Genomic DNA, 56,370 nt, shown 5'->3' on the forward strand with positions numbered 1-56,370 from the left:
ACGCCATGCTCCGCGACGGCACCCTCTACCAAGCCCAAACACCCAAAACCGCTTGACGAAAAACATAGGGACACTCTCACCAAACCACCCCTCCCACCGAACGCTCCCTCACCAAACGCCCCTTTCCGCCGGACGCTCTCTCACCAAACCACCCCTCCCCGCCGAACGCTCCCTCACCTTTCGCCCCGGACTCTGCGTTGCACCTGTCGGCGTACCGTCACGACCCACTTTGGATGGGGATGCTCCACAACACGCCGTGCCACAGAGTTGCAGGCCGGTTTTCGCCCTGAAAGTTGGTGGCGGCGGTACAGCACTCGCAGGGAATTACGACGGCGGCTGGCTGGTTGTGCGATCGACTGGTCGCCAGATGTTCGCAGAGGATACAAACACCACCGAATTACGGATCGAACCTGTATCCCATCCCCGCCTCCGTGTGCAGGTGGCGGGGAGCCGCCGGATCGCGTTCCAGCTTCCGCCGGAGCTGCGCTATGTAGACGCGAAGGTATTGGGTCTCCTTGGCGTAGGCCTGCCCCCACACCTGCGTCAGGAGCTGCTGCTGGCTGACCAGCTTGCCCTTGTTCCGGACCAGCAGCTCAAGGATGTTCCACTCTGTTGGCGTAAGGCGGACCTCGGCACCGTCCTTGATGATCTTCTTCCCCGCCAGATCCACCATGAAGTCGGCCGTAGCCAACGTGGGTTCCTCCTGCGAGGTGACGAGCCTGCGCGAGGCGACCCGCAGCCGCGCGAGCAGCTCATCGAGACCGAAAGGCTTGGTCACATAGTCGTCCGCACCGGCGTCGAGCGCTTCAACTTTGTCCTCCGAGGCGTGCCGGGCGGAGAGCACAATAATGGGCATGCTGCTCCAGCCGCGGACGCGGCGGATGATCTCCACCCCATCCATGTCCGGCAAACCCAAGTCCAGGACCACAATGTCCACCCCCTCCTTGGCCACGGCAACCAGGGCATCTGCGCCCGTCCCGACGGAAAATGCCCGGTAGCCGTGTGCTTGAAGGGTGATCTGCATGGCCCGGGCAATCTGGGCTTCGTCCTCCACGATCAGTACGCGCGTCATTCCATGCCTTCCTGGTGCCCGGTCCAGAGCGGAAGGGTGACCACCATGGTCAAGCCGCCACCCGGCGTCGGCTCCGCCCGCAGGGTACCGCCCATGGCCTCGGTGAATCCCTTCGCAACGGCCAAGCCCAACCCGACCCCCGGGCCGCCTCCGGCAGAATCGTCAAGGCGTTGGAAGGGCTGGAACATCTCCAGGACTTCAGCCTGTCCCACTCCCTTGCCATGGTCTGTGATGCGAAGTTCACTGGCTGGGGTGTCCCCCACGGTGATGCCTGCTCCGGCACGTGCCGTCAGGACAACGTCGGAACCTGCCGCGTACTTCACCGCGTTCTCCGCGATATTCGCTACCACGCGTTCCAGCATCCCCACATCAGCCTGTACGGGCGGGAGATTGGGCTGGATTTCGTTGCGGAGCCTGTCCGACGGAACACCACGCAGCGCGTCCGGCAGCACCCCGGCCCATGCAATGCCGGTCAGCAACGGGTTCACGGCATCAGCCGTAATGCGGGACATGTCCAGCAAGTTGTCCACCAGGTGGTCCAAGCGGTCGGCGTAGCTTTCGATCGTCTCCAACAACTCGCGCTCCACGTCCGGAGGGAAGTGCACGTCCTCCTGCCGGAGGCTGCTGACGGCCAGCTTGATGCCCGCAAGCGGTGTCCGAAGATCGTGCGAGACGGCACGAAGAATCGACGTCCGCATCTTGTTACCCTCGGCCAGACGGAGGTTGTCCCTGCGGCTCTTCACCAATTGCTGCCGCTCCCGCACAGCAACAACGAACGCGCCGAAGGCGGCCAGCAGCCGCTGGTGCTGCAACGTTAACGGCCCTCCGCGCAGCAACAGCGTGTAGTGCGGATCGACGACGGCGGCATGGTCGGCGGCAGCATGGGTCACCGGAGGATTGGGGCCGGCACTCGCCAGGACCCGCCACGTGGCCGGAACCCCGGCCGCGGCAGGAGTCGCAGCGCCCATGAGCGTGACCGCCTCCATTCCCAGGTTCCCGCGCACCTTCTCAAGGAAGGATTCAAGGCTCCCGTCCGAGCTGAGAATCCGCAGGGCGAGCGCGCTGAGGGCCGTAGCTTCCGCACCGGAACGTGCTGCTTCCTGGGCCCGACGAGAGGCCAGGCCCACGGCGAGCGCCACTCCGCAGGCCACGGCAAGGAAGACAACCAGCGTGAACAGGGTGGTGGGATCGGCGATGGACAGGGACCCCACCGGATCCGCGGAGAAGTAATTCAGGAGGAAGCTTCCCAGAACGGCCGCCACTACCGCAGGCCACAATCCCCCGATCGCTGCAACAGCCACCGCCACCGCCAACTGCAGCAGCATGATCATGGAGAAGTTACGGAAGTTGAGGACCGTCACCAAGAGTTCGACGGCGGGTGGCAGCAACAGCGCCAGGACAAGGCCGCTGAGCACCCGGCCTCGTCCAATTCCCCGCACCGGCGGGAGCCGCAGCAACAACCCCTCGGCGTCGTCATTGTGGGAGTCGGCGGCAGGCATGGCTACATCCTTGCACGTCCGGCAGACGGGTAGTTCTACCCACCGGGCAATGTCAGCGGTGCCGGCAGCCACGGCAAGGACTAGGCTTGCATTCAGAATTCCTGTCCGGCGCGAGCCGGCCACTCCTACGGTCTATCCAGGGGGATACACATGGACCCAAAAGAAGGCCCTGAAGGCACCGGCAGCAATGCCGGTGGACAGGGTGCCAACGGCGAGCCGGGCATGGGCACCAACGCCCCCAAACCGCCACCGTGGCAAGTGCCGAAACCCGAGCTCCACCCCGAACTGAGCACACCTGTGCCCGGAGAGGCGCCCGCAGACGGGAAAGCCGCGGACGGGAAGACCCCTGGCGGGACGCCGGACGGACAGAAGGCCCAGCGCCCCAACGGACCGCTCCCCGTCGTCGATCCCTTCGAAAAGGAACGCGAACGCAAAGAACGCGATGCCGCGGCGCGAAAGAAGCGTTCGCAGCGCCGCACCGTCGTCGTGGGTCTGGGCGTCACCGCGCTGCTGGCTGGAACCATTACCGCGATCGTGGCCAGCAACGAGGCCGAGGCCGATTACGCACAGGTGTGCTTCAACGAGGAAACCGGCGAGCGCGTCGACGACGACCAGTGCAACAACAGCAGCTCGGCGGGTCGAAGCTCGGGCGTCTATGCCTGGTACTTCTACTCCAGGGGTGCAAGTGTGCCTGCGATCGGCCAGAACCGCAGCTCTTACCCGAGCGCCACCAAGACGGTCCCGCAGGGCGCAAAGACCTCCACCGGTTACAGCACCAAGGGCGGAACCGTGAGCCGTGGCGGATTTGGCAGCAGCTCGAAAAGCGGCGGAAGCTCGGGAGGCTAGGCGTGCGGCGACTCTCCTCCGTGCCGCGGCCGGACTGGAAGAAGAAGATCGAAGAGCAGGGCCTGGTTTTTTCGACCACCACCATGCCCGATGGCCGGAAAATCGAATACTGGAACGAATCGGCCTACTACGAGTTCACCATGGACGAGGTGGAAACGCTCGAGAAGACCGCCGAGGACATGCATCTCATGTGCTTGGAAGCTGCGAAGTACCTGGCCACCGGAGCCATGGGAGACATCGGCATTGGCAGGCAGGCCTTGGAGCTCGCGGCGGAGTCGCTGCAGGCCGGCGATATGGACATCTACGGCCGCTTCGACTTCATCTATGACGGCCAGGGTGGTCCGGCGAAGATGCTGGAGTACAACGCAGACACTCCGACAGGCCTGATCGAGGCGGCAGTGGCCCAGTGGTTCTGGCTCCAGGATGTGTTCCCGGAGAAGGACCAATGGAACGGCATCCACGAGGCCCTGATCCGGCAGTGGAAGAAACTGCAGTTCCGCACCGGCATGAGCACCCTGCACGTGGCACACTCCGAGGCCGAGGAGTCCGGCGAGGACTGGATGACCGCGGCCTACATGAGGGATGTTGCCAGCCAGGGTGGCTGGACCACTATTGGCATCAACATGTCGGATATCGGCTGGGACCCCAATCTGAACCGGTTCGTGGACTTGGACAACTTCATGATCAGCACCATGTTCAAGCTGTACCCGTGGGAACTGATGATGAAGGAACCGTTCGGCCACCGCCTCCTGCAGCGTGCCCACAACCCACGTTGGGTGGAGCCGGCCTGGAAGATGTTGCTCTCCAACAAGGCGCTGCTGGCTGCCTTGTGGCACCTCTACCCCGGCCACGAGAATCTCTTGCCCGCTTACCTCGGCGATCCGGGTCCGCTCAAGGAATGGGTTGCCAAGCCTTTGCACGGACGCGAGGGCGACAACGTCCGCATCCACGCTGCGGGCATCGACATCACGCAACCCGGTGGCTACGGGCGCGAAGGCTGGTGCTACCAGCAGTACCACTCGCTCCCGGATTTCGACGGCAACCATCCTGTCCTGGGCCTGTGGGTAGTGGACGGCGAATCAGTGGGCTGCGGGATCCGCGAATCGGACGGCCCCATCACGGACTACTTCTGCCGCTTCGTACCCAACACCATCGACGCACCCGCACCCCAAAGCGCACCCTCAACTTCCCTCTTTGGAGCCGCACTATGAGCACTGAAACCTCGACGCCGGGAGGCGCCCCCGGCGGTGACCGCACCGCCGTCGTTCCTTCCAAGGGCCTGCGGGCAGGAATCCTGGACCTGGGCGACTCCGTCATGCTGGGCCTGGCCTCCACCGCACCCGTCTATTCCCTGGCCGCCACGCTGGGATTGATCGTTGCAGTCAACGGCAATTACACGCCGTTGATCCTGGTCCTCGGCTTCATCCCAGTGCTGTTTATTGCCTATGCGTTCCGCGAACTGAACAGCGCCATGCCCGACTGCGGCACCACGTTCATCTGGGCTCGGAGGGCCTTCGGTCCGTGGGCCGGTTGGCTGGGCGGTTGGGGTGTTGCCCTCGCAGGAATCGTGGTCCTGGCCAACTTGGCCCAGGTAGCCGGAAAGTATCTGTGGCTCTTGATCGGCGATGGTTCCCTCGCTGATAACACGTGGATTGTCACGGCCACGGGCGTGCTGTTCATAGCTTTCATGACGTTCGTGAACCACCGGGGCATCCGGCTGGGTGAGCATGTCCAGCGGACGCTGACCTACATCCAGTACATCTCACTGGGCATCTTCGCCCTGGCGATCATCATCCGCATTGCCGGTGGCGTGCCGGAGGGCCAGGCCTTCGACTTCGAGTGGTTCAACCCGGTAGGCGCGTTCAGCGATCCGAGTGCCGTGGTCCATGGCGTCCTCCTGGCCCTGTTCATCTACTGGGGCTGGGATACTTGCCTGGCCCTCAACGAGGAAACCGAGAACCCTTCCAAGACTCCCGGCCGCGGCGCCGTGATTTCGTCCTTTGTGCTCGTGGCCATCTACGTTTCCATGGCGCTGTTGGTAATGATGTATGCCACCATCGGCACGGACGGGATCGGGCTGGGCAACTCCGCCAACCAGGACGACGTGTTCCTGGCCATGAAGGACGTGGTGCTGGGTCCGTGGGGTTGGCTGATTGTTGTCGCCGTCCTGGCCTCGGTGCTGTCCTCCACGCAGACCACCATCCTCCCCACCGCCCGAGGCACACTTTCAATGGGTGTCCATGGCGCGCTGCCTGCCAGGTTCGGCAAGGTCCACGAGCGATTCCAGACTCCGGGCTTCTCCACGCAGGTGATGGGCGTCGCGGCCGTGGTGTACTACGTGGCCATGAGCTTCCTCAGCGAGGACCTGCTGGCCGATTCCATCAGCGCCATCAGCTTGTTCATCGCTTTCTACTATGCGCTGACCGGTTTCGCCTGTGTCTGGTTCTTCCGGACCACTCTTCGCGAGTCGGCCCGCAACCTGTGGTTCCGCGGAATCCTCCCGCTCATCGGAGCAGTGGCCTTGACGGTGGCGTTCTTCGTTTCCGCGGTGCAGATGTGGGATCCGGAGTACGGTGACACGCAGATCTTCGGCATCGGCGGCGCGTTTGTCAGCGGTGTGCTGTTGCTGCTCCTCGGCGTAGTGCTGGCCATCGTGTGCCGCTTCGCACCGGCCACCCGCGACTACTTCACGGGGAAGCACGCGGACATGGGAATTGTCCGGGGCGAATAGCATGGGCCCTTCGACCTCGGACGTCCTTGACCTGGATTCATTCCTCAGCGATGACGAACTCCTGGTGCGCGAGAAGGTGCGGGACTACACGGTCCAGCGAATCAAGCCGAACATCGCCCACTGGTACGAAGCGGCGGAGTTCCCCCGGGAGATTGTCCCGGAACTCGGTGAGCTCGGAGTTCTGGGCATGCACCTGGAGGGCTACGGCTGTCCCGGGCGTACCGCCGTCGAGTATGGCCTGGCCGCCATGGAGCTGGAGGCAGGCGACTCCGGCATCCGCACGTTCGTGTCGGTGCAGGGCTCGCTTGCCATGACGGCCATCCACAAGTGGGGCTCCGAGGAACAGAAGGAGCAGTGGCTCCCCCGGATGGCCGCGGGCGAGCTGATCGGTTGCTTCGCGCTGACCGAGCCAAGTGCGGGTTCCGATCCTTCTTCCATGGCCACCTCTGCCCGGCAAACTGCTGACGGCTGGGTGTTGGACGGCGCAAAGCGCTGGATCGGGCTGGCTTCCATCGCTGACGTGATGGTGGTGTGGGCCCGTACCGAGGACGGCATCCGTGGATTCCTGGTGCCGTCGGGAACGCCGGGCGTTACCGCTTCACCGATCGGGCCGAAGCTCTCCATGCGCGCTTCGATCCAATGCGATGTTAAGTTCGACGGCGTGAGGTTGGGTCCCGATGCCATCCTCCCGGGTGCCTCGGGACTCCGCGGCCCGTTCTCCTGCCTCAACGAAGCGCGGTACGGCATCGCTTGGGGTGCCATGGGTGCGGCCCGCGATTCGTATGAGGCCGCGCTCGAGTATGCCGGGACGCGTTTGCAGTTCGGGCGCCCCTTGGCCGGGTACCAGCTCACGCAGGAGAAGCTCGTGAACATGCTCCTGGAAATCCAGAAGGGAACCCTGCTTGCCCTTCATCTGGGCAGGCTCAAGGACGCGGGTCGCCTCGAACCGCAGCAGATTTCCCTGGGGAAGCTCAACAACGTCCGCGAAGCACTCGCCATAGCCCGTGAAGCCCGCACCATCCTGGGCGGCAATGGCGTCACCTTGGACTATTCACCGCTCCGGCACGCGAACAACCTGGAGTCCGTCCGGACCTACGAGGGCACGGACGAAGTCCACACCCTGATCCTCGGCCAGCACATCACGGGCATCGGGGCCTTCCGCGGCTGACACCCTGCGTTGCAGGGCCTGCCCTGCGTGCTTTCGAGCGAAGTCAGGGCGCAGAGCCGGCCACACAACGTGATTACTTGCCTGAATCCAGGCCGGCTTCCGCATCGGGTGCCGCTTGGGGTACGGGTGCCGGTTCCGGCAGGAGAACCAGCTCAAAAAATCCACGGAGACCCTGCGCCACGTCAATCTCAGCGGGGGCCAAGAGCCACTGTGTCTGCAGTCCATCCCACAGCCCCACCAATGACGCTGCCGCCTGCGCTGGTTCGACACCGGGGCGCAACTTTCCTTCGCCCTGCAGTTCCTTGAACCGCCGGGTGTAGCTCCTGCGCAGGCGGTCGAAGCGGTCCATGAAGTACTCCCGGCCCGGGTGCCCTTCGGTCAGGGACTCCGCGCACAGAACTGTGTACAGCTCAATGACCCCGGGGATGTCCTCGTTGTACTTCGCCGTCCGGAACACCACCTCGGCGAGGCCCTCTGCCATGTCCGCCGGGTTTGCTGTCTCCGTGATTTCGTCTCGCCGGGCCAGGACTGCCATGAGCAGATCGCTCTTTGAAGGAAAGTAGTGCAGCAGGCTGGTCTGGCTCATGCCGGCTTGGTCAGCAACTTCCTGCAAGGACCCTCCGCGGTAGCCCCTGGCCGCAAAAACCGCATGGGCGGCATCCAAGATCGTCCGCCTGCGGGCCTCCGACTTGGCATAGGGACCGCGTCGCCCCGAGCGGTTCCCTTCCTTTGTGGTCATGGCATGCCAGTGTACAGGCGGAAATGTCGTCTTGGATGAATTTCGAGTAGGCACTCGATTTTTGTGTTACCGTGGTCACATTCGGCCGTCGGATGGGCGTCTGCTTCCTGCGCCCAACGGCCTCACTAACCGACACAAAGAGGTGAAGGCACATGACCGCTCTCACGCGAAGACAACTGCTTGGCGCCGGACTGGGTACTGCCGCCATGGGCTTCCTGGCAGGGTGCGCAACCCCCGGAACCCAGTCAGTCAACACGCTGGCCACCATCCCGCCCGCCGAGGGGCCCGTGAGGCTCACCTACTGGGCGTGGCTCAAGGACTTCCAGAAGGTGGCCGACATTTGGAACGCCAAGAACCCCGGCGTCCAAGTGGATGTGGTTTGGATTCCCGGCGGCAACTCGGGCGGGTACCAAAAGCTCTACTCAGCCCTTGCGGCCGGCGGCGGGCCGGACCTTGCCCAGGTGGAACTGCGATCGATTCCCGAGTTCCTCCTGGTGAACGGACTGGTTGACGTATCCCGCTATGGCGCCAACGATCACGCCCATCTCTATGACAAGACGCTGTGGAACCAGGTGAGCTACGCAGGAGGTGTCTACGGCATCCCCCAGGACTCCGGACCCATGGCCCTGTTCTACCAGCCGGCCATCGTCGAGTCCGTAGGCGGAAAGACACCTGCAACCTGGGACGAGTGGGCGGCATTGGGAAAGGAACTGCGATCAAAGGATGCCTACATCGATTGCTTCCCCATCAGCGACGCTTCGCCCTTTGCTTCGTACGCATCCCAGGCCGGTGCTGTCTGGCTGCGTCCCGAGGAGAATGGCTGGGTCATCAACATGACCGACGACGCCACCCTGGACACCGCCCGCTTCTTTGACCGGGCCATTGACCAGGACATCGTCAACACCGCCTACGGAGCCTTCTCCCCTGCGTGGTTTGCCGCCGCGGCGAAGGGTGGCGTCGCTTCGACCATCACAGGCAGTTGGGGCGACGCCCTCATTGAGGGAGTCAGCGGGGCTTCGGGCAAATGGAAGGTGGCCCCCATGCCCACGTGGGGCGACAGCGGTTTCGGTTCCACATACCTCGGCGGTTCCTCGGCGGCCGTCCTTGCCAACAGCAAGCACCCCAAGGAAGCCCTCAACTTCGCCGTGTGGCTCACCACGTCCAAGGAAGGCATCGACGCCGAGATCAAGTACAGCGGCATCGGCTGGTCGCCCAATCCGGAGTTCATAGGTACCCCGCGGCAACAGGCTTCGGAGTTCTTCGGCGGACAGCGTTACAACGAGGAAGTCTTCGTACCGGCTACCCAGCAGCAGAACACCGAGTGGTCATGGTGGCCCGTCACACAGCAGTCGTTCAACATCCTCAGTGACGGTTTCCGCAAGAAGGCCTCCGGCACCAGTTTGGTGGATGCGGTGGTGGCTTCAGAGCAGCAAATCATCAACGTCTTCAAGAACAAAGGGCTTACCATCCGGAAGGAAACGGCATGACAACAACACGCCCTGCTGCTGCAGCCCAACGCACGGTCTCGGCCGGAAGGTCAAAAAGGCGGACCGGTGCCGCGGCCCGCGCACCCTGGATCCTGCTGGCACCCTTCCTGGCCCTCTTCACCCTGACTTTCATCCTGCCCATCCTGGCGGCCATCGGCTCCAGCTTCACCAAGGTGACCCGGAGCGGCCTGTTCGGGGAAGCCGGGGTAACCAGCGGGTTTGCTGGCTTCGACAATTACGCCCTGGCGCTGGGTGACGGGAGTTTCGTGGCCTCGATCGGCCGGGTGTTGCTCTTCGGCGTGGTCCAGGTTCCGGTGATGATCGTCTTCTGCACTATCCTCGCTCTGCTCCTCGAATCGGCGTCCTCCCGCTGGCCTGGCTTCTTCCGGGCCGCCTACTTCCTGCCCTACGGCGTTCCCGGGGTCATCGCCACCATTCTGTGGTCTTTCCTTTACGTGCCGGGACTCAGCCCGTTGTTTGATGCCGCCAAGATCGTGGGCATCACGCCCGACTTCCTCGGCGCCAACAGTGTCCTGTGGTCCATCGCCAACATCGTGACGTGGAGCTACACCGGCTACAACATGCTCATCATCGTGGCCCAGCTTAAAGCCATTCCCAGCGAACTGTACGAGGCCGCCAGGGTTGATGGCGCCTCAAGCTGGCGGGTCGCCTGGAGCATCCAGCTCCCCTTGATTCGTCCGGCACTGATCCTGACCACCGTCTTTTCCATCATCGGCACCGTCCAGTTGTTCGCCGAAGCGCAGGTCCTCAAGACCGTTGCCCCGGCAATCGACAGCCAGTACACACCCAACCTCAGCGCCTACACCACGGCGTTTGCCTACAACGACTACAACGTCGCGGCCGCGCAATCGGTGATCATCGCCGTCGCAGCCTTCGCATTGTCCTTCGCCTTCCTCGCATTCACGAACAGGAAGTCATCATGACCGCAACAACCACCAGCAAAACCAAAGCCTCCACGGCCGGTACCGCCGGACCAGCCAGGAAGCAGGCGACCGGACCGGACCGCTCGGCAGGCCGCCGTCGTTCATCCACAATCATCGTCACAGCCGTCCTGGTGGTGGTCGCCCTTTACTTCCTTATCCCGGTGTATTGGGTGGTCGTAGCCTCCACCAAGTCCACGGCGGACCTGTTCTCAACCAACGGGTTCTGGTTCGCTCCCACGTTTGCCCTCGGGGAGAATCTCGGCAAGGTCCTGAGCTACGACGGCGGAATCTTCGGCCGCTGGTTCCTGAACTCGGCCATCTACGCCGGTGCAGGCGCACTGCTCGCCACCTACTTCGCGGCCGCGGGTGGTTACGCGCTGGCCAAGTACCAATTCCGTGGCCGCAACCTCGTTTTCGGCACCATCCTTGGCGGCGTCCTGGTGCCCGGTACGGCTACGGCCCTTCCGTTGTTCCTGCTGTTCAGCCAGATGGGGCTCGCCAACACCTACTGGAGCGTGCTGCTTCCGTCCCTGGTCTCGCCCTTCGGCCTTTTCCTGTGCCGGATCTACGCGGACGCCACGGTGGACACCGCCTTGATCGAGGCAGCCAGGATCGACGGTGCCGGGGAGCTGCGGATCTTCCATACGATCGGCCTCAAGGTCCTCACTCCGGCCCTCGTCACCGTATTCCTGTTCCAACTGGTGGGCATCTGGAACAACTACTTCCTGCCGCTGGTCATGTTGTCCGATTCCGAGCTCTACCCCATCACGCTCGGCCTGAACAACTGGCTCAGCCAGGTTGACCGTTTGCCCGAATTCTACGAACTCACTACCGGCGGGGTGCTGCTTTCCATCATTCCGCTCAGCATCGCGATGATCGTCCTGCAGCGCTTCTGGCGCGGCGGGCTGACAGAAGGAGCCGTTAAGTAATGACCGTGTCCCCAGAGACTGCCTACATCACCGATCCAGGCCCCGGATCAGGCAACCGTTTACCCGCACGCTCGTGGCTGCACACCGACGCACCCACCCTGTCATTGAACGGGCAGTGGCGATTCCGTCTCCTGCCGGGAGCGCCAGGAACACCCGGCGGGCACGGAGTCCTTCCCCACGGCGAGGGCGTAGAAGGCGTCGCGGCCGTAGACCTGGACGATTCAGGCTGGGACCAAATCCCGGTTCCCGCCCACTGGGTCCTGGAAGGAGACGGCCAGTACGGGCGGCCCATGTACACGAATGTCCAGTTCCCGTTCCCCATCGATCCACCGTTCGTGCCGGATGAAAATCCGACGGGAGATTACCGGCGGACGTTCGAACTGCCCGACGACTGGACCTCGGCCGAACGGGTGGTCTTGCGCTTCGACGGTGTTGAATCCCGCTACAAGGTATGGGTCAACGGCGTGGAGATCGGCGTGGGCACGGGAAGCCGGCTTGCCCAGGAGTTCGATGTCACCGATGCCGTGCGCAGCGGGATGAACCTGATCGCCGTCCGCGTCCATCAATGGTCGGCGTCCAGTTACGTCGAGGACCAGGACCAGTGGTGGATGCCGGGGATTTTCCGCGATGTGACGCTGCATGCCCGGCCGCACGGCGGAATCGAGGACGTGTGGTTGCGCACGGGGTATTCGAGCGCCGGTGGAGGAACCATCGAGCCGGAAATTACCGCCTCCCCGGCCGCGTTCCCGATCCGTTTGACGGTACCTGAGTTGGATGTCGACGTCGTCTGGAAGTCGCCTGCCGACGTCGCCCCGGTGGCGATCGCCGCCGTCGAGCCCTGGTCCGCGGAACTGCCGCGGCTGTATTCGGCCACCGTGAACAGCGAGGCTGAGACCATCACACTTCGACTCGGCTTCCGGACCGTGGAGATCCGAGGCGACCGCTTCCTGGTCAACGGCCGGCGGGTGGTGTTCAACGGAGTGAACCGGCACGAAACCCATCCGGACCAGGGCAGGGTCTTCAATGAGGCGTTCGCCCGCGAGGACCTGGCAATGATGAAGCGGTTCAACGTCAACGCCGTCCGCACCAGCCACTACCCTCCCCACCCGCGGCTACTGGACCTCGCCGATGAGCTGGGTTTTTGGGTCATCCTGGAATGCGACCTGGAGACGCACGGTTTCGAGGCACAGGGCTGGGTTGGCAACCCCAGCGATGACCCTGCCTGGCGTGACGCGCTGCTGGACAGGATGGAGCGGACTGTCGAGCGGGACAAGAACCACCCCTCGATCGTCATGTGGTCCTTGGGCAACGAGTCCGGCACCGGCTCCAACCTGGCGGCCATGTCCGCGTGGACGCATGCCCGCGACTCCGGCCGCCCAGTTCACTACGAAGGCGACTACACCGGCGCCTACACGGACGTCTATTCGAGGATGTACTCCTCCGTGCCGGAAACCGAATCGATCGGACGCGACGACGTTGGATCACTGCTGCTGGGCTGTTCCGCTGCTGAATCGGCACGCCAACGCACCAAGCCGTTTATCTTGTGCGAATACGTGCATGCCATGGGCAACGGCCCCGGAGCCATTGACCAGTACCAGGACCTGGTGGACCGCTACCCTCGCCTGCACGGCGGCTTCGTCTGGGAGTGGCGCGACCACGGCATCCGCACCACAGCCGCGGACGGTACGGAGTTCTTCGCCTATGGCGGCGATTTCGGCGAGGTAGTCCACGACGGCAACTTTGTGATGGACGGAATGGTCCTCTCCGACTCGACGCCAAGTCCCGGCCTGTTCGAGTACAAGCAAGTTGTGGCTCCCCTGCGCTTGGGCTTCTTGACTGAACCGCACGACGGCGGATCGCACCACTTCCTGACGCTCGCCAACCTGCGGCACTCGGCTGATGCGTCCGACGTCGTGGTCCGCTGGCGTTGGGAAACAGACGGCCAGGTGGCCTCTTCCGGCGAATTTGAGGCCGTCAATGCCGCCGGTCAGCCGCTTGCCGCCGGCGAAACGGCGCGCTTTGATGTCCCACCGGTTTCGTCCGGGAATGACGGCGAACAGTGGTTCACGGCCGAGGTTGTCCTGCAGAAGGACGCAGAGTGGGCAGATGCCGGCCACGTGATCTCGGCGGCCCAGCTGCAACCCGTCCGACCCCGGGACCACCGGACCGGTCCCCGTCCTTTGCCCACGTCCAGCTCCACTGGCATTCCGGCCGGCACTCTCCCACTGGGACCGGCAACATTTCACGGTGGCAAGCTTGTTGAACTGGCCGGGCTACCGGTAGCCGGTCCGCGCCTGGAACTGTGGCGGGCACCCACGGATAACGACGCCGGTGCGGGGCGCGGCAGCTACGATCCCGCCGATCCGTGGCTCAACAACGGCAACGGCGTCCCGGCTCCTTCGTTGGCGGAGACGTGGCGCAAGGCAGGGTTGGACCGTTTGGTCGGCCGTGTCGAAGACGTGGTGGCAGGCACGGACAGCATTCAAAAGCGGACCCGGTACTCCGCTGCCAACAGCCGCCATTGGGTGTCCGTTGCCGAGGAATGGCAGCTCTGCGAAGGCGGGCTCTGGCTGCGCCTGGAGATCGTACCGGGCTCGGGCTGGGACATGGTGTGGCCACGGGTGGGCGTTCGGCTCGATCTGCCGGCCTCCGTGGACCACGCCTCCTGGTTCGGGACGGGTCCGCGCGAGTCCTATCCGGACAGCGTCCATTCAGCACTCGTGGGGAGGTACTCCTCCAGCATCGATGAGCTGTCCGTCCGCTATTCCAAGCCGCAGGAGTCCGGCCACCGCTCCGGCGTCCGATCCCTGGAACTGCACAACGCCGGCTCTCCGTGGCTTGGTTTTGAGGCCCTGCCGGACTCCAGGGGACGCTTGCCGGGCTTCACCCTTGCCCGGCACACAGCCCAGGAAGTCTCGGGAGCGGCCCATCCCCATGAGCTCCCGTCCAGCAGCGGCAGCTACCTGTACCTGGACGCGGCCCAGCATGGGCTGGGGTCGAGGGCCTGCGGGCCGGACGTGTGGCCCGACTACACGCTAAGGCCGGAGGCCCGGACCCTGACCTTTCGCCTGACCCAGCTGTAGAAGAACGTTGCGGGGCCTGCTCTGCGCGCTTTCGGACGAAGATAGCGCGCAGAGCGGGCCCCGCATCGTGGCTACTGGACGGCTACAGGTTCCTTCCGGGCAGCGTCCTTGCGGATGGTTGCGCTGATCACGGCCGCCACCGTGCACATGGCGGCCGCGCCCAGCCATGCGTAGTTGTAGTGCCCGGTGGCATCGCGGATGTATCCGGCTAGGAGGGCGGCCGCAGCCGCTCCAAGCTGATGCGCGGCGAACACCCAGCCGAACACCACCGAACCGTCGGCTCCGAATACCTGGCGGCAGATCGCAGCCGTAGGCGGAACAGTGGCCACCCAGTCCAGGCCGTACACCACCACGAAAATGATCATGCTCGGCTCAACCGAGGAGCCCAACAGCAACGGCAGCACCAGCAGTCCGATGCCGCGGAACTGGTAGTAGACGGCAAGCAGGACGCGGGGGTTGAACCGGTCGGTCAGCCAACCGGAGGCGATGGTCCCCACAATGTCGAAAATTCCGACGACGGCCAGCAAACCCGCCGCCGTGGTTTCGGGCATGCCATGGTCGTGGGCGGAGGGGATGAAGTGGGTGCCGATCAAGCCGTTGGTGGTGGCGCCACAGATCGCGAAACCCGCAGCCAAGGCCCAGAAGGTGCGGACTTTACTGGCCCGTTTGAGGACCTGGAGTGCCCGGACTGCCGCGTTGGGTGAGTCCTCGTTGACCGCAGCGCTGTCCGCAGCGGTGGGTGCCGCCGTCGTACTTTCCGGCTGGAGCTCCGCACCGTAAGGCAGGACGCCGACGTCGGCGGGCGAGTTCCGCAGCCAGCGCAGCACCAGCGGGACCACCGCGAGCGCACCGGCGGCGATGAGCAGCGAGGCACCGCGCCAGCCGGGATCCTGCGCCAGCATGGCGATGAAGGGAAGGAAGACCAACTGTCCGGCGGCGCTGCCTGCGGTGAGGATGCCGATGACGAGTCCACGACTCTTGGCGAACCACGTGTTGGCGATGGTGGCGGCGAATACCAGGGCCATGGAACCGGTGCCCAGGCCAATGAGCAGGCCCCACGTGAGGAGAATCTGCCAGGACTGGTTGACGAGAACCGTCAGGGCGGACCCCAAGCCGATGAGGCACAGTGCAGTCGCCGTAACTTTGCGGATGCCGAAGCGCTCCATGAGGGCAGCAGCGAATGGTGCTGTCAGCCCGAAGAGGACCAGGTTGATGCTGACTGCCAGGGACAACACCGTGGTGGACCAGCCGAATTCCTGCTGGAGGGGAACCATGAGGACGCCCGGTGCGGCACGGAATCCCGCAGCTCCCACGAGGGGGAACGCGACGGCGGCGACGATCCAGGCAGGGTGAAGCCGGCGCCGTTTGCGGGTGGGAACCTCCGTGGTCTCGGGCGCGGTCATGCGGGGATCTCCGTTTCGGCGTCTTCGTGGGCAGCGGGCGGTGCGACGGCGAGAGGCATGGGCTGTTCGCTCCGTTTGAGGCTGTGCCAGCTGGTGTTGGCGGCGGTCAGTGCCACGCCGCAGTGGGTGCACGTGTCTGCCGAGGACGTTGGCTTGCCGCATTCGGTGTGGATGACCCGCATGTGCGAAACCTCATTTGGGGCGTTCAAGTGTTTCTCGGCCCAGATGATGATGGCGTTGAGGACCGGGAGCGAGTCCTCCCCCTTGGGCGTGAGGACATACTCCTGCCGGGTCCGCGCGCCGTCCTTGTAGGGCCGCTGCGCCAGGAGTCCGGACTCCACCAACCAGCCAAGCCGCTTGCTCAGGACGTTATCCGCCACTTCCAGGCGTTTCTTGATGGCGTCGTAGCGGCCGTTCCCGAAGAAGACCTCTCGGAGCACCAGGCTTCCCCAGGGGTCGCCGAGGACATCGAGGCCGCGGGCAAGGCTGCACGTGCGGGCAGACCAGTCAGATCGCAAAGGCATACCCTGAAAGCTAGCTGACTTTTCTAAAGAAAGCTAGGTGGTGTGCCTTCGCGACCCTCTTTGCCGGGCCTGGAATGTGAAGGCAACCTCTTTCGATTGCTTCGAGGGCCAGCCACAGCCAAAGTCAGTGGTGGCGGTCCGGCAGGGGTTACCGGTTCTCTATGACGGGTCCCGGCAGCCCGTTCCTCAGCCCGGCCCTGGACGGGTGGTAGGCGAGGGCCCAGTACACCAGCATCGCGATCGCGCACACCACACCCAGGCTGGAAACCATGAGCTGCCACTGCGTCTGGGGATCCTTCCCCCACTCGGCGGCCCCGGCCCACACAGCGAGGTTCTTTGGAGTCATGTAAAAGGCAATAGTGGAGAAGACCACAATGATCCACCCAGCAATCCGCATGCGTCCGTTGCGGGAAGGCACCCGGTGCATCGCGAAGGCCATGCCCGGCAGCGCCACAGCGACCCACACCCAGTGGTGGGACCACGAAACCGGGCTGACCAGCAGCATCAATACGGCAGTGGCGGACACTGCCACAAAGTTCTCTTCGGCGTCCGTTGCCCACTTGATGATCAGGGCAGCAAGCGCCGCAAGGCCCAGTGAAAGGACCAGCCACACCAAGCTGGTGGTCGAGGAATCAGGCATGCCGAAGTGGATCAGGAAACCTTTGAGCGACAGGTTGTCCACGTAGCCAGGTCCACCGATACGCCCCGTGTCCGGCAGGATCTGCGTCCAGAACGCCAAGGACGCCTTCGGCAGGACAGCCCAGGCAAAGGCGATCGATCCAAAGAACCCGGCGGCCATCCACCCCAGGGCCTTGAAGTCCTTGCGCACCAGGAAGTAAAGGCCAAACGCCAGGGGCGTGAGCTTCACACCTGCGGCCATGCCGATCAGCAGTCCGGCAGGCCAGCGGATCAAACCGGCCCGGGCCTTACCGTGCAGCGCAAAGTCCGCCAGGATGACGCCCATCAACACAATGTTGATCTGGCCGAAGACGAACGTGTCCCGCCACGGGCCCAGGAGCAGGATGGCCCCTGTCCCCAGCAACGCGGTGGTCCGGAACCGGTAGTCGGCGAATGCCACACGCCAGGAGGCCATGCCGAAGAAGTAGTGCCGGGCCAGCCAGGCGGCCACCACGCCGGCCCCAAAGAGTGCTGCAAGGATGAAGACCAGGCTGCCGCCGAAGAAACCCAGTGCGGCCAGTCCCGTGAACAGGAGCGCCGCAAAGGGCGGGTAGGTAAACGGCAGGCCATCGCGGACGGCGTACAGGTCGCCACCTTCAAGAACCCGTCCACCGCCGTAGTAGTAGACCTCGAAGTCGTTCAGCGCCGGCTCGTAGTCCGTGTACAGGAACCAGACGGCAACGGCCAGTGTCAGCGCGGCGGCTATGGTCAGGATCCAGCCGCGCCTGGCCGTGGAACGCGTCGCCGGCTGGGAAACCGCAGGAGTAGGAGATGCCACGGTCCTAGCCATTGCTGATCTTGGCAAAAGCCTGTTCAAGGTCGGCAATCAGGTCCTCGGATTCCTCGATGCCGCAGGAGAGGCGCAGGAGGTTCTCGGGGACGGCCAGTTCGGTTCCTTTGACCGAGGCGTGGGTCATCTCGGACGGGTAGTTCATGAGGGACTCGATGCCGCCCAAGGATTCCGCGAGCGTGAATACAGAGGTGGACTCCGCCACCGTACGGGCCGCCGCTTCCCCGCCCTTGAACTGAACGGAGACCATGCCACCGAACCTCTTCATCTGCTTCGCGGCGAGATTGTGGCCCGGGTGGTCCGGAAGGCCCGGGTAGAGCACTGCCTCCACCTCGGGGCGCGTCAGAAGCCACTCGGCAACCGCCTGGCCGTTTTCACTGTGCCGGTCCATCCGCACGCCGAGCGTCTTGAGGCCACGCGTAGTAAGGAATGCGTCCATGGGTCCTGATACCGCACCCACTGCGAACTGGATGAAGCCGATCTTTTCCGCCAACTCCGTGTCCTTCACCACGATCGCACCACCCACCACGTCGGAGTGGCCACCAATGTATTTGGTGGTCGAGTGGACCACCACATCGGCACCCAAGGCGAGCGGGGTCTGCAAGTAGGGAGAAGCGAAGGTGTTGTCCACCACAAGGAGGGCACCGGCGTCGTGCGCTACGGCGGCGAGCGCCGCGATATCCGTGATCTTCATCATCGGGTTGGACGGAGTTTCCACCCACACGATGCGGGTCTGGTTGGCGGCCACGGCGCGTGCAACGGCGTCGAGGTCGGACATGTCAACAGGAGTGTTGCCGATCCCCCAGTCGCCCAGCACACGGTTGATGAGCCGGTAGGTTCCACCGTAGGCGTCGTTGCCGAGGACAATGTGGTCGCCCGGCCGTGCGACGGCGCGGATCAGCGAATCCTCGGCGGCGAGCCCGGAACCGAAGGAAAACGCAGCCGTGCCTCCTTCGAGTGCCGCGAGCTGTTCCTGCAGGGCATCACGGGTGGGGTTGCCGCCGCGGCCATACTCATAGCCGGAGCGCAGGCCACCAATGCCGTCCTGGGCATACGTGGAGCTGAAGTGCAGCGGCGGCACCACGGCACCGGTACGGGGTTCGAAGTCCTGGCCGGCGTGGACGGCGCGCGTGTTGAAACCTGCGTTGTTGTTGGCAGACATGAGTGCTCCTCTTCTGTGCTTCTGGCTCGGCGCTTAGTTGCTCAGGTACGCGAGCAGGTCGTGGCGGGTCAGGATCCCCACGGGGGCTCCGGCGAACGTAACCATGACGGTATCGACGTCGGACAGCAGTTCACGCGCGGCGGAAATGGTTTCCAGTGAGCCGATCACGGGGAGGCGCTCCCCCATGTGCTCGGCGATCTTGTCCGTGAGCTTCGCTTCGCCTTTGAACAGCTTGGAGGTGAGGCTGCGCTCGTCCACCGCGCCCAGGACCTCGCCCATCACCACGGGCGGTTCCTGCGAGAGGACCGGGATATGGGAGACGCCGAACTCGTTCATGATGTTGATGACATCGCGGACGGACTCGTTGGGGTGGATATGGACCAGGTCCGGCATTTCTCCGGTCTTGGACTTCAGCACTTGGCCAACAGAGGCTTCCTCGCCGCCGGAGAGGAAGCCGTAGGAGCGCATCCACTGGTCGTTGAAGATCTTGGCCAGGTATCCGCGGCCGGAGTCCGGCAGGATCACCACCACCACGGCGGATTCGTCCAGGTCCTGGGCTGCTTGGAGCGCCGCAACCACGGCCATGCCGGACGAGCCACCCACCAGCAGCCCTTCCTCGCGGGCAAGGCGCCGGGTCATGGCAAAGGAATCGGCGTCGGAGACGGCAATGACGTCGTCCGGAACGGACCGGTCGTAGTTGTCCGGCCACATGTCCTCGCCGACGCCCTCAACAAAGTAGGGGCGTCCGGTCCCGCCTGAGTAGACCGATCCCGCCGGGTCCGCGCCGATGATCTTGACCCGGCCGCCGTCGGACTCGGGGCGCTCCGCCGAAACCTGCTTGAGGAAACGGCCCGTGCCGGTGATGGTGCCGCCGGTTCCGGCCCCGATCACCACATGGGTCACTTTGCCGTCTGTGTCACGCCAGATCTCCGGACCCGTGGATTCGAAGTGGCTGCCCGGCGCGGCTGGGTTGGAGAACTGGTCCGGCTTGAAGGCACCGGGAATCTCGCGGACCAGCCGGTCGGACACACCGTAGTAGCTATGCGGGCTGTCGGGAGCGACGGCGGTGGGTGTCACCACTACCTCGGCGCCGTAAGCCTGCAGGACGGCTCTCTTGTCCTCGCCCACCTTGTCCGGCACCACGAAGACGCACTTGTAGCCCTTTTGCTGGGCCACGAGGGCCAGGCCCACTCCGGTGTTGCCCGAGGTCGGTTCAACAATGGTTCCGCCCGGCTTGAGCCGACCGTCCTTTTCCGCCTCTTCGATCATCTTCACGGCGATCCGGTCTTTGATGGATCCGCCGGGGTTGACGTATTCGAGCTTCACCAGGACTGTGGCTTTGATCCCGTCCGTGATGTGGTTGAGCTTGATGAGCGGCGTATTGCCAATGAGGTCCAACACGGACTGGGCATACTTCATAGGTACAAAGTTACCGTCTGCCCGGGATCGGCACGTTCCAGGACCGTCCGGTGGACCCGCCCGGACCTAGCTTCCCGCTGTGGTATCCGTCTGCCACAGGCCCAGGATGTTGCCTTCCGTGTCCTTGAAGTACGCGTACCATCCCATGGTTGGCACGGCGTCCTTGCCCTGCACCACCGAACCGCCGGCTTGCTCCACTTGTCCGAGGGCGGCGTCAATATCGTCAACATCAATGGTGAGGATAGGGGTTTTCAGGTTCTCCGACCGGGGAAAGAGCGCACCGTTGATGGCACCGGGTTCTTTGGGCATACCGGTTTGCTCATCAGAGTCGGTGGTGAGGGCGATCGTGTAGTCCATCCCCTGCATGGGGCTGAGGTTCCAACCGAACGTGCTCTGGTAGAAGGTGTTGGCCCGTTCTTTGTTGTCCGTGGGAATTTCGAAATGCACAATCGCGGCCATGGCTAGCGCTCCTTGTTCCTAGGGGATTTTCCTGGGGTGGCGCGGCCTGTTCCACGCCACATGAGGGAGTCTAGCCGCGTAGCCCAGCGGCGGTAAGGGCTTCACGGAGCAAATTGTCACCCCGGCATGGGACCATGAAAACATGACCATTGCTGAAGCTCCGCCGCTTGTTGCGGCCGCGGCGGACGCATCCCTCAGGTGGCATCCGGGAACCCCTTACCGCCTCGATCAAACCCTGTTCCCGCTCCAGCGCGGCAACGGCGATCCTTCCTTCGCCGCCCACCCCAGCGGTTTCTGGCTCGCCTTCACTACGGCTTCCGGACCTGTCACGCTGCGGCTTTCCTCCGGCGGTTTGGGGTCCGGCACATGGGTGGACGCGCAGGCCTGGGGTTCCGGAGCGGAAGACGCCATCGCCGGTGTCCCGCGCCTGTTGGGCGCCGACGACGATTGGGCCGCTTTCGACGAGCCCGCCTTCCATTCCACCCTTCCCTGTCTGGTCACTGAAGCACGACGCCGGAACCTGGCTTTGCGGCTACCCTCAACCGGGCGGGTGGTCGATTCACTGGTGCCCACCATTTTGGAGCAAAAGGTCACCACTTTGGAGGCCCGCCGCGGGTACCGGTACCTCATGTACCGGTACGGGACCAAGGCACCAGGCCGGGCAGCACCGCAGGGTCTCCTTGTTCCGCCCACGGCGCGGCAGTGGCTCGCCGTTCCTTCATGGGAGTGGCACAAGGCGGGAGTCGGGCCGCAGCGTTCGGCCACGGTGATGCGGGCGCTGCAGTCCGCCGTCGCCCTTGAACGCCTGGGTGCGCTCAGCGCGTCCGAGGCCGGCGCCAAGATGCAGACCATCCCCGGAATCGGCATCTGGTCGGCCGCCGAGGTGGTGCAGCGGACCCATGGCTGCCCGGATTCGATTTCCGTGGGCGACTACCATTTGGCCGCCTACGTGGGTTACGCCTTGACCGGCCGAAAGACCGACGACGCCGGGATGCTGCAGCTTCTGGAACCGTGGAAGGGGCAACGGCAGCGCCTGGTCCGCATGCTCTACTTGAGCGGCTTCCGCAAACCCACGTTCGGCCCCCGCATGACGGTCCAGGACCACCGCTCCCACTAGCCGCAAATGCGGACGGGACTTGTCCGCAGGAGTATTTACGGTGCCCCGCGGCGGGTATAGCGTGGCGTCAATAGGACCCCCAGCAGTGCCAGCCCAGCCCCGGGAGCCACCGTGATCCACACCCAGAAACTCACCAAGACCTTCACCGTCAAGAAGGAAACAGTCGAGGCGGTCAAAGGGGTGGACATCGATGTCGCGCCGGGCGAACTCGTCGCGTTCCTGGGCCCCAATGGGGCTGGCAAATCGACCACCCTGCGCATGCTCACCACGCTGTTGAAACCCACCTCAGGCAAGGCAACGGTAGCCGGCATCGACGTTGCCCGGGATCCCGCCGGAGTCAGGGCAAGGATCGGCTACATCGGCCAGGGCAACGGCGGCGGCCACAGCTACCGCGTGATCGACGAACTCATCATGCAAGGACGCTTCTACGGCATGAACACCGCCTACGCCAAAGCCCGGGCCGAATCCCTCATGACTTCACTGGACCTCACCGATCTCGCCAAGCGAACGGTGATCAAGCTCTCCGGAGGCCAGCGCAGGCGCATGGATGTGGCATTGGGCCTGATGCATTCACCTGGGCTGCTCTTCCTCGATGAGCCATCCACCGGCATGGACCCGCAAAACCGGGCCAACCTGTGGGAACACATCATGCGCATGCGCCAGGAGCACGGAACCACCATTGTGCTGACCACCCACTATATGGATGAGGCGGATTCCATGTCCGAACGGGTGATCGTCATTGACCACGGCACGATCATCGCCGATGACACCGCCGCCCGCCTCAAAGCCAACCTCGCCGGTGACCTGATGGCCGTCGAAGTGGCTGCCGGCTCAGCTGCCGAGGTCCGGGGCCTCCTGGGTCGTGCTGCGACCGAAGGCGACGTTCAGGAGAACGCATACGACGGCGTCGTCCGGTTCAGCCTGAGGCTTGCCCGGGGCGCCCAGTTGGCGCCGGTCCTGCTGAAGGAAATGCACGACGCCGGTGCTCCCGCCCGGTCACTGGAACTGAAGCCGCCCACGCTTGACGATGTCTTTCTTGAACTTACCGGGCGGAGCTTGCGCGAAGGAGCTGAGGTTTGATGGCCGGACAAGCAGTAACCCTGGCAACAACGGTTCAGAAACCGCGGATCGGCGGAATCCTCAACGACACCTGGTTCGTTTTCTGGCGGGAGATGCTCCTGCCATTGCGGGACCCCTTCTCACTGATCTTCTCCCTCATCCAGCCGCTGGTATTCCTGGGCCTGTTCGGACCCCTGCTCGGAGCAGCCGTAGGGGCACCGGCGTTCGGCGGCCAGTCGACGCTGCAGTGGTTCCTGCCGGGAGTGGTGGTGATGATCGCCCTGTTCGGTACGTCCATGACCGGCTCCAACCTTCAGTACGAGCTGATGACCGGTTCCTATGAACGGATCCTGGCCACCCCGCTCTCGCGATCGTCGCTGATGGTGGGCAGGGCACTGAAGGAATGGGCTCCGCTTGTGGTGCAGGGCCTGCTGATCTCAGTGGTATGCATCCCGTTCGGCTTCGTTTTCCATCCGGCGCACGTGCTCTTGGGATTGGTCATCCTTGGCATCTTCGGCATCGGGCTCGGGGCCTTGTCCTATGCCCTGGCGCTGGTGTCGCAGAACAAGGAATGGATCTTTTGGGGCGTGCAGCAAACATTGCTGTTCCCACTCATGATTCTTTCCGGCATCATGCTTCCGATCGAAGCCGGCCCTGGCTGGATGAAGGTAGCAAGCCTGTTCAATCCGTTGACTTACCTGGTCAATGCCGAACGCGAACTGTTCGCCGGAACCGTCGGTATCCACACGTTCTGGGGGCTGGTGGCAGCCGTGGCGACTGCCGCCGTCGGGCTTGTCGTCGGTATCCGTACCATTGCGCGCAATACCAACTGACTAGAGGTGGAGGCGCGTCACGGCTTCCTGGCGCATGTCGATCTTCCGGACCTTCCCGGAAACCGTCATGGGGAAGCTCTCCCGGACATCCACATAGCGCGGGATCTTGAAGTGGGCCAGCCTGCCCCGGCAATACTCCGCCACGTCCTCGGCAGTGAGCGCGGCTGCCCCGGGTTTGAGGATGATGCAGGCCATGAGCTCCTCGCCGTACTTGGCATCCGGAACGCCGATCACCTGGACGTCCTGGATGGACGGGTGCAGATACAGGAACTCCTCGATCTCGCGCGGATAGATGTTCTCGCCGCCGCGGATCACCATGTCCTTGATGCGGCCTTCGATCACGAGGTACCCGTCCTGGTCCATGCGGGCCAGGTCACCGGTGTGCATCCAGCCGTCGGCGTCGATTGCTTCCGCAGTCTTGTCCGGTTGGCCCCAGTAGCCCTGCATCACGGCGTATCCACGGGTGCACAGTTCGCCGATCACGCCCCGTTCCACCACGTCACCGGAGGCAGGATCGGTGATCCGGCTCTCCAGATGTGGCATGGTGCGGCCCACCGTGCTGGTCCGCTGTTCCAGGGTGTCCCCGGCCCGCGTCATGGTGGAAACCGGCGAGGTCTCCGTCATGCCGTAGCAAATGGCCACGTCCACCATGTGCATCTCGTCGATCACCCGGCGCATCACCTCGATGGGGCACAGGGAGCCGGCCATGACCCCGGTTCGGAGCGTGGACAGATCGTAGGACCCGAAGTCTTCCAGCGCCAGTTCGGCTATGAACATGGTGGGCACGCCATACAGGGAGGTCCCGCCGAAGTCCTGCACGGCTTCCAGCGCGGCCGACGGGTTGAAGCCCCTCCCCGGAATGATCGTGGCGGCACCGAAGCTGAGTGCGTTGAGGTTTCCAATCACCATGCCGAAGCAGTGGTAGAACGGCACGGGAATCACCACACGGTCGTTTTCGGTATAGCCAAGCAGCCGCCCGATGGAGTGCCCGTTGTTGAGGATGTTGTGGTGGGTCAGTGTGGCACCTTTGGGAAACCCCGTGGTTCCGGAGGTGTACTGCAGGTTGATGGGATCGTGCGGGTCCAGTTGCGCCATCCGCTCACGCAGCGCGGAGGGCCCGACGGCGTCAGCCCGGGTCAGCAGCTCGGCGTACGTCAGTTCGTGGCCGGTTTCCGGGACGCCTGAGCGCAGGCCCAGGAGCGGATCGCCCGGGAGGAACACCAGCTCCTTGAGCTCCTGGCAGGAAGCAAGTGCTGCCCTGGCCATGCCGACGTAGTCGCTGTTCTTGTCCGTAGGCGCGGCCACCAGCATGCGCATGCCGTTTTGCTTCACCACGAATTCCAGTTCGTGGCTGCGGTAGGCCGGGTTCACGTTGACCAACACGGCTCCAGCCTTCGCGGTGGCATACTGCAGGATGGTCCACTCGGCGCAGTTGGGACTCCAGATGCCAATCCGGTCTCCCTTGGCCACCCCCAGGGCGAGCAGCGCGCGGGCTAGGCGATCGACGTCGTCGTTCAGCTTTTGGTAGCTCCAGCGGCGGGCTTCCCCGCCCGGCGCGGCTGCCGCTTCGATCAAGGCATCGCGCAACGGGAACTGCGCGGCCACGCATTCAAAATTGGCGCCAATGGTCTCTTCGAGCAGCGGGACGTCAGTGTCACCGGCGGTGTAGGACAACATGACGGAACGCTACCAAGCCGCTGCCCGCAACAGAACCGTAAACAGCTCAAAGGTGAACGTGTCCTCCCGGTAGTGTTGTGGCCATGAGTGCACCCATCGACCTGCAGGCAACGTTCATCCCCAACGAAGGCGAGTTCTTCCGTGTGAAGCTCGCCCTTGAGATCGCGATCGACGAGGTGGTCAACGAGCCCGGCTGCATTCGCTACGAGCTGACTGAAGCCACCGAAGAGAAGCTCGTCCTGACCGAGCGCTGGGAATCCGAGGAACTGCTGGAGAAGCACTCCAAGGGCATTGCCGTCCAGGACCTGAACGAATCCCTGAGCGCCCTGCTGGCCGAGCCTGTCCGGCTGGAACGCCTCTGATCCCGAAGTCGCTGCAAACGCGATGAGGTCGCCGGAATGTTCCGGCGACCTCATTGCGTTTCCGGCGATCCCGTCGATCGCCAAGGGAAGTTCTAGTTCTCCCCGGCCTGCGCGGCGCGCTGCTTGGCGACGTGGGCGTGGACCTCTTCCATGTCCAGGCCCTTCACGGCCTCGATGACCTGCTCGAGCTGCGGACCGTTAAGGGCACCTGGCTGAGAGAAGACCAGGACCTTTTCACGGAAAGCCATCAGCGTGGGGATCGAGGTGATACCGGCCTCGGCGGCGAGCTGCTGCTCGGCCTCGGTGTCCACCTTCGCGAAGAAGACGTCGGAGTGGTTGTCCGACGACGCCTGGTAAACGGGGGCAAACTGGCGGCACGGGCCGCACCAGGCGGCCCAGAAATCCACCAGGACAATGTCGTTGCCCTCAATGGTCTGTGCGAACTGTTCTCCAGTGATGTCAACTGTAGCCATGATTCCACCGTACGCGACCCTGGTCTGGAAGTCCCGTGCGGGGACCTCCTGTTCGCTTCCCGCTTCACCGGGAATAACCCCGTGACCTGCTCTGTTGCGGGGCCTGCTGTGCGTGCCAACAGCGCTGCAAAGAACGCAAAGCGGGTCCCGGAACGGGCGTGCCGAAGCGGACACCGGGATGCCTACCTGCCCAGCACGTACTTCAGGGCCGAGGCGTAGAGGGGCGCCACCTTGTTGTGGCCGGTCTGGTGCATGTGGATGTTGTCCAGGTAGTTTCCGTCCGCTCCGGCGATGGTGGCGGTGCCGGCCATGGAAACGCGTGGCCAGCCCCGGAGGGCTGCCTCACGCATCAGCATGCCATCCACCCAACGACGCTGGAAGTGGCTGGAATCGTACCGGGAGAGCACGCCGTTGATGACGATGGTGCTCCGCGGATACTTTCGCCGCAATTCATCCCACAGTTTGTTGGCCTGGGAAAGGATGGCGGCGTCGGTGGCCATGATCCGGGCATCATTGCCGCCCAGGTTCACTATCACCACTCCGGGGTTCCCCTGCGGCAGGAGGATACGGTCAAGGAGGACAGCGTCCGTCGCGGAGCCAACCGAACTCCCGGAGACGTAGCCCATCCCGCCGATGCTGCGGACCACCTGGCGGGGGTAGCCTGCGGCACGGGCCCCCTGTTCGCCCCAGGAGTCGAGGTCCAACTGCGAGTCTCCGAGGAAAACTGCCGTGAAAGAGTCCACGGCCTCCGCCGAGTACAGTTCCTGGGTGGTTGGGTTCCAGATGGTTTCCAGTTTCTGGAAGGCAACGTGGTTTCCGCGTGAATCCGTCCACATGTCACGCAGGGGCCAGCCAAAGTCGCCCGGGTTCACGGACCACACCACGTAGATTGGGTGGCCCACGATGCGGGTTCCGGTGCCCGGCCCCCATACCAGCCAGCCATTGGCGAACTGCTGGACCAGTCCTCCGGCCTTGGGAATCTTGTCCGTCAACGGCAATCCGAGTTGCCCCGCCGCGCCGCCAAGCGCCACGTAGCGGTTGTGGATGTCACCATGCGTAGTGGAGTGGGCCCCCGTGGCCGCGGACCAGTACACCGTGCCACCCTGGAACTGCTGGTACACGAAGTTCGCCTGGCGGTTTTCCTCTCCCACGGGGTACCCGAGCGCCCCGTTCTGTCCGCCTGTGGAGGACCAGTAAGCCCGGATGGCCCCGGTCAGCACACGGGCCCCGGTGGACGGAGACCAGACGATGGTTCCGCGTTGGTACTGCTGCGCCGAGCCGCCGTTCTTCAGCCCGGTGGCCTCATCCGAGGTGGGGTAACCAAGCTCTCCGCCCTCCAGGCCGGATTCCCGCCAGCGCGCACGGATGGCCCCCATGGACGGATGCGCCCCACTGGCTGCCGACCACACGATGAAGCCGCGTTCGAAGGCCTGGTACGCACCGCCGTCGGGCAGTCCTGTCCGTTCCCCGGTGACGGGGTAGCCAAGGTAGCCGCCTTCAAAGCCCGAGCGTGCCCAGGCAAGGTGGATGGAACCGGTGGTGCGCTGTGCCCCGGTACCGGGAGAAGCAGTGATGGCTCCGCGTTCGAACACCTGCTTGGAGCCGCCGCTGCGGAGGCCCAAGGCCGTGTCCGACGTCGGGTAGCCGTGGTATCCCGCCGGGCCACCGTTGTCCCACCATGAGGTGCGGACCGGACCGTTGACCACTACCCGTGCACCGGTCCGGGCTGACCAGGCGATGTCTCCGCCGGCGAAGCGCTGCACGCACCCCGAGGCCGCACACTCCTCTTTGGCGGTTGGCTTGAGCAGCACGCTCCGCGCCCAGGAACTGGTGTTGTATAACTGGCCGATGGCACCCGCCACGGATGGCGTTGATGTGTCAGTGGCTACTGCCGGAACTGCTGTTCCGAAGGCACTCCCGGCCAGCAAAAGAACGCTTGCGCAGACCGAAAGCCCGCGGCGGGCACGGCCAATTTTTGACCCTGTGGAACCCATACTGCTACCCCATAAAAACTTGGGCGGAACGCCCTGCTGCTGCCTCCCCACCGGACACAGTCAGGCAAGTATGTTTCACGCCGGCGCATACCTGTTAATCGACGCGGCCATTGGTGCAACATCGTTATTTTCCACAAGCCCTTGCGGTGCATTGAACAAGTGTTTAGTGTTTGGAACATGCGTTCAACCGTGCAGGATTTGACCACCCGGGCCCGCATCCGGGATGCCGCCATCGGCCTGTTCGGCCGGGATGGCTTTGCCCGCGCCACCGTCCGCTCCGTCGCAGCCGAGGCGGGAGTGAGCCCCGGCCTGGTCATCCACCATTTCGGCAGCAAGGCCGGCCTCCGCGAAGTCTGCGACCAGCATGTCCTGGCGCAAACAGCCAGCCAGGGACGCGAGAAAGCGGACCCCCGCACCACGAGGCTCCTCATCCAGGACTACCTCAACAACCCCCACGAATTCGCGGACGAGATCGCCTACATCCGCCAATCGCTGGGCGACGAGTCAGACGCCGGAGATGCCTTTTTCGACGGGGTTGTCAGCCAAACGGAGGACATCATCCACACAGGCATCAAAGCCGGCACCATCCGCGCGTTCGAAGATATCCGCGCCACGGCCGTGGTCATCGCGTCCAACAGCCTGTCCATGCTCATGCTCGGCCGGCACGTGTCCCGCGCGCTCGGCACGCCGGTCTCCGAACCACACGGCATTGGCCCAGAACTGCTCCGGCACCTGACCCTGCCCGCCCTGGACATCTACACCCACGGTTTCTACACAGACTCGCGGTTCCTCGAATCGGCCCGCGAAGCCCTCCACCACCAACCAAACACCACCGAAGGGAGCATGCCCCGTGACCCAGGCAGTCGTCGTCGAGGGGTTGCGTAAGAAGTTCGGCCACCGCGAAGTCCTGCACGGACTGGACTTCGCAGTGGACGCCGGAACAGTGTTCGGCGTCATCGGACCCAATGGCGCAGGCAAGACCACCACCATGCGCTGCCTGCTGGACATTATCCGGCCCAGCGCAGGAAGAATCTCCGTGCTGGGTCAGGATCCGCGCCGGGCGGGAACGGCGTTGCGCCGCCGGATCGGGTACCTGCCGGGCGAACTGCACCTGGAGAACCGGACCACCGGCCGACGCGTCGTGGAACACTTCGAGGCGATCAGCGGCCCTGTGGACCGCGCCCACGTCAAGGCGCTCGCGGACCGTTTGGACCTGGACCTGGACCGGCAAACCCGGAAGCTCTCAAAGGGGAACAAGCAGAAGCTGGGCCTGCTCCAGGCCTTCATGCACCGGCCCGAACTCCTGGTGCTGGACGAGCCCACCAGCGGGCTGGATCCCCTGGTCCAGCAGGTCTTCCACGCCATGGTCCGCGAAGCCGTGGACAACGGCGCCACCGTATTCCTCAGCTCCCACGTCCTGAGCGAAGTCCAGCAGGCCGCGGACGCCGTCGCGATCCTGCGCGATGGCGGCATCGTCACCATATCCACCGTGGAGGCTTTGCGGACCGCAGCCGTGCGGCAGCTGAAGTTCAACGTCACCGGAACTGAAACGAACGACGTCGGTGCGCTGCTGGCCCGGGTGCCGGGAGTGGCCAATGTGGTGCTTCGGGAACTGCCTGCCTCCGAAGGTAACACTCGTGGCGTGGAGGCAAGCGCCACGCTCTCGGGCCACGTCCAGCCCCTGGTGCAGGAGTTGGCCCGGCTCAACCTGACCGACCTGGTCCTCGAAGAACCGGACCTGGAAGAGGCGGTGCTAACGCTGTACACAGGGCATTACGAAGGGAACGGCAACAGCCACCGGGGTGCCGGGACCGCGAGGACAGAATCCGGCAAACACGAATCAGGCAAACACAGCGCCGCCGCACCCAAGGAAGAAGCCCACCATGCCTAGGATCCTGCCCCTTTTCACCAAGGCACTGACGGATTCCTGGCGCTCCACCATCGCGTGGGGGTTGGGATTGACAGGCGCCATCATGCTCTACCTGCCTCTCTACCCCTCCATCGGAGGCAGCTCGCAGATGCAGCAAATGATCGATGCCCTGCCGCAGGGAATGACCAAGGCCTTGAACTACGACCAAATCGCCACGGGAACCGGCTACACCCAGGCCACGTTGTTCGGGCTGATCGGCTTCCTGCTCATGTCCCTGGCATCCGTGGGCTGGGGCGCCTCAGCCGTGGGCGGCGACGAGGAATCCGGGCTGCTGGAGCTCACGCTGGCCCACAGCGTCACGCGCATCCAGGTGGTCCTGGAACGGGCTTTGGCACTCGTGGTCCGGGTGGCCGCGCTGGCGCTGCTCGTCTTCGTCCTGGTGCTGGTACCGAACGGACCAGCGCAACTGGGTATCGACGTCGGGCACCTCGCCGGAGCCGTGGTGCTGTTCGCCGGGCTGGCATTGCTCAGCGGTACCGCCGCCTTGTGTTTTGGCGCCCTGACCGGCAGGAAGGTCTACGGGATTGCCGCGGGTGCGGCAGTGGCCGTGCTGGGATACGTCTTCAACGCCGTGGGCAGGCAGAGTCCGAACATGGAGTGGCTGCTGAACCTCTCGCCCTACCACTGGGCCTACGGCAATTCGCCCGTGACGAACGGCGCCGATTGGGGAGCCGCGGTTGGCCTGCTGGGTATCTCGGCGGCACTCATTGCCGTGGGCGCGGTGGCCCTGCAGCGCCGGGACGTGGGCGTCTAGTCCTGGCCTTTCACGCGCTCCTGGACGTGCGCCTCCGCAGTGTCCCAGGAGTGCGGGGCCGCTCGGCGGGCGCCCGGGAGGGCATTGTGTTCGCGCCATTCGTGGATCCAGTCCGGAAGTTGCAGATCCGCGGGCGGGTAGCCAAACTCGGCCAGGATGTCCTCCTGACTCACCGGCTTTCCCTTACAGACCAACCGGGTGGCGATGTGCGCGCGGGCATAGATTTCGCCGTCCACCACCATGCGCTGCTCAAAGTAGATGGCCTTGGCGTCCAGGCCGATGATCCTGGTCTCCACCGTGTAGCGCTGCCACAACTGGAGCGACTTCCGGAAGGCGATGGTCTCCCCCGCGGCCACCGGGCTCCAGCCGCGCTTGCGCATCCTGCGCCAAATGCCGCTGCGCACCATGAGGTCGAAACGGCCCAAGTCCATGAGCGAAAAGTACATGCCGTTGTTGACGTGCATCGCGATGTCGATGTCAGTAGGCAGGACGCGCAAGGGCAAGGACGACGCATCCCAAACGCCCAACGGTGAACGTTTCGCGGAAGTAAAGAGCAGCAGGATCGTGCGGAGAAGCAAGTGCATGGCCACCATGTTACCCATGAGTAACATTTGCCGGAAAGGGGTATCCACCAGGCGGACCGCGGGCGCCAGTCAAGGCCTCTTTATGTCCAACGTTTGCACAAACGTTTACCGCAGGTTCACGAAAACCGTGCACAATATCTGGAACTCATGAACACGCACAACAAACGGGGGGCTCCTTTGAGCACACTGCAAACCACCACGGCAGGCGGGAACGTCTGGCCCGAGCTCGCCATCCGCCAGGAAGTGGTCCTGGCCGATGCCCGCGGGAACCGCATCGAAGGAACCATCGACGGCATGACGGATGACCGCAGCACCCTGTGGGTCCAGCTCAAGGGCGGCCTGGGCCGCCAACTGGTCCACCACCTGGACGGCTACTGGCTCGAAACCCCGGCAGCGTAGTTACGCCGAGGCCGTGCGGGGCCACACCGTGACTAGTATTCCGGTATGACGCAAGCGCGATACCGGGACCTCGTCGAGTGGCCCCTCATGATCACGGCCCTGATCTTCCTGGGCGCCTACGCCTGGCAGGTCATTGGACGCGTCGATGGCGCCGCGGCCCAACCCTTCGAAGTGATCCTCTGGATCACGTGGGGCATCTTCGCCCTGGACTATATCGCCAACCTCTGGCTTGCCGAAGACCGCAAGCGGTGGTTCTTCTGGAACCTGCACGAACTCCTCATAGTGGCACTCCCCTTCTTCCGGCCCCTCCGGCTCCTTCGGCTCGTCACCTTGCTCTCCGTGCTCCACCGCACGGTGGGAGAAACCCTGCGCGGACGCATCGCCACCTATGTGGCCGGTTCCGCAGCCATGCTGGTACTGGTGGGCGCGCTTGCCGTCCTGGACGTTGAACAGGGCGCCCCCGACGCGAAAATCGTGACGTTCGGCGACGCCTTGTGGTGGGCCATCACCACCATCACCACCGTGGGCTACGGCGATCTCTACCCTGTAACACCCATGGGCCGCGTGGTGGCTGCCGCCTTGATGATGAGCGGCATTGCCGTACTGGGTATTGTCACTGCTTCCATTGCCTCGTGGTTGGTGCAGCGGATCGAGGAGAACGCCGAGGACGTGGCAGCCGCCGTCGAAGACAAGACCATGGCTGCCGAGGCACCCGTGCGTGCCGAGATTGCGGGACTGCTGACCGAGATCTCGGCGCTGCGCCGGGAGATCGCCGAACTGCGCCAAGCCGCGGAGCGCAGTCCAGGAAATTGAGGCCTCTCCCAGGCGGCCGTTCGCACCTCCGAAAGCCAAGCACCGGGCCAGCGAGGAACATTGGGGTCCGGCACCTCTACGCTCCGGAGCATCCTGGACACAAAAAATCCCCGGAACCAGTGGTTCCGGGGATTTCCCGTTTGGTGGCAGATGAGGGATTCGAACCCCCGTAGGCAGTGCCAGCTGATTTACAGTCAGCCCCCTTTGGCCGCTCGGGTAATCTGCCGAACTTCAAAAGAAGATCACTTCCGGAAGACCGTTTCTTTCGATCCGGTAACCGAAGGCAGAGACAACCTTACAGAACTTCCGGCCAAGAATCTAATCGAGTCCCGAGGGGCGGAATTCGCCCGAATTTTCAAGCTTCACCAAGGATCCGGCCGGCCAGTTTTGCCTCGAACTTCGCAGCCTGCTCGGCAGTGATCTGGTTGAGTTCCACTGCCCGCTGGAGGTCCGCGTGGACGCCATCCAACCGTGCCGCCGCGTTCGGGACCGGGCTCAACACAATCGACGCTGCCACGGCGGCAGCAGCCACGGCGCTTGCCGCGGCGGCCGCTGCAGTGCCGATCGACCCGGCCGCGGCTGATGCGGACTTGCTGACGTAGTGGACGGCCTTGTTGCTCATGCTTACCTCCGGGGGTGGCTTTTCCAACTGGTACAACTCTCAGACAGCCGGCTCGGTTCCAACCATGCGTGTGCTGTGAGCGAACTGTGAAAGGAATCCCCAGCCCCATCCACCTGCTTCCGTACTAGGCTTGAGGGCAGACAAACAGGGCTTGATGGCAGAAAAACCGCCCTTACCGGGCCCCCAACCTAAGGAGAGTCATGGCAGGCGAATCAACATTCGACGTTGTCAGCAAGGTGGACAAGCAAGAGGTCGCCAACGCGCTCAACCAGTCGCAGAAGGAAATCGCACAGCGGTACGACTTCAAAGGCGTCGGTGCGGAGATCGACTTCAGCGGCGAGAAGATCCTCATGAAGGCCAACTCGGAAGACCGCGTGCTGGCCGTCCTCGACGTCTTCCAGTCCAAGCTGATCAAGCGCGGCATCTCCCTGAAGTCCCTGGAGCAGGGCGAACCCTTCCCCTCTGGCAAGGAATTCCGCCTGGAGTGCACCATCAAGGAAGGCATCGCCCAGGACATCGCCAAGAAGATCAACAAGATCATCCGCGACGAAGCGCCCAAGTCCGTCAAGTCCCAGATCCAGGGCGACGAACTCCGCGTCACCTCCAAGTCCCGCGATGACCTGCAGGAGACCATGGCGATCCTCAAGAAGTTCGAGGAAGCCGACCTGCAGTTCGTGAACTTCCGCAGCTAGAGCGGATATGGCCGCGTGACTACTGGGCACCTGCTCCGGCCGCCGCACAGAGTCCGCATAATTTCCGAGGACCGCAGCGATCAGCCTTGATCCTGCGGTCCTCGTTTCATTTTGGCAATGGCCTGACTGCAGATCGACCGCGAAAGAAACCACCCGCGATGCCACATCGCCGTTTTGAGTGACTAGCCAAAGCACCGCCAATTGGTCATTCTCGCCCAGGAACAGGGAGTCTCGCTGAACCGATACCTCGTGGAACGCCTCGCCGGATAGGGACCACCTGCATCAACGCCCGACTGTGTCGCGAAAGCCGGGGTCCGCTCTGACCACAGAGACGGACCCCGGCTTTTTTGCGCCCATAAGTCCATCGATCGCCGTAATGGTGGCAACTATTTAGGGCACAAAGCTTTTGCGTATTGCCATCGCGCCAGTATCCTTCTTGCTTAGGCGAGCCTAAGTAAGGCTCCCTGAACGAAAGACACCCATATGACCGCCAACTTCCTGATCGGCCTGCGCGAAGGCCTCGAGGCATCACTCGTGGTGGTGCTCCTCATGGCCTACCTCATCAAGACCGGCAGGAAGGCGCTGATCCCCCGGCTGTGGGCCGGCGTGGGATTGGCCGTGGCGATCTCCCTCGGTTTCGGCGCACTCCTGACCTTCGGCCCCCGCGGCCTGACGTTTGAAGCGCAGGAAGCGATCGGCGGCGGCCTTTCCATCGTGGCCGTTGGCCTGGTGACGTGGATGGTGTTCTGGATGGCCAGGACGGCGCGCACGCTGGGAAGCGAACTCCGCTCGCAGGTGGACAAGGCGGCCGACGGCGCCGCGTGGGGCCTGGTGATCGTGGCGGCGTTGGCCGTTGGCCGCGAAGGCCTGGAAACCGCACTCTTCATATGGGCCGCAGCGCAGGCTACCGGCGAAACCACCCTCCCCCTTTTCGGCGCCCTGCTGGGCTTGCTGACCGCGGCGGGACTTGGTTATCTGCTGCACCGTGGTGTCCTGAAGGTGAACCTCGGAAAATTCTTCACGTGGACCGGCGTGGGGCTCATCATCATTGCCGGCGGCGTGCTCGCCTACGGCATCCACGACCTCCAGGAAGCCGGCATCCTGCCCGGCCTCCACAACCTGGCCTTCGACGTCTCGGCCGCCATCCCGCCGTCGTCCTGGTACGGCACCCTGCTGAAGGGCACGCTCAACTTCTCCCCGGCCACCACCTGGCTGGAAGCGGCCGCTTGGCTGCTCTACGTCATACCCGTTCTCTTCCTGTACATCAGGACCAACAAGGCCGGCCCGCCCAAGGCAAAGAACGCCGCCACCACCCCTGCTGTCACGGCCCACCCATAGCCGCCCCTTCCCCAACATAAGGACCCATCCATGTCTGGAACTTTCCGGCGCTCCGCGTCTTCTTCCGCTTTCCGCAAAGCCCTCGCCGTGATCGGCGCAGCAGCTGCCGTCCCGCTGGTGCTGACCGGCTGCACGGACAACACCAAGACTTCGGCAACCGCCACCGACGGCCCCATCCAGGTCAGCAGCACGGCCAGCGAATGCAAGGTGTCCTCGGCAACGGCGCCGAGCGGCAACCTGACGTTCCAGGTGAAGAACGACGGCAACGAAGTCACCGAGTTCTACCTGCTGGCCGAGGACGGCCTGCGCATCATTGGCGAAGTGGAGAACATCGGCCCGGGGATCTCCCGCAACCTGGTGGTCACCGCACCGGCCGGCAAGTACAACACCGCTTGCAAGCCCGGCATGCAGGGCGATGGCATCCGTGCCTCGTTCGAGGTCACCGAATCCGGGAACAAGCCGAGCGTGGACGCCGACTTCCAGAAGCTCCTGGACACCGGCACCCAGCAGTACGCCGCCTACGTAAAGGACCAGACCGAGCAGTTGGTCACGGGCACCAAGGCCTTCGCCGACGCTTTCGCCGCCGGGGACGCAGCGAAGGCCCGCGAGCTCTACGCCTCCACCCGCATGCACTGGGAGCGGATCGAGCCGGTAGCCGAGTCCTTCGGCGACCTCGACCCCAAGCTCGACGCCCGTGAAGCGGACCTTGAGCCCGGCCAGGAATGGACCGGCTGGCACAAGGCAGAGAAGGACCTGTTCCCGCCGGCGGGCTACACCCCCATGACCGAGGCCGAGCGCAGCGCGATCGCCAAGCAGCTCGTCGCCGACACCGAGGACCTGGGTCAGCGCACCCGGACCGTGGAACTCACCGCCGACAAGCTCGGCAACGGCGCCAAGGAACTCCTGGACGAAGTTGCCACCGGCAAGGTCACCGGTGAGGAAGAAATCTGGTCCCACACGGACCTCTGGGACTTCCAGGCCAACGTGGACGGCGCCCGGATCGCGTTCGAGAGCCTCAAGCCTGCCCTTGAGCAAAAGGACACCGAGCTTGCCAAGTCCCTGGACGAAAAGTTCGCTGCCCTGCAGGCCGAGCTCAAGAAGCACGCCAAGGGTGACGGCTTTGTCTACTACAACGAACTCAGCCAGGAGCAGGTGCAGCAACTCGCCGCCCTGGTCGATTCGCTCGGCGAACCGCTGTCCAAGCTCACCGCAGCCGTAGTCCTGTGACCGGCTGCCCCTTCGGGCACACCGATGATGATCACCGCCCGGACCAACTGAATGGCGGCACCGGCTCCGGTGAGGCTGCCGCCGTCGTGCCTTCTGCCGGGGAGGCTAACAACGGAACGTCCGACGGCGGTGCTGCCGCCGGCGATGGTGCCTCGCGTTTGTCCCGGCGCGGGCTGCTCTCGCTCGCCGGTGTGGGCGGCGCCGGTGCCGTGGCGGGGTGGGCCGCAGGCTTCCTGGGCCACGATGCCGTGACAGCGGGAAGCGCGAGCGCTGCTATGCCAGCGGCGGATTCGGTGGTCCCATTCTTCGGGGAGCACCAGGCCGGCATCAGCACGCCGGCGCAGGACCGCCTGCATATGGCCGCGTTCGATGTGACCACCGAGGACCGCAAGGAACTGGTGAAGCTCCTGAAGGACTGGACCGCGGCGGCAGAGGCCATGACCGCGGGCCGGGCGACCGGTGCCACCGGGGCGGTGGATGGTCCTTATGACGCGCCGCCCGAAGACACCGGTGAGGCGCTTGATCTCGAGGCCGCCAAGCTGACGCTCACTTTTGGCTTCGGTGCCGGGTTGTTCGAAAAGAACGGCAAGGCACGCTTCGGTTTGGAGGGCCACCGACCCGAGGCCCTGATCGATCTCCCCCACTTCCCGGGCGACGACCTTCAGCCCGGCCGCACCGGTGGAGACCTGGTGGTCCAGGCCTGCGCCGACGATCCGCAGGTGGCTGTGCACGCGATCCGCAACCTGGCCAGGATCGGCTTCGGCAAAGTCCGTGTCCGCTGGTCCCAGCTCGGTTTTGGGCGCACGTCCTCGACGTCCCGCGCGCAAATCACGCCCCGCAACCTCTTCGGGTTCAAAGACGGCACCAACAACCTCAAGGTCGAGGACCAATCGCTCCTGAACGAGCACGTGTGGGTGTCATCCGGCGGCCGGTCGCAGGAAAACTGGATGGCTGGCGGAAGCTACCTCGTGGCACGCCGGATCCAGATGCACATCGAGATCTGGGACCGCACCTCCTTGCGGGAGCAGGAGGGCCTGATCGGCCGGACCAAGGGCGTGGGTGCTCCATTGTCCGGCGGCGACGAGTTCACCGCCCCGGACTTCAAGATCGCCGGGCGGGACGGCGAACCGCTGATCCCGTTGGACGCCCACGTCAGGCTGGCCCACCCTGAGCAAAACGACGGGGTCCGGATGCTGCGCCGCGGCTACAACTTCACCGACGGCTCAGACGGACTGGGCCACCTGGATGCGGGCTTGTTCTTCATCGCGTTCGTGAAAGACCCACGGACCCACTACGTGCCCATGCAACTGGCGCTGGCCAAGGGCGACACCCTGTCCGTGGAGTATTTGAAGCACACCGGATCGGGGCTTTTCGCGGTGCCACCGGGTGTGCAGCCGGGCGGGTTCATCGGCGAAGGGCTCTTCGCCTAGGAGAGCGGGCGTCCGGCCATCTGTTCTAGCCTCCGGATGCGGTCTGCCATGGGCGGGTGGGTGGCGAACATCCGCCGCATTCCACCGCCCCGGAACGGGTTCGCGATCATCAGGTGCGAGGCGTTGACCAGGCGCTGGTCCTGCGGCAGGGGCACCTGGGTCACTCCGGATTCGATCTTGCGCAGGGCAGAGGCAAGGGCCAACGGATCGCCGGTCAGCTCGGCGCCGTCCTCATCGGCGTCATATTCACGGGTCCTGGAGATGGCCATCTGGATCAACGAAGCTGCGAAGGGCGCCAGCAGTGCCATGGCGATCATGGCAAGGGGGTTGGCGTTGCGCCGGTCCCCTCCCCCGAAGAACAGCAGCATCTGGCCAACAGAGGTGATGACACCGGCAACGGCCGCTGCGACAGACGAGGTCAGGATGTCCCGGTTGTAGACGTGCATGAGTTCATGTCCCAGCACGCCCCTGAGTTCGCGCGCATCGAGCAGGTGCAGGATTCCCTCCGTACAGCACACGGCCGCGTTCTTGGGATTGCGGCCCGTGGCGAAGGCGTTCGGGGTCATGGTGGGCGAGAGATAGATGCGCGGCATGGGCTTGTTGGCCCGGACGGAGAGTTCCCGCACGATCTGGTAGAGCTGCGGCGCCTGGGCCTCACTGACGGGGTAGGCAGCCATGGATCGGATGGCGATCTTGTCGCTGTTCCAGTAGCCGTAGGCGGTAGTGGCGACGCCGATCAACGCCATGATGACGATGGGCGCGGAACTGCGGGTGCCGGCGCCGATGATGGCCCCCAAACCCAACAGCACAGCCCACAGCACACCGAACAGCGCGGCGGTTTTGAGTCCATTGTTGTGTTTGTGCACGGTGTTCTTTCGCTTTCGTTGGCCCTTTTGCTGGAGTTCTGTCTGGATTAACGTCGACGCCGGCCAGCATGTTCCGGCGGTCGGCGCCAACGCCTAAGGCAAATGATGCTTCGCATCGTAGGCCACGAAGCCGGGCTGTACGCGCGACGCCAGCCATGCCAGGAGCATGCAGAGCACCCCGCCGATCAGCAACACTCCACCTTCACTGAGGAACTGGGTGACACCGCCGGCCAGCAGATCCCCCACTCTGGGACCGCCGGCCACCACCACGATGAACACGCCCTGCAGCCGCCCGCGCATATGGTCGGGGGTTGCCGCTTGCAGGATGGTGGTGCGGAACACGGCGCTGACTGAGTCCGAGATTCCGGCGAGCGCGCAACAAGCGGCAGCAGGGATGAGCCATAACGTCACGCCGTTCCGCCCGGAATCCCCCGCCATGAGCACCACTGCCCCGAACGCGGCCATGGAGGCGCCCCAACCCACCACGGCGAAAACCACGGCGCTGCCTTGACGGCGTACGCGGCCGAGGGGACCGGAAAACAGGCCGGCGAGGAAGGCGCCTACAGCCGTGGAGGCGAGAAGCACACCCACGGTGGTCTCGCCCCCGCCGATCATTACAGCTCCGATCGCCGGCATGAGGGCTCGGGGCTGGGCGCAGATCATGGCGATGAGGTCGATGATGAAGGTCATGCGGACGTTCGGCCGGGTGCCCAGGAACCTGAAGCCTTCCACTACCGAACGCAGGCCCGGCCGCACGGCTTCCTTGGACGGCGGCAGGGGTGGGAGCTTGAAAAGGCCCCACAACGCGAACGTGAAGCTGATGACGTCAATGGTGTAGGTCCAGCCAAAGCCGATGGTCGCCACCAGGACGCCCGCCAGCAACGGCCCCGCCGTCATGGACAAACCGAAGGTCAGCATGCTCAGGGCATTGGCGGCCGGCAGCAGGTCCTTGCGCACCAGGAGCGGGATGATGGCACTTCGCGCGGGACCGTTGATGCCCTGCGCTCCGCTTTGCACGGCAACCAAGGCGTAGAGCAGCCAGATGTTTCCCACCTCGAACCACGCCTGCAGGGCCAGCCCGGCTGTGGTTGCCCAGAGCACCAGGGACGCCACCAGCGCCACCTTACGGCGGTCATAGGCATCCGAGACCGATCCGCCGTAGAGCCCGGCGATGACCAATGGAACCAGGGCGAAGATGCCCAGGAGCCCTACATACAGGCTCTCTTGGGTAAGCCGGTAAACCTCCAGGCTGACGGCCACGAGCGTCAGCTGCGTGCCCACGGCAGCTACCGATGCCCCAAACCAGAGCCTCCGGAAGGCCGGGCTTTCTTTGAGGGGAGTGATGTCTGCCAGGAGTCTTGCCACCCAGCAACCCTACCCAGTGCCCGGCGTGGGCAGGACTCCCGGCGTAACCACACCCTTGGTAGGCTCACCCGGGGAAGGAAGGGGGTACTGATGGTGTTGTCACGTCAATTGCTGTTCCGTTCCGCCATCTGGGAAATAGCCCGGCCCCGACACCCGCTGACAACCGGGCACCTTGTGGTCCGGTTGTCCGATCCTTCCACCGAATTCGGCGAGGCCTCTGCGGCCGACTGGCTGCTGTGCCATAACCTCGCCCGGGCCGCCTTGCAGGATGTCCTGGGTGCTGTCCGGTGCGCCGTCATGTTCGCGCACCGCTGGCATCCGCTCGGCTCGGCGCTGGGCGAGCCCGTCGCCGAATCCTCCACCCCCACATTCCACCTTTTCGGCCGCTGGGCTTCTGAAACCACGACGCCGGGACGCCAGCTTGCGCTGCCTGCCCACCGGCGGCTGGCCGAACCCGAGGAAACCCTGGAAAGGGTTGACGCGGAACTGCGGGAGTCGCTCCGTTTCTTCGCGGAGGGTCCCTTCCTGCCGGAACAACCTTCGGCTGTCCACCACCAACGCACCCAACCGCCGCCAGTGGTGCCGTTCGCGCCTGGCCCAGGCGCCGGCGTCGTGCGTGCCCAAACGCTGGTGCCCTTGGTGGCGACGGTGGATGCCTCACGTCATCACAGCGTCATTGAACCTGCCAGCGGTACCGCCTCCATAGCCGGGCTGCTTCCCGGCGAACTGGTGGCCATGGCCGCGTCGCTCGGTGCACTGCCCCTGACGAGCGGCCTGAGCGGTTTCAGCTGCGTGGCCGTGGAAGGCGAAAGTGCCGGCTCTGCCGTGCGGATCCATGCCGTGGGCAGGTCCGGGGCAGAAGACGGGAGTCCGCTGTTGGATGTGTTTCGTTTACCGGAAGTTAGCCTCGCCTTATTGTGAACTCATCAAAATAAGTGTTTCAATGAATGCATGACCGATCACACGACCGACCAGCAGGCATGGGCCGCAGCCCTGCATGCCCATGGACGGCGCGTGACCAAACAGCGGCTGGCAGTATTGGCTGCGGTCCAGCATCATCCGCACTCTCCGGCAGAAGGCATCCTTGCCGCTGCACGCGAAGAGCTTCCTGAACTGACGGCGCAGTCCGTTTACGTGGTGCTCAGCGACCTCACGGATTTGCAGATGCTGCGACGCTTCGAACCCCCACACTCCCCCGCGCTCTACGAAACGCGGGTGGGTGACAACCACCACCACGCCGTGTGCATCAGCTGCGGCCGGGTGGAGGACGTGGATTGCGCGGTAGGACACGCACCGTGCCTCACGCCGCATTGGGACGAGAACTCCAAGCCAATGACCATCCAGATCGCAGACGTCCTTTACCAAGGAATCTGCCAGGACTGCCAAGCCAAACAACAGCTTCCCAAACAACCAGCAACCCAGAAATAGGAGAAACATGACTGCCATTTCGACCACACAGTCAGGTGCCCCCGTTACGTCGGACTCGCACTCCAAGTCCGTCGGCGCCGACGGTGCCATCATCCTCACCGACCACTACCTGGTGGAAAAGCTCGCCCAGTTCAACCGCGAGCGGGTTCCGGAGCGTGTTGTGCACGCCAAGGGTGGCGGCGCTTTCGGTACCTTCAAGACCACCTCTGACGTCTCCAAGTACACCAAGGCCGCTTTCCTGCAGCCGGGTACCGAGACGGACATGCTGATCCGCTTCTCCTCCGTGGCCGGCGAGAACGGCTCCCCCGACACCTGGCGCGACCCCCGCGGCTTCGCCGTGAAGTTCTACACCACCGAGGGCAACTACGACCTCGTGGGCAACAACACCCCGGTGTTCTTCATCCGCGACGGCATCAAGTTCCCGGACTTCATCCACTCCCAGAAGCGCCTCCCGGGTACCCACCTGCGTGACGCTGACATGCAGTGGGACTTCTGGACGCTCCAGCCCGAATCCGCGCACCAGGTCACCTGGCTCATGGGCGACCGTGGCCTCCCGGCTTCCTGGCGTGAAATGCAGGGCTACGGCTCGCACACCTACCAGTGGATCAACGCCGAGGGCGAGCGCTTCTGGGTCAAGTACCACTTCAAGTCCAACCAGGGCGTCAACTCCATCACCGGCGAGCAGGCTGAAGCCCTGGCCGGTTCGGATGCAGACTTCTACATCCGCGACCTCCACGAAAACATCGAGGCCGGCAACTTCCCGTCCTGGGAACTGCACGTCCAGGTCATGCCGTACGAAGACGCCAAGACCTACCGCTTCAACCCGTTCGACCTCACCAAGGTGTGGCCGCACGCTGACTACCCGCTGATCCACGTGGGCACCATGGAGCTGAACAAGAACCCGGAGAACTACTTCGCGCAGATCGAGCAGGCCACCTTCGCGCCGTCGAACTTCGTGCCGGGCATCGCTGCTTCCCCGGACAAGATGCTGCAGGCCCGCATCTTCTCCTACGCTGACGCACACCGCTACCGCGTTGGCACCAACCACGCCCAGATCCCCGTGAACCAGCCCAAGAGCCCGGTCCACAACTACAGCCAGGATGGCCAGGGACGTTACCTGTTCAACTCCCCGTCCACCCCGGTCTACGCACCGAACACCGTCGGTGGCCCGGCTGCTGTTGAGCCGGCTTCCCCCGCTGGCGGCTGGGAGAACGACGGCGAGCTCACCCTCTCCGCCCACTCCCTGCACGCTGAGGACAGCGACTTCGGCCAGGCCGGTGCACTGTACCGCGAGGTCTACGACGAGGCTGCCAAGGCACGCTTCCTCGAGACCATCACCGGTGCTGTTGGCGGCGTGAAGAGCGCCGACATCAAGGAACGCGCCATCCAGTACTGGACCAACGTTGATGCCGAACTCGGCGCCAAGCTGCGCGCCAACCTCGGTGCCGGCGAAGGTTCCTCCGACGCAGAAGCAGCCAACAAGCTCTAAGCGTCAGCCTTAACGGGAACACCCCGCTGCGGATTCTTCCGCAGCGGGGTGTTTTTCTTTTCCACATAGGCTTTTCGGGCTATGGCTTCGCCCGGTGGCGCATCCCTAGGATCCTTGCATGAGCACATTTGAAGGAATCCCCTCTGCCGCTTTCCGCTTCTACGAGGAACTTGAAGAGAACAACAACCGCGAGTGGTGGCTGGAGCACAAGAAAACGTACGACGCCGAGGTGAGAGAGCCGCTTTCGGCTCTCCTTTCGGAGCTGGAGCCGGAGTTCGGGCCGGCGAAGATTTTCCGGCCCAACAGGGACATCCGCTTCTCCCAGGACAAGTCGCCTTACAAGACGGCCCAAGGTGCCTTCGCCGAAAGCAAGGAAGGCGTGGGCTTCTACGTCCAGATCAGCGCCGACGGCCTGCTGATCGGCGGCGGCTACCACTCCCACACTCCCGCGCAGCTGGCCCGTTTCCGTGCCGCCGTGGATGCCCCGGCCAGCGGCGAAGAACTGCAGAAGATCGTTGACGCCGTGGCGGCTGCAGGCTTTGCCGTCGAAGGCGAAAAGCTCAAGACCGTGCCCCGGGGTTTCGACAAAGACCATCCACGGGCCGAACTCCTGAAGCACAAGTCCCTCTCGGCTGGCGTGGAGGTGGGTGAGCCGGAGTGGCTCTCCACCGCAGCGGCCCGCCAGGAGATCGCTGCCCGCTGGGAAACCCTGCGGCCCCTGGTGGACTGGGTCAGCGAACACGCCGCGCCCTAGCCCACGGGAGAGTCCACAGCCTCCTTGGCCTCGGCGAACTTCTCGTTCAACCGTGAGTGGCGCTGACCGTAGGCAAAGTAGATGGCCATGCCAACAACCAGCCAAATGCCGAAGAAGATCCAAGTCTGCACAGCCAGGTTGGTCATCAGGTAGAGGCAGAGGACCGCGGAGATCCACGGCACCACCTTGCCGAAGGGCACACGAAAAGCAGGCTTGAGGTCCGGGCGCTTCTTGCGCAGCACCAGGATGCCCAGGCTCACCATGACGAACGCGGACAGCGTGCCGATGTTGATCATTTCCTCGAGCAGGTCAACGGCGGTAAGCCCGGCAACCAGGGCCACTGCCGCACCACAAATGATCTGCAGGCGGGCAGGCGTAGCGCGCTTCTCGCTGGTCTTGGACAGGGCACGGGGCAGGAGACCGTCCCGGCTCATGGCGAGGACCACGCGTGCCAGGCCCATGAGGAGCACCATGATCACAGTGGTCAGGCCCACCAGTGAACCGAAGGCAATGACCTTGGCGGCGTCGTTGTTGCCAACGGCTTCGAAGGCCGTGGTCAGTGTGGGGGCTTTCTCTGCCGCGAGCTGCGTGTAGGAAACCATGCCGGTCAAGGCCAGGGAGACCAGGATATAGAGGAGCGTCACCAGGGCCAGGCCGCCGAAGATGCCGCGCGGAAGGGTCTTCTGCGGGTTCTTCACTTCCTCCGCCGAGGTAGCAACGACGTCGAAGCCGATGAAAGCGAAGAACACCAGGGCTGCGCCCGCGAAAATGCCAAGGGTTCCGTACTGCGCCGGTACGGCACCGGTCAGGAAGCCGAAGAAGGACTGCTTCATGACGTCTTCCACGCCGCTGCCCGCGGTGGGCTGCGAGGCAGGAACGAACGGGGTGTAGTTGGAGAACTTCACGTACGTGAAGCCAACGACAATCACGAACAGGACCACGCCGATCTTGATCAGCGTGAAGATATTGCCGACGCGGGCGGACAACTTTGTCCCCAGCACCAGCAGCACCGTGAAGATCGCAACAATGAGGAAGGCGCCCCAGTAGAGGTCCACGCCTCCGATGTTGATGGCGGGAGGCATGTCCACACCCATGAGGCCAAAGACCTTGCTGAGATAGATGCCCCAGTACTTGGCGATCACGGCGGCAGCGGTGAAAAGTTCAAGGATGAGGTTCCAGCCAATGATCCACGCGAGCACCTCGCCCATGGTGGCGTAAGTGAAGACGTAGGCGGAGCCGGCCACGGGGATCGCCGTGGCGAATTCCGCGTAGCACATGATGGCCAAGGCACAGGTAACGGCTGCAACCACGAAGGAAATGGTGACCGCGGGGCCCGCGAAGTTTGCCGCTGCCTTGGCGCCCACGGAGAAGATCCCGGCGCCGACGGCGACGGCAACGCCCATGATCATCAGGTCCCAGGTGCTCAGGCTTCGCTTGAGCTTGCGACCGGGCTCATCGGCGTCGGCGATCGACTGCTCGATTGATTTGGTCCTGAAAATGTTCATAAATATGCCACATTCTGGATGGGGGTGGTATAGGACTCATCAAGGATAGTGTCCGGCCAATGGACGGCCATATTTGTCCCAAATAATGAGACAACAAATGGACTAGTGGGGCTGATGGTGCTGCTGTGACTCTTACTGTTGCCTCCGCCACATCCCGGAAAAGGCCCCGTTCCGGCCATAAACGACCAAAACGGGGCCTGCCCCGGTCAGACTGCAACTGCTCAGGCCCCAGTGCTGTCAGACACCTGGAACCTCCCAGTCCATGAGCGTGGAGCGGATCAGGAACCTCTTCCCTTCCGGCGCCTCCACCGAGAAGCCGCTCCCCCGGCCTTGGACCACGTCCACCGTTAGATGGGTATGGGACCAGTAGGCGAACTGTTCTTTGGACATCCAAAACTCCAGGGGCCGGGCGTCCGTGGAATCTCCGTCATCCCCGAGATCGAACCTGCCCAGCAGAACGTCGGAGGCGCCAGTCAGGAAGTCACCCGCCGGGTAGCACATGGGCGAAGACCCGTCGCAGCAGCCACCGGACTGGTGGAACATCAGGGGTCCGTGTTGCTCCCAGAGTTTGCGCAGCAGTTCCACCGCGGCCGGGGTCAGCGCAACCCGGGAGAAGTCCTCCCCCGGCAGTGTCACCGAAGCTTCCAGGATGTCCGGGGTCGCGTTCATCAGAACTTCAGAACCACGCGGCCATCGATCTTGGCGTGCTTCATCTCGTCGAACACCGCATTCACCTCGGAGAGTTCGCGGGTGGAGACCGTCGGCTTGATCTTCCCCTGCGCGTAGAACTCGAGTGCTTCCTCCAGGTCCTGCCGGGTGCCCACGATCGAGCCCCGGACGGTGAGACCCTTCAAGACGATGTCGAAGATGGGCGCCGGGAAGTCTCCGGGAGGCAGTCCGTTGAAGACGATCGTGCCGCCGCGCCGGGCCATGCCGATTGCCTGGCCGAAGGCGGAAGGATGGACAGCGGTGACCAGGACTCCGTGGCAGCCACCGGTTTCCCGTTGGATCACCTCCGCCGGATCCTCGTGCAGGGCATTAACGGTCAGTTCGGCGCCGTGTTCCCGGGCGAGTGCCAGCTTGTCGTCCGCGATGTCCACGGCCGCCACCCGCAGGCCCATGGCCACGGCATATTGCACGGCGATGTGTCCCAGTCCACCGATTCCGGAGATGGTGACCCACTGGCCGGGTTTGGCTTCGGTCATCTTCAAGCCCTTGAAGACCGTGACTCCGGCGCAGAGCACGGGAGCAACTTCCACCGGGTCCGAGCCTTCCGGGATGCGCGCGGCGAAGCGGGTGTCCACCAGCATGTACTCGCCGAACGAGCCATCGATGCTGTAACCGCCGTTCTTCTGCGCCTCGCACAGGGTCTCCCAACCCGTCCGGCAGTACTGGCAGTCACCGCACGCGGACCACAGCCAGGCGTTGCCCACGAGGTCGCCTACGGCCACGTCGGTGACACCTTCGCCCAGTTCAACCACTTCGCCCACGCCCTCATGGCCGGGAACGAACGGTGGCGTGGGCTTCACCGGCCAGTCGCCTTCGGCGGCGTGCAGGTCGGTATGACAGACCCCCGACGTGAGGAGGCGGACCAGCGCCTGGCCGGGACCCGGCGTCGGACGTTCCACTTCCATGACCTTCAGGTCGGTTCCAAATTCGGTAACTACTGCTGCTTGCATGGTCGTCGACATTGACGATCTCCCTTTTTCAGATGAACAACAGGATGGGTTGTGCACGGCGGCCGCCACAGGGACCAACTGTCGGACGGCTGCCGTGCACAAGTTCTCTAGAAGAAGCCGAGTTTGTTCTCGTTGTAGCTGACCAGCAGGTTCTTGGTCTGCTGGTAGTGGTCCAGCATCATGGCGTGGTTCTCACGGCCGATGCCCGATGACTTGTACCCGCCGAACGCGGCGCCTGCGGGGTACGCGTGGTAGTTATTGACCCAAACACGGCCGGCCTGGATTTCGCGGCCTGCCCGGTAGGCGACGTTGCCGTTGCGGGACCAGACGCCGGCGCCGAGCCCGTAGAGGGTGTCGTTGGCGATGCCGATGGCGTCGTTGTAGTCGCTGAAACGGGTCACCGAGACCACGGGGCCGAAGATTTCCTCCTGGAAGATCCGCATCCGGTTGTGGCCCTCGAAGATGGTGGGCTGGACGTAGTAGCCGCCGGCGAGGTCGCCGGAGAGCTCGGCCCGGGCACCGCCGGTGAGGACCTTGGCGCCCTCCTGCTTTCCGATGTCGATGTAGGACAGGATCTTCTCGAGCTGGTCGTTGGAGGCCTGCGCGCCGATCTGGGTCTCGGTGTCCAGCGGATTGCCCTGGATGATCTTGTTGGTCCGCGCGACCACGTCGGCCATGAACGAGTCGTAGATGCCTTCCTGCACCAGCGCACGCGACGGGCAGGTGCACACTTCGCCCTGGTTGAACGCGAAAAGCGTGAAGCCTTCCTGGGCCTTGTCGTAGAAGGCATCCTTCTGAGATGCGACGTCGTCGAAGAAGATGTTCGGACTCTTGCCGCCGAGTTCAAGGGTGACGGGTATCAGGTTGTTGGAGGCGTACTGGCTGATGAGCCTGCCGGTGGTTGTCTCGCCCGTGAAGGCGATCTTCCTGATGCGCGGGCTGGAAGCGAGGGGTTTGCCGGCCTCGACACCAAAACCATTGACCACGTTGACCACGCCTGCGGGAAGCAGGTCACCGATGAGTTCCATAAGGACCAGGATGGACGTCGGCGTCTGCTCGGCGGGCTTGAGGACGACGGCGTTGCCCGCGGCCAGCGCCGGGGCGAGCTTCCACACCGCCATGAGTATGGGAAAGTTCCAAGGGATGATCTGCCCCACCACGCCGAGCGGCTCGTGGAAGTGGTAGGCCGTGGTGTCATCGTCCAGCTGGGAGAGGTGGCCTTCCTGGGCCCGGATCGCAGAGGCGAAGTAACGGAAGTGGTCGGCGGCCAAAGGGATGTCCGCGTTGAGGGTCTCGCGGACCGGCTTTCCGTTGTCCCACGTTTCGGCGACGGCCAGGAGCTCCACGTTCTCATCAATGCGGTCCGCGATCTTGTTCAGGATCGCGGCGCGCTCGGTGGCAGAGGTCTTGCCCCAGGACGGAGCCACCTTGTGCGCGGCGTCCAGCGCCAGTTCAATGTCCTCGGCAGTACCGCGGGCAACTTCGCAGAAGGCCTTGCCCGTGACCGGCGTGATGTTCTCGAAGTAGCCGCCCTTCACCGGGGCCACCCATTCCCCGCCGATCCAGTTCTCGTAACGGTCCTTGAAGGTGACCTTCGAACCCTCTGCACCTGGCTGTGCATAAACAGTCATTGCTAGCTCCTTTGCTGCGAATCACGGTGGCTGTCGCCATTGATCCGAGCCTAGGAGCGGGAAGGTTGCAGCTACGTTGCAACCTTGTGAGTCAGGTCACTCAAGCAGTCAGTTCGTCTTCCAGCCGCTCAAGGTCGGCGACGACCGCGGCCCGCTTGGGCGAGCGCGGCGGCAGCAGCTTCAGGATGGCAAGGCGGAGTTCGACATCGAACCTTGCCTCGGGCAGTTCGGCGTACTTGAGCAGCGAATCGGTGCTGGCGTCGCTCAGCAGCGCCTCGCGCAGCAGGTGGGAGACGCGTTCGCGCAACTGCACGACGCCGGGCGCCTCCGATCGTGGGAGGACGGCACCTTTGTAGATCTCCAGGGCAATCCGGTGGGCGCCGCGCTGCAAGCAGGTGAGGACCTGGCCGGAGTCGGGCAGGAGCTCCACGGGCAAGCGGTAGGGCCTGGATTCCGGCACTGCTTCCGGGCTGAGTTCCTGGATGACCTTGCGCAGCCGGACCATCTCGGCGCGGAGCGTCACCGCAGAACCTTCCCCGGGGTAGAGCTGGGCACAGAGGTCATCGGCGCTCAGCCCTGCGGGGTGGTTGCCCAGGATGGCGAGGATTTCGCTGTGCCGCGCGGACAGAGTCGCTGTCTTTCCGTCGATGCTCAGCAGTGCCTGGTCGCGGCCCAGGAGCTGGAGGCTGTTGCGGTACAGGGACTGCTTCTGCGTTTTGGCCCCGGCACCGGTGTTTGCGGCAGAAGGCGAGCTCCGGCGTCGTGGTTTTGCGTTTGCTGACGCCGCGAGTTGCAGGCGTTCAATCCGCAACTGTGCCTGTGCCGCCGCAACGGTTGCCTCCACGAGCGAGACCGTGTGTGGGGCAACGGCTGTCTCCGTCCCCGTGATGTCAACGACGCCCAGAAGGGCTCCGGAATCGGGATCGTGGAACGGTACGGCTGTGCAGCTCCACGGATGGACCGAACGTTTGAAGTGTTCGGCGCCGGAGATCTGGATGCTGCGGTCCAGGGCGAGCGCGGTGCCGGGTGCGCTGGTCCCCACCGACGCTTCCGACCAGTCCGAGCCAGCGACGAACATCATGCCTTCAGCCCTGCGCTGCATCACGGGATCGCCATCAACCCAGAGGAGGCGGCCGACGTCGTCCCCCACCGCTACCAGCAGGCCGCTGTCATGGCTGGGTTGGATCAGGAGCTTCCGGATCACCGGCATGATGGTGGCCAGGGGATGCCGCGCCCGGTAGTCCTCCAGTTCGTCCAGGTCCATGGCGAGCGGCGCTTCGGCGATGTCCGGGTTTGCCTGCAGGATGGCCGAACGTTGCCAGGACTCACGCACCAGACTGCGAAGGCCGGTCAGGTCCGCCGGATCACCCGACTCCAGATGCTCGTGACCCGCAAGGGCACGCCGCTGCAGCAGTTTGGCGGCTTCGCTGCCTGGAAGCGGCGGGTGGACTGGGCTCTTCATCGAACTCCCTGGCTGCGGTACATGCCGCGGTCGCGGGGCGGCGCAAACGGCGGGCGGTACGGGCCAGTCTAGTTCCGGCACAGGGGTTTTTGTACAGATAACGAGCCGAAGAGCGGGCTATCCGGGCGTTGGCTGTACAAAAACTTTCGCTTAGTCGCGGGAGATGCGGATCATCTCCTCGCGCGGGACCACCTTGATGCGTTCACGGACCACGCCATCGCCGTCCCCTCCCGCACTCCATGATGCACCGAGGGCAGCCTCGTGTGCGTCCAGCCGGTTCCATCCCTCCCACGTGGTGTACTCGATGCCGCGTTCTTCGAGGAGGTTGATGATGGCCTGCGGATCCGGGTTCTCGGCCGGGGGCAGGTTCAGCCGGTCCTCGAGCAGGCAGCCAATGGTCTCCAAGGCATCGCCCTTGGTGTGCCCGATCAGGCCCACGGGACCGCGCTTGATCCACCCCGTGGCATAGATTCCCGGTACAGGTTGGCCGTCGGCACCCAGGACGCGACCGCCGTCGTTCGGGATGACGCCGCGGCGGGCGTCGTACGGCAGCTCTTCAAGGGGCGAGCCGTGGTAGCCGATGGCCCGGTAGACGGCCTGCACGGGGTACTCGATGAACTCGCCCGTGCCCTTGGCATTGCCGGTGCCGTCCAGCTCCATACGCTCGAACTTGATCGCGGACACCTTGCCCGGGTTTTCGGGCGAATCCAGGATCTCCACAGGGCTGTGCAGGAAGTGCAGGTGCAGGCGCCGGGAGGAAGGCTGTTCAGACTCGGCGTGCTCCTCAACCAGCCAGTTGGTCAGCGTGTTTACCATGGTCTTGATCTGGTTGTTGGTCCGGATGGCCTCATCCGAGGCGTCGTCGAACTCGAAGTCCTCCGGGTACAGGACGATGTCCACGTCCTTGCAGTGCGAAAGTTCACGCAGTTCCAAGGGTGTGAACTTGACCTGCGCAGGGCCGCGGCGGCCAAACACGTGGACGTCCGTGACCGGCGACTTCTTCAGGCCCCGGTACACGTTGTCCGGAATTTCCGTAACCAGGAGTTCTTCGGGGTGCTTGGCCAACATGCGCGCGACGTCCAGGGCCACGTTGCCGTTGCCAATCACCGCGATTTCCTTGGCTTCGAGGGGCCACTCGCGGGGAACGTCCGGGTGGCCGTCGTACCAGGAGACGAAGTCCGCCCCACCAAAGGAACCTTCGAGTTCGATGCCCGGAATGTTCAGGTCGGCGTCCTTGATGGCTCCGGTGGAGAAGATCACGGCGTCGTAGAACGCCCGGAAATCGTGGAGCGTCAGGTCCCGGCCGTAGGTCACGTTGCCCAGGAAGCGGATGTCGCCCCGGTCCAGCACCTTGTGGAGGGCGTTGACGATTCCCTTGATGCGCGGATGGTCCGGCGCTACGCCATAACGGATCAAGCCATACGGCGCGGGATACGCCTCGAAAAGGTCGATGCTGACGTCCACATGCCCGTCCTTGACCTCATTGGACTTGGTCAGGATGTCGGCGGCGTACACGCCGGCGGGACCCGCGCCCACGATCGCAACGCGGAGTGGACGACTGGGGGTTGTTGCGGCTGAGTCAGACACCGGGAGCCCTTCCGAAGCAGTGAGCCACGCCCGTTGTTGGGGCGCGCAGGTTTCCAATTCTAGATCTCGCCCCCTGCCCCGGCCGCTCATATGGCAGGACTCACACAAATTCCTAATGATTCAGGGAATATTGCGGAATATTGCGTCCGTGAGTGGTGTTAGCGCTTTTGTGTCGACACCCGAACAAACCACCGCAGCCATGTCCACTTCAAACCAGCCCACGACGGCGGCAGCCGGGGGCGGCGGGACCAGCAGTACGGATCCGGGTGCAGTTGCGGTGAAGCCGGTTCGGAGTGAGACCGCCACCGGCGTGTTGTTCGGCATCGGCGCGTACGGGCTCTGGGGCCTGCTCCCCCTGTACTTCTTTGTGCTGCAGCCTGCCGGAGCCCTCGAAATCGTGGCCAACCGGATTGTCTGGTCCTTGCTATTCTGTGCCCTCCTCATCACGATCACGCGGTCTTGGAGGGTCCTCTTTGCTGCGGTGAGGGATCGCTCAGTGATGGGACCGCTGGCGTTGGCGGCAGGCCTGATCGCGGTCAACTGGCTGACCTACACCTTCGGTGTTACCACCGGCCACGCTGTGGAGACCTCGCTCGGCTACTTCATCAACCCCTTGGTGTCCGTGCTCCTGGGCGTGTTCGTCCTGAAGGAGAAGCTCCGGCCACTGCAGTGGGCTGCCGTGGGCATCGGCTTCGTCGCGGTGGGCGTGCTGACGTTCTCCTACGGGCAGCTCCCGTGGATCGCCCTGCTCCTGGCCTTCAGCTTTGGCCTGTACGGCTTCGTCAAGAAGAAGGTGGGACCCAAGGTGGACGCGCTCACCAGCCTCTCCGTTGAAACCGTGGTGCTGGCTCCCTTCGCGGCAATCACCATGGTGGTCCTCGGAGCCACCGGCGTTGCCACGCTCACCACCCAGGGTCCGGGACACTTCTGGCTCATCCTGGCCTCGGGTGTCATCACCGCGGTTCCCTTGCTGTTCTTTGGCGCATCCGCCCGCCGCCTGCCCATGACCACCATCGGCCTGCTGCAGTATTTTGCCCCGGTGCTCCAATTCATCGTGGCGCTCACCGTGTTCCACGAGGCCATGACTACGGCCCGCTGGATCGGCTTCTGCGTGGTGTGGCTGGCCCTGCTGCTCCTGACCATCGACATGCTCCGGACCGCGCGGAAGAACGCGGTGCTCCGGAGGCAGGCAAAGCTCGCGGCCGCCTGAGTCGCCGGGTTTCGCCGCGTTCGTGGGAACGCTGCCTGCTCGTGCGGAAGTTTCCCGGCGAAAGCGCAGGCTTCCCGCGAACCCGAAGCCCCGCGCAACGCAAAAGAGGCGGGCCGGGGGAATTGAACCCCCGGCCCGCCTCTTCGCAGTCAGACCTTACGCGTGCGCCTTGATGGCCTTCGCGAGGACCTCGAGGCCGTCCAGCAGCAGTTCGTCGCTGATGACCAGCGGCGGGAGCAGGCGGATCACGTTGCCGTAGGTGCCACAGGTCAGGATGATGACGCCTTCCTGGAGGCAAGCAGCAGCCACGGCCTTGGTGAGTTCGGCGTTCGGCTCCTTGGAACCGGCCTGCACGAGTTCGATGGCGAGCATGGCGCCACGGCCACGGACGTCGCCAACCACGGAAACTTCCGAAGCCAGCTCGCGGAGCTTGCCCAGGGCGAGTTCCTCGATGTGGCGTGCGCGGCCGTTGAGGTCGTGCTGTTCCATGGTGTCGATGGCTGCAAGGGCAGCTGCACAGGCGACCGGGTTGCCACCGTAGGTGCCACCGAGGCCGCCCGGGTGTACGGCGTCGAGGAGGTCGGCGCGGCCGGTGATCGCGGACAGCGGGAGGCCGCCGGCGATGCCCTTGGCCATGGTGATGATGTCCGGGACTACACCTTCGTGGTCAACGGCGAACCATTCGCCCGTGCGGCAGAAGCCGGACTGGACCTCGTCAGCAATGAAGACGATGCCCTTTTCCTTGGCCCAGGCGGACAGCGCCGGCAGGAAGCCTTCGGCCGGAACGATGAAGCCACCTTCGCCCTGGATGGGTTCGATGATGATCGCGGCAACCTGGTCGCCACCGATCTGCTTCTCGATCATGGTGATGGCGCGCTTGGCAGCCTCGGCACCGGTGATTTCCGGGTTCTCTTCACGGAACGGGTAGCTCATGGGCATGCGGTAGACCTCGGGCGCGAACGGGCCGAAGTTGGTCTTGTACGGCATGGCCTTGGCGGTGAGCGCCATGGTCAGGTTGGTGCGGCCGTGGTAGGCGTGGTCAAAAGCAACCACGGCGTCGCGGCCGGTGGCCAGGCGGGCAACCTTGACGGCGTTCTCCACGGCTTCGGCGCCGGAGTTGAAGAGCACGGTGCGCTTGGCGTGGTCGCCCGGGGTGAGGCGGTTCAGCTGCTCGGCAACTGCGACGTAGCCCTCGTACGGGGTGACCATGAAGCAGGTGTGCGTGAAGTGCGCGGCCGCGTCCTGGACGGCGGCAACGACGGCGGGATCGGACGCGCCGACGCTGGTCACGGCAATGCCGGAGCCGAGGTCGATAAAGGAGTTGCCGTCGACGTCGCGGATGATGCCGCCGTCGGCGTCTTCAACGTAGACGGGGACGCCGGAAGCGACGCCGGCAGCAACGACGGCGGAGCGGCGCTCAGCCAGTGCCTGCGACTTGGGGCCGGGGAAGGCGCCGTTGATGTTGCGCTTCTGCTCGATGCGGTACGAGAGTTCGTTCGCGGTGGTGGTCATGGAGTTTCCTTCTTTACTGATGGGGGCCGCACCGGCCGGGGTCCTGGCCGGTGCGAAGCGAAGTGGTGAGCCGGAGGGGACTATGCGGCGGGGTTATGCATCCAACGCAGACATCACGTGCTTGATGCGCGTGTAGTCCTCGACGCCGTACATGGAGAGGTCCTTGCCGTAGCCGGACTGCTTGAAGCCACCGTGGGGCATTTCGGCCGTGAGGAGGATGTGGGTGTTGATCCAGACGGCACCGAAGTCGAGGTCGCGGCTCATGCGCATGGCCGTGCCGTGGTCCGTGGTCCAGACGCTGGAAGCCAGGGCGTACTCGACGTCGTTGGCCAGCTCGAGTGCTTCGGCTTCGGTGGTGAACTTCTGGACGGTGATGACCGGCCCGAAGGTTTCCTTCTGCACGATGTCGTCGCTCTGCTTGGCGCCGGTGATGATGGTGGGCTCGAAGAAGAAGCCCTTCTCGCCCGCACGGTGTCCACCGGTGACGATCTTGCAGTTCTCCGGCAGGCTCTCCACCACTGAGGTCACGGCGTTGAAGTGGTTCACGTTGTTGAGCGGGCCGAAGTAGTTGTCTTCGTCGTTCTGCGAGCCCGTCTGCAGGGTCTTGGTGTGCTCCACCATCGCGGCCACAACGTCGTCGTGGACCGAATCTTCGATCAGGACGCGTGTGATGGCGGTGCAGTCCTGGCCCGCGTTGAAGAAGGCGAACTCGGCGATGGCCGCGGCGCTCTTCTTGATGTCGGCGTCCTTGAAGACGATGGCCGGAGCCTTGCCGCCAAGTTCCAGGTGGGCGCGTTTGAGGCCCTTCGCGGCTCCACTGGCTACGGCGATGCCGGCGCGGACGGAGCCCGTGATGGACACCAGGCCGGGGACCTTGTGCTCCACCATGAGGGAGCCGGTCTCGCCGGTACCGAGGACCACGTTCAATACACCGGCCGGGAAGATTTCACCGGCCAGGCGTGCCAGGACCAGGGTGGATTCCGGGGTGGTGTCCGAGGGCTTCAGGACAACGGTGTTGCCCGCGGCCAGGGCGGGGCCGATCTTCCAGATGGCCATAAGGAACGGGTAGTTCCACGGTGCCACCTGGGCCACGACGCCGATCGGTTCGCGGCGCACGTAGGAGGTGTGGCCCTCGAAGTACTCACCGGCGGACTTGCCTTCGAGCAGGCGGGCAGCACCGGCGAAGAAGCGGAGCTGGTCAGCGCCGGCCGCGATTTCCTCGGAGGCGATGAGGGAGCGGACCTGGCCCGTGTTGCGGTGCTGCGCCTCAACCAGTTCGTCGCTGTTGGCCTCCACGGCGTCGGCGAGCTTGAGGAGCATGAGCTGGCGCTGGCCGGGCGTGACGTGCTTCCAGGTCTTGAAAGCTTCGCTCGCGGCGGCCATGGCAGCGTCAACATCTGCCTGCACCGAAATGGGCGACTTGGCGACGATCTCCCCGTTCGTGGGATTCACGACATCCAGGAGACCCGTACCTGACGGCGTGACGAATTCGCCGTTGATGAAGTTCTGCAAGGTTTGAACCACGGTGTGCAACCCTCTTTCGGTGTGTTGGCATGGGCTGGTTAGCTGATCAGAGCCTATGCCAGTGAGGTGCCCCACGGAATAGTCAGCTGCACACTCCCGAACCCGGCTCTTAGTGCGCTTG

The 56,370-nt window shown here is 64.2% G+C and carries 50 protein-coding genes, 1 tRNA gene and 1 pseudogene; 27 read left to right on the forward strand and 25 right to left on the reverse strand.

The annotated features are described in order from the left end of the window. Positions 1–397 precede the first annotated feature (397 nt). Both ACIPV6_RS20330 and ACIPV6_RS20335 read right to left on the reverse strand, forming a co-directional pair. The gene (locus tag ACIPV6_RS20330) at positions 398–1,072 is read right to left on the reverse strand and encodes a response regulator (protein ID WP_400272628.1); all 675 of its coding nucleotides are present in this window, start codon (positions 1,070–1,072) and stop codon (positions 398–400) included. Beyond that, positions 1,069–2,571: an ATP-binding protein gene (locus tag ACIPV6_RS20335; RefSeq protein WP_400272629.1), complete on the reverse strand. Its 1,503-nt coding sequence runs from the start codon at positions 2,569–2,571 to the stop codon at positions 1,069–1,071. Before ACIPV6_RS20335 ends, ACIPV6_RS20330 begins: the two co-directional genes overlap by 4 nt. A 150-nt stretch (positions 2,572–2,721) precedes the next feature. On the opposite strand from ACIPV6_RS20335, the gene ACIPV6_RS20340 reads away from it, so the two are divergent. From ACIPV6_RS20340 to ACIPV6_RS20355, 4 genes are read left to right on the forward strand one after another with little or no spacing between them, the layout of a single operon-like run. Next, positions 2,722–3,417: a Tat pathway signal protein gene (locus ACIPV6_RS20340; protein WP_400272630.1), complete on the forward strand. Its 696-nt coding sequence runs from the start codon at positions 2,722–2,724 to the stop codon at positions 3,415–3,417. A gap of 2 nt (positions 3,418–3,419) precedes the next feature. Next, a complete protein-coding gene (locus tag ACIPV6_RS20345; RefSeq protein WP_400272631.1) occupies positions 3,420–4,628 on the forward strand; it encodes a glutathionylspermidine synthase family protein in 1,209 nt (402 codons plus the stop codon). Further along, positions 4,625–6,148, forward strand: a complete 1,524-nt coding sequence (locus ACIPV6_RS20350; RefSeq protein WP_400272632.1) for an APC family permease — start codon at positions 4,625–4,627, stop codon at positions 6,146–6,148. Before ACIPV6_RS20345 ends, ACIPV6_RS20350 begins: the two co-directional genes overlap by 4 nt. Before the next feature lies 1 nt (position 6,149). Beyond that, the gene (locus ACIPV6_RS20355) at positions 6,150–7,316 is read left to right on the forward strand and encodes an acyl-CoA dehydrogenase family protein (protein ID WP_400272633.1); all 1,167 of its coding nucleotides are present in this window, start codon (positions 6,150–6,152) and stop codon (positions 7,314–7,316) included. 73 nt (positions 7,317–7,389) lie between these two features. On the opposite strand, the gene ACIPV6_RS20360 is transcribed toward ACIPV6_RS20355, so the two are convergent. Beyond that, positions 7,390–8,055: a TetR/AcrR family transcriptional regulator gene (locus tag ACIPV6_RS20360; RefSeq protein WP_400272634.1), complete on the reverse strand. Its 666-nt coding sequence runs from the start codon at positions 8,053–8,055 to the stop codon at positions 7,390–7,392. 152 nt (positions 8,056–8,207) lie between these two features. Here ACIPV6_RS20360 and ACIPV6_RS20365 point away from each other — a divergent pair, with 152 nt between their 5' ends. From ACIPV6_RS20365 to ACIPV6_RS20380, 4 genes are read left to right on the forward strand one after another with little or no spacing between them, the layout of a single operon-like run. Continuing rightward, on the forward strand, positions 8,208–9,542 hold the full coding sequence (locus ACIPV6_RS20365) for an ABC transporter substrate-binding protein (protein ID WP_400272635.1): 1,335 nt from the start codon (positions 8,208–8,210) through the stop codon (positions 9,540–9,542). Further along, positions 9,539–10,486 (forward strand): carbohydrate ABC transporter permease, encoded by a 948-nt coding sequence (locus ACIPV6_RS20370; protein WP_400272636.1) that lies wholly within the window; start codon positions 9,539–9,541, stop codon positions 10,484–10,486. The genes ACIPV6_RS20365 and ACIPV6_RS20370 overlap by 4 nt, the downstream gene beginning before the upstream one ends. Next, positions 10,483–11,415 (forward strand): carbohydrate ABC transporter permease, encoded by a 933-nt coding sequence (locus tag ACIPV6_RS20375; protein WP_400272637.1) that lies wholly within the window; start codon positions 10,483–10,485, stop codon positions 11,413–11,415. Before ACIPV6_RS20370 ends, ACIPV6_RS20375 begins: the two co-directional genes overlap by 4 nt. After that, positions 11,415–14,498 carry a glycoside hydrolase family 2 TIM barrel-domain containing protein gene (locus tag ACIPV6_RS20380; protein ID WP_400272638.1) on the forward strand — a complete coding sequence of 1,028 codons (3,084 nt, stop codon included), beginning with the start codon at positions 11,415–11,417 and terminating at the stop codon, positions 14,496–14,498. Before ACIPV6_RS20375 ends, ACIPV6_RS20380 begins: the two co-directional genes overlap by 1 nt. Before the next feature lie 71 nt (positions 14,499–14,569). Here the strand turns inward: ACIPV6_RS20380 and ACIPV6_RS20385 are convergent, their stop codons facing one another. The 6 genes from ACIPV6_RS20385 to ACIPV6_RS20410 all read right to left on the reverse strand — a co-directional run bounded on the left by ACIPV6_RS20385 (position 14,570) and on the right by ACIPV6_RS20410 (position 20,933). Continuing rightward, entirely contained in the window at positions 14,570–15,901 is a 1,332-nt protein-coding gene (locus ACIPV6_RS20385; protein ID WP_400272639.1) for an MFS transporter, read from the reverse strand. Further along, positions 15,898–16,425: a winged helix-turn-helix transcriptional regulator gene (locus ACIPV6_RS20390; RefSeq protein WP_400272640.1), complete on the reverse strand. Its 528-nt coding sequence runs from the start codon at positions 16,423–16,425 to the stop codon at positions 15,898–15,900. The genes ACIPV6_RS20385 and ACIPV6_RS20390 overlap by 4 nt, the downstream gene beginning before the upstream one ends. 148 nt (positions 16,426–16,573) lie before the next feature. Beyond that, a complete protein-coding gene (locus ACIPV6_RS20395) occupies positions 16,574–17,881 on the reverse strand; it encodes a glycosyltransferase 87 family protein (protein WP_400272641.1) in 1,308 nt (435 codons plus the stop codon). 4 nt (positions 17,882–17,885) lie between these two features. Next, entirely contained in the window at positions 17,886–19,055 is a 1,170-nt protein-coding gene (locus ACIPV6_RS20400) for a cystathionine gamma-synthase (RefSeq protein ID WP_400272642.1), read from the reverse strand. Between the two features lie 33 nt (positions 19,056–19,088). Then, a complete protein-coding gene (locus tag ACIPV6_RS20405; RefSeq protein ID WP_400272643.1) occupies positions 19,089–20,474 on the reverse strand; it encodes a cystathionine beta-synthase in 1,386 nt (461 codons plus the stop codon). A gap of 66 nt (positions 20,475–20,540) precedes the next feature. Further along, complete coding sequence (locus ACIPV6_RS20410) at positions 20,541–20,933, reverse strand: VOC family protein (protein WP_400272644.1); 393 nt, start codon at positions 20,931–20,933, stop codon at positions 20,541–20,543. 142 nt (positions 20,934–21,075) lie between these two features. Between ACIPV6_RS20410 and ACIPV6_RS20415 the strand changes: the two genes are divergently transcribed. From ACIPV6_RS20415 to ACIPV6_RS20425, 3 genes are all read left to right on the forward strand, one after another. Continuing rightward, positions 21,076–22,050 (forward strand): DNA-3-methyladenine glycosylase family protein, encoded by a 975-nt coding sequence (locus ACIPV6_RS20415; protein ID WP_400272645.1) that lies wholly within the window; start codon positions 21,076–21,078, stop codon positions 22,048–22,050. A 111-nt stretch (positions 22,051–22,161) separates the two neighbouring features. Beyond that, positions 22,162–23,130 carry an ATP-binding cassette domain-containing protein gene (locus ACIPV6_RS20420; RefSeq protein ID WP_400272646.1) on the forward strand — a complete coding sequence of 323 codons (969 nt, stop codon included), beginning with the start codon at positions 22,162–22,164 and terminating at the stop codon, positions 23,128–23,130. Continuing rightward, positions 23,130–23,942 (forward strand): ABC transporter permease, encoded by an 813-nt coding sequence (locus ACIPV6_RS20425; RefSeq protein ID WP_400272647.1) that lies wholly within the window; start codon positions 23,130–23,132, stop codon positions 23,940–23,942. The genes ACIPV6_RS20420 and ACIPV6_RS20425 overlap by 1 nt, the downstream gene beginning before the upstream one ends. Here ACIPV6_RS20425 and ACIPV6_RS20430 read toward each other — a convergent pair whose 3' ends face one another. Next, on the reverse strand, positions 23,943–25,619 hold the full coding sequence (locus ACIPV6_RS20430; RefSeq protein WP_400272648.1) for an AMP-binding protein: 1,677 nt from the start codon (positions 25,617–25,619) through the stop codon (positions 23,943–23,945). Between the two features lie 83 nt (positions 25,620–25,702). On the opposite strand from ACIPV6_RS20430, the gene ACIPV6_RS20435 reads away from it, so the two are divergent. Beyond that, positions 25,703–25,981 carry a putative quinol monooxygenase gene (locus ACIPV6_RS20435; protein WP_400272649.1) on the forward strand — a complete coding sequence of 93 codons (279 nt, stop codon included), beginning with the start codon at positions 25,703–25,705 and terminating at the stop codon, positions 25,979–25,981. 92 nt (positions 25,982–26,073) lie between these two features. Here the strand turns inward: ACIPV6_RS20435 and ACIPV6_RS20440 are convergent, their stop codons facing one another. Together ACIPV6_RS20440 and ACIPV6_RS20445 are read right to left on the reverse strand one after the other, a co-directional pair. Continuing rightward, positions 26,074–26,454, reverse strand: coding sequence for a thioredoxin family protein (locus tag ACIPV6_RS20440; protein ID WP_400272650.1), 381 nt, complete (start codon positions 26,452–26,454; stop codon positions 26,074–26,076). Between the two features lie 182 nt (positions 26,455–26,636). Beyond that, positions 26,637–28,265, reverse strand: coding sequence for a GDSL-type esterase/lipase family protein (locus tag ACIPV6_RS20445; protein ID WP_400272651.1), 1,629 nt, complete (start codon positions 28,263–28,265; stop codon positions 26,637–26,639). A 360-nt stretch (positions 28,266–28,625) separates the two neighbouring features. Here ACIPV6_RS20445 and ACIPV6_RS20450 point away from each other — a divergent pair, with 360 nt between their 5' ends. From ACIPV6_RS20450 to ACIPV6_RS20460, 3 genes are read left to right on the forward strand one after another with little or no spacing between them, the layout of a single operon-like run. Then, positions 28,626–29,333, forward strand: coding sequence for a TetR family transcriptional regulator (locus ACIPV6_RS20450; protein WP_400272652.1), 708 nt, complete (start codon positions 28,626–28,628; stop codon positions 29,331–29,333). Beyond that, entirely contained in the window at positions 29,299–30,339 is a 1,041-nt protein-coding gene (locus ACIPV6_RS20455; RefSeq protein WP_400272653.1) for an ABC transporter ATP-binding protein, read from the forward strand. Before ACIPV6_RS20450 ends, ACIPV6_RS20455 begins: the two co-directional genes overlap by 35 nt. Next, positions 30,332–31,132 carry an ABC transporter permease subunit gene (locus ACIPV6_RS20460; RefSeq protein ID WP_400272654.1) on the forward strand — a complete coding sequence of 267 codons (801 nt, stop codon included), beginning with the start codon at positions 30,332–30,334 and terminating at the stop codon, positions 31,130–31,132. The genes ACIPV6_RS20455 and ACIPV6_RS20460 overlap by 8 nt, the downstream gene beginning before the upstream one ends. Here the strand turns inward: ACIPV6_RS20460 and ACIPV6_RS20465 are convergent. After that, positions 31,129–31,716: an acyl-CoA thioesterase gene (locus ACIPV6_RS20465; RefSeq protein WP_400272655.1), complete on the reverse strand. Its 588-nt coding sequence runs from the start codon at positions 31,714–31,716 to the stop codon at positions 31,129–31,131. The genes ACIPV6_RS20460 and ACIPV6_RS20465 overlap by 4 nt on opposite strands. Positions 31,717–31,893: 177 nt before the next feature. On the opposite strand from ACIPV6_RS20465, the gene ACIPV6_RS20470 reads away from it, so the two are divergent. Both ACIPV6_RS20470 and ACIPV6_RS20475 read left to right on the forward strand, forming a co-directional pair. Then, positions 31,894–32,115, forward strand: a complete 222-nt coding sequence (locus ACIPV6_RS20470) for a hypothetical protein (protein ID WP_400272656.1) — start codon at positions 31,894–31,896, stop codon at positions 32,113–32,115. 45 nt (positions 32,116–32,160) lie between these two features. Then, the gene (locus tag ACIPV6_RS20475; protein WP_400272657.1) at positions 32,161–32,928 is read left to right on the forward strand and encodes a potassium channel family protein; all 768 of its coding nucleotides are present in this window, start codon (positions 32,161–32,163) and stop codon (positions 32,926–32,928) included. Between the two features lie 141 nt (positions 32,929–33,069). Here ACIPV6_RS20475 and ACIPV6_RS20480 read toward each other — a convergent pair. Together ACIPV6_RS20480 and ACIPV6_RS20485 are read right to left on the reverse strand one after the other, a co-directional pair. Then, positions 33,070–33,154: transfer RNA gene (locus ACIPV6_RS20480), tRNA-Tyr, on the reverse strand. A gap of 129 nt (positions 33,155–33,283) precedes the next feature. Beyond that, complete coding sequence (locus tag ACIPV6_RS20485; protein ID WP_400272658.1) at positions 33,284–33,550, reverse strand: hypothetical protein; 267 nt, start codon at positions 33,548–33,550, stop codon at positions 33,284–33,286. Between the two features lie 200 nt (positions 33,551–33,750). On the opposite strand from ACIPV6_RS20485, the gene ACIPV6_RS20490 reads away from it, so the two are divergent. The 5 genes and pseudogenes from ACIPV6_RS20490 to efeB all read left to right on the forward strand — a co-directional run bounded on the left by ACIPV6_RS20490 (position 33,751) and on the right by efeB (position 38,237). Next, entirely contained in the window at positions 33,751–34,242 is a 492-nt protein-coding gene (locus tag ACIPV6_RS20490; RefSeq protein WP_397324373.1) for a YajQ family cyclic di-GMP-binding protein, read from the forward strand. 198 nt (positions 34,243–34,440) lie between these two features. Then, positions 34,441–34,512: pseudogene (locus ACIPV6_RS20495) on the forward strand (hypothetical protein); the annotation flags it as partial. Between the two features lie 213 nt (positions 34,513–34,725). Next, the gene (efeU, locus tag ACIPV6_RS20500; RefSeq protein ID WP_400272659.1) at positions 34,726–35,580 is read left to right on the forward strand and encodes an iron uptake transporter permease EfeU; all 855 of its coding nucleotides are present in this window, start codon (positions 34,726–34,728) and stop codon (positions 35,578–35,580) included. A 30-nt stretch (positions 35,581–35,610) separates the two neighbouring features. Then, the gene (efeO, locus tag ACIPV6_RS20505; protein ID WP_400272660.1) at positions 35,611–36,807 is read left to right on the forward strand and encodes an iron uptake system protein EfeO; all 1,197 of its coding nucleotides are present in this window, start codon (positions 35,611–35,613) and stop codon (positions 36,805–36,807) included. Continuing rightward, positions 36,804–38,237 carry an iron uptake transporter deferrochelatase/peroxidase subunit gene (efeB, locus tag ACIPV6_RS20510; protein WP_400272661.1) on the forward strand — a complete coding sequence of 478 codons (1,434 nt, stop codon included), beginning with the start codon at positions 36,804–36,806 and terminating at the stop codon, positions 38,235–38,237. The genes efeO and efeB overlap by 4 nt, the downstream gene beginning before the upstream one ends. Here efeB and htpX read toward each other — a convergent pair. Continuing rightward, positions 38,234–39,103 carry a zinc metalloprotease HtpX gene (htpX, locus tag ACIPV6_RS20515; RefSeq protein ID WP_400272662.1) on the reverse strand — a complete coding sequence of 290 codons (870 nt, stop codon included), beginning with the start codon at positions 39,101–39,103 and terminating at the stop codon, positions 38,234–38,236. The two genes, efeB and htpX, sit on opposite strands and share 4 nt — an antisense overlap. 93 nt (positions 39,104–39,196) lie before the next feature. Continuing rightward, on the reverse strand, positions 39,197–40,468 hold the full coding sequence (locus ACIPV6_RS20520; RefSeq protein ID WP_400272663.1) for an MFS transporter: 1,272 nt from the start codon (positions 40,466–40,468) through the stop codon (positions 39,197–39,199). 90 nt (positions 40,469–40,558) lie between these two features. Between ACIPV6_RS20520 and ACIPV6_RS20525 the strand changes: the two genes are divergently transcribed. The 4 genes from ACIPV6_RS20525 (at position 40,559) to ACIPV6_RS20540 (ending at position 44,139) form a co-directional block, all read left to right on the forward strand. Continuing rightward, complete coding sequence (locus ACIPV6_RS20525; RefSeq protein ID WP_400272664.1) at positions 40,559–41,389, forward strand: hypothetical protein; 831 nt, start codon at positions 40,559–40,561, stop codon at positions 41,387–41,389. Positions 41,390–41,419: 30 nt separating this feature from the next. Next, positions 41,420–41,896, forward strand: coding sequence for a Fur family transcriptional regulator (locus tag ACIPV6_RS20530; protein WP_400272665.1), 477 nt, complete (start codon positions 41,420–41,422; stop codon positions 41,894–41,896). Positions 41,897–41,903: 7 nt separating this feature from the next. Further along, complete coding sequence (locus tag ACIPV6_RS20535; RefSeq protein ID WP_400272666.1) at positions 41,904–43,385, forward strand: catalase; 1,482 nt, start codon at positions 41,904–41,906, stop codon at positions 43,383–43,385. 118 nt (positions 43,386–43,503) lie between these two features. Beyond that, positions 43,504–44,139 carry a DUF2461 domain-containing protein gene (locus tag ACIPV6_RS20540; RefSeq protein ID WP_400272667.1) on the forward strand — a complete coding sequence of 212 codons (636 nt, stop codon included), beginning with the start codon at positions 43,504–43,506 and terminating at the stop codon, positions 44,137–44,139. Here ACIPV6_RS20540 and ACIPV6_RS20545 read toward each other — a convergent pair. From ACIPV6_RS20545 to ACIPV6_RS20570, 6 genes are all read right to left on the reverse strand, one after another. Next, the gene (locus ACIPV6_RS20545) at positions 44,136–45,644 is read right to left on the reverse strand and encodes an amino acid permease (RefSeq protein WP_400272668.1); all 1,509 of its coding nucleotides are present in this window, start codon (positions 45,642–45,644) and stop codon (positions 44,136–44,138) included. The two genes, ACIPV6_RS20540 and ACIPV6_RS20545, sit on opposite strands and share 4 nt — an antisense overlap. A 237-nt stretch (positions 45,645–45,881) precedes the next feature. Further along, positions 45,882–46,313 (reverse strand): DUF779 domain-containing protein, encoded by a 432-nt coding sequence (locus tag ACIPV6_RS20550; RefSeq protein WP_400272669.1) that lies wholly within the window; start codon positions 46,311–46,313, stop codon positions 45,882–45,884. Further along, positions 46,313–47,335: an alcohol dehydrogenase AdhP gene (gene adhP / locus ACIPV6_RS20555; protein WP_400272670.1), complete on the reverse strand. Its 1,023-nt coding sequence runs from the start codon at positions 47,333–47,335 to the stop codon at positions 46,313–46,315. The genes ACIPV6_RS20550 and adhP overlap by 1 nt, the downstream gene beginning before the upstream one ends. A 95-nt stretch (positions 47,336–47,430) precedes the next feature. Then, complete coding sequence (locus tag ACIPV6_RS20560; RefSeq protein ID WP_400272671.1) at positions 47,431–48,954, reverse strand: aldehyde dehydrogenase family protein; 1,524 nt, start codon at positions 48,952–48,954, stop codon at positions 47,431–47,433. Positions 48,955–49,054: 100 nt separating this feature from the next. Next, positions 49,055–50,416, reverse strand: a complete 1,362-nt coding sequence (locus tag ACIPV6_RS20565) for a GAF domain-containing protein (RefSeq protein ID WP_400272672.1) — start codon at positions 50,414–50,416, stop codon at positions 49,055–49,057. A gap of 150 nt (positions 50,417–50,566) precedes the next feature. Further along, positions 50,567–52,003: an FAD-dependent oxidoreductase gene (locus ACIPV6_RS20570; RefSeq protein WP_400272673.1), complete on the reverse strand. Its 1,437-nt coding sequence runs from the start codon at positions 52,001–52,003 to the stop codon at positions 50,567–50,569. A 130-nt stretch (positions 52,004–52,133) separates the two neighbouring features. On the opposite strand from ACIPV6_RS20570, the gene rarD reads away from it, so the two are divergent. Then, positions 52,134–53,213, forward strand: a complete 1,080-nt coding sequence (gene rarD / locus ACIPV6_RS20575) for an EamA family transporter RarD (protein ID WP_400272684.1) — start codon at positions 52,134–52,136, stop codon at positions 53,211–53,213. 156 nt (positions 53,214–53,369) lie between these two features. On the opposite strand, the gene gabT is transcribed toward rarD, so the two are convergent. Further along, on the reverse strand, positions 53,370–54,725 hold the full coding sequence (gabT, locus tag ACIPV6_RS20580; RefSeq protein WP_400272674.1) for a 4-aminobutyrate--2-oxoglutarate transaminase: 1,356 nt from the start codon (positions 54,723–54,725) through the stop codon (positions 53,370–53,372). A gap of 93 nt (positions 54,726–54,818) precedes the next feature. After that, positions 54,819–56,249 carry an aminobutyraldehyde dehydrogenase gene (locus tag ACIPV6_RS20585; protein WP_400272675.1) on the reverse strand — a complete coding sequence of 477 codons (1,431 nt, stop codon included), beginning with the start codon at positions 56,247–56,249 and terminating at the stop codon, positions 54,819–54,821. Positions 56,250–56,370: the final 121 nt, after the last annotated feature.

Origin of the sequence: Paenarthrobacter sp. NPDC089988 (genome assembly GCF_044748465.1) — a bacterium.
Classification (GTDB): domain Bacteria; phylum Actinomycetota; class Actinomycetes; order Actinomycetales; family Micrococcaceae; genus Arthrobacter.

What these genes read in the sequence shown, in the direction of transcription:
- ACIPV6_RS20330 (WP_400272628.1), bottom strand. Translation starts at nt 1,072, where the DNA reads ATGACGCGCGTACTGATCGTGGAGGACGAAGCCCAGATTGCCCGGGCC.
- ACIPV6_RS20335 (WP_400272629.1), bottom strand. Translation starts at nt 2,571, where the DNA reads ATGCCTGCCGCCGACTCCCACAATGACGACGCCGAGGGGTTGTTGCTG.
- ACIPV6_RS20340 (WP_400272630.1), top strand. Translation starts at nt 2,722, where the DNA reads ATGGACCCAAAAGAAGGCCCTGAAGGCACCGGCAGCAATGCCGGTGGA.
- ACIPV6_RS20350 (WP_400272632.1), top strand. Translation starts at nt 4,625, where the DNA reads ATGAGCACTGAAACCTCGACGCCGGGAGGCGCCCCCGGCGGTGACCGC.
- ACIPV6_RS20355 (WP_400272633.1), top strand. Translation starts at nt 6,150, where the DNA reads ATGGGCCCTTCGACCTCGGACGTCCTTGACCTGGATTCATTCCTCAGC.
- ACIPV6_RS20360 (WP_400272634.1), bottom strand. Translation starts at nt 8,055, where the DNA reads ATGACCACAAAGGAAGGGAACCGCTCGGGGCGACGCGGTCCCTATGCC.
- ACIPV6_RS20365 (WP_400272635.1), top strand. Translation starts at nt 8,208, where the DNA reads ATGACCGCTCTCACGCGAAGACAACTGCTTGGCGCCGGACTGGGTACT.
- ACIPV6_RS20370 (WP_400272636.1), top strand. Translation starts at nt 9,539, where the DNA reads ATGACAACAACACGCCCTGCTGCTGCAGCCCAACGCACGGTCTCGGCC.
- ACIPV6_RS20375 (WP_400272637.1), top strand. Translation starts at nt 10,483, where the DNA reads ATGACCGCAACAACCACCAGCAAAACCAAAGCCTCCACGGCCGGTACC.
- ACIPV6_RS20380 (WP_400272638.1), top strand. Translation starts at nt 11,415, where the DNA reads ATGACCGTGTCCCCAGAGACTGCCTACATCACCGATCCAGGCCCCGGA.
- ACIPV6_RS20385 (WP_400272639.1), bottom strand. Translation starts at nt 15,901, where the DNA reads ATGACCGCGCCCGAGACCACGGAGGTTCCCACCCGCAAACGGCGCCGG.
- ACIPV6_RS20390 (WP_400272640.1), bottom strand. Translation starts at nt 16,425, where the DNA reads ATGCCTTTGCGATCTGACTGGTCTGCCCGCACGTGCAGCCTTGCCCGC.
- ACIPV6_RS20400 (WP_400272642.1), bottom strand. Translation starts at nt 19,055, where the DNA reads ATGTCTGCCAACAACAACGCAGGTTTCAACACGCGCGCCGTCCACGCC.
- ACIPV6_RS20405 (WP_400272643.1), bottom strand. Translation starts at nt 20,474, where the DNA reads ATGAAGTATGCCCAGTCCGTGTTGGACCTCATTGGCAATACGCCGCTC.
- ACIPV6_RS20410 (WP_400272644.1), bottom strand. Translation starts at nt 20,933, where the DNA reads ATGGCCGCGATTGTGCATTTCGAAATTCCCACGGACAACAAAGAACGG.
- ACIPV6_RS20415 (WP_400272645.1), top strand. Translation starts at nt 21,076, where the DNA reads ATGACCATTGCTGAAGCTCCGCCGCTTGTTGCGGCCGCGGCGGACGCA.
- ACIPV6_RS20425 (WP_400272647.1), top strand. Translation starts at nt 23,130, where the DNA reads ATGGCCGGACAAGCAGTAACCCTGGCAACAACGGTTCAGAAACCGCGG.
- ACIPV6_RS20430 (WP_400272648.1), bottom strand. Translation starts at nt 25,619, where the DNA reads ATGTTGTCCTACACCGCCGGTGACACTGACGTCCCGCTGCTCGAAGAG.
- ACIPV6_RS20435 (WP_400272649.1), top strand. Translation starts at nt 25,703, where the DNA reads ATGAGTGCACCCATCGACCTGCAGGCAACGTTCATCCCCAACGAAGGC.
- ACIPV6_RS20440 (WP_400272650.1), bottom strand. Translation starts at nt 26,454, where the DNA reads ATGGCTACAGTTGACATCACTGGAGAACAGTTCGCACAGACCATTGAG.
- ACIPV6_RS20450 (WP_400272652.1), top strand. Translation starts at nt 28,626, where the DNA reads ATGCGTTCAACCGTGCAGGATTTGACCACCCGGGCCCGCATCCGGGAT.
- ACIPV6_RS20460 (WP_400272654.1), top strand. Translation starts at nt 30,332, where the DNA reads ATGCCTAGGATCCTGCCCCTTTTCACCAAGGCACTGACGGATTCCTGG.
- ACIPV6_RS20465 (WP_400272655.1), bottom strand. Translation starts at nt 31,716, where the DNA reads ATGCACTTGCTTCTCCGCACGATCCTGCTGCTCTTTACTTCCGCGAAA.
- ACIPV6_RS20475 (WP_400272657.1), top strand. Translation starts at nt 32,161, where the DNA reads ATGACGCAAGCGCGATACCGGGACCTCGTCGAGTGGCCCCTCATGATC.
- ACIPV6_RS20485 (WP_400272658.1), bottom strand. Translation starts at nt 33,550, where the DNA reads ATGAGCAACAAGGCCGTCCACTACGTCAGCAAGTCCGCATCAGCCGCG.
- ACIPV6_RS20490 (WP_397324373.1), top strand. Translation starts at nt 33,751, where the DNA reads ATGGCAGGCGAATCAACATTCGACGTTGTCAGCAAGGTGGACAAGCAA.
- efeU (WP_400272659.1), top strand. Translation starts at nt 34,726, where the DNA reads ATGACCGCCAACTTCCTGATCGGCCTGCGCGAAGGCCTCGAGGCATCA.
- efeO (WP_400272660.1), top strand. Translation starts at nt 35,611, where the DNA reads ATGTCTGGAACTTTCCGGCGCTCCGCGTCTTCTTCCGCTTTCCGCAAA.
- ACIPV6_RS20525 (WP_400272664.1), top strand. Translation starts at nt 40,559, where the DNA reads ATGGTGTTGTCACGTCAATTGCTGTTCCGTTCCGCCATCTGGGAAATA.
- ACIPV6_RS20530 (WP_400272665.1), top strand. Translation starts at nt 41,420, where the DNA reads ATGACCGATCACACGACCGACCAGCAGGCATGGGCCGCAGCCCTGCAT.
- ACIPV6_RS20535 (WP_400272666.1), top strand. Translation starts at nt 41,904, where the DNA reads ATGACTGCCATTTCGACCACACAGTCAGGTGCCCCCGTTACGTCGGAC.
- ACIPV6_RS20540 (WP_400272667.1), top strand. Translation starts at nt 43,504, where the DNA reads ATGAGCACATTTGAAGGAATCCCCTCTGCCGCTTTCCGCTTCTACGAG.
- ACIPV6_RS20545 (WP_400272668.1), bottom strand. Translation starts at nt 45,644, where the DNA reads ATGAACATTTTCAGGACCAAATCAATCGAGCAGTCGATCGCCGACGCC.
- ACIPV6_RS20550 (WP_400272669.1), bottom strand. Translation starts at nt 46,313, where the DNA reads ATGAACGCGACCCCGGACATCCTGGAAGCTTCGGTGACACTGCCGGGG.
- adhP (WP_400272670.1), bottom strand. Translation starts at nt 47,335, where the DNA reads ATGTCGACGACCATGCAAGCAGCAGTAGTTACCGAATTTGGAACCGAC.
- ACIPV6_RS20560 (WP_400272671.1), bottom strand. Translation starts at nt 48,954, where the DNA reads ATGACTGTTTATGCACAGCCAGGTGCAGAGGGTTCGAAGGTCACCTTC.
- ACIPV6_RS20565 (WP_400272672.1), bottom strand. Translation starts at nt 50,416, where the DNA reads ATGAAGAGCCCAGTCCACCCGCCGCTTCCAGGCAGCGAAGCCGCCAAA.
- gabT (WP_400272674.1), bottom strand. Translation starts at nt 54,725, where the DNA reads ATGACCACCACCGCGAACGAACTCTCGTACCGCATCGAGCAGAAGCGC.